We start from the raw sequence: 57,061 nt of genomic DNA on the forward strand, positions 1-57,061 counted from the left end.
CACGTCGCGCAGGAACTCAACGGACGCCCACGCAAAACGCTCGGCTGGAAAACTCCAGCCGAGCGTTTACGTGATTTACTACTAACCACCTAACCAACAGGTGTTGCAACGACCCCTAGAATCCAAGCAGTTCGCGGGCCTTTTCTATTATTTTTAGGACCTCGACGGCGGCTGCCGGGTTTACCGGGAGGGGCAGCTTGGAGGCGGTGCCGCCGTCGTTGATCTTGGCTGCCAGCAGCCGGTAGAACTCGGGGTAGGCGCCGCGTTCGGTGGGCAGCGCGTCCAGGTGCCCGTCACGGCCGAGCATGCCTGCCCACTCCGGCGCCTCGACCCCGAACTCGACGTCCAGCGGGCTGCCGCCGGCCACGATGTACGGCTCCTGCGGGTCGATCCCGTGCTTGGTGAACGCGCCCGCGGATCCGAGGATGCGGAAACGCGGACCCTGCTGGGCGCAGAGCATGTTCATGCCCAGGTGGCTGGTCACGCCGGACTCGTGGTCGAGGACGAGGAAAACGTCATCGTCCACCTGCTCGCTAGGACGCCGCGCCTGCAGCTCCGCGTGGGCCACCGTGGCCGGACCGAACAGCAAAAGCGCCTGGTCGATGAGGTGCGTGCCGAGGTCGAACAGCACGCCGCCGCCGTCCGCTGCGGTGGCCTGGGCCTTCCATGCCTTTGAAATATCCGGGGACCAGCGTTCAAAGCTGGACTCGAAGCGGTTTACGCTTCCCAGGGCTTCACCGGCCAGCAGCTTCCGGACCGTGAGGAAATCGCCGTCCCAGCGCCGGTTCTGGAAGACCGTGAGTACCCGTCCCAGCCGCTCCGCGAGGGCGATCAGTTCCTGCCCCTCGGCGGACCGGACCACGAACGGCTTGTCCACCACCACATCGAGCCCGGCCTCCAGCGCGGCCTTGGCCAACGGGTAGTGCGTTGCGGGAGGTGTCCCCAGCACCACGAGATCAAGGTCCCCGGCCAGCGCAAGGACGGCGTCGCCGTCGGGCACTGTTCTGACGCCTGGATACCGCTCCACCGCGGCAGCCTGCCGTCCGGCGTCGGATGTTGCGACGACGTCCAGCGAGTAGCGGGCGTCCGCCGCAATCAGCGGCGCATGGAAGACGCTCCCTGAGAGTCCATAGCCGACGACGGCGGTGCAGATGGTGCGTTCAGCTTCAGTCCCGGTCATAAGGGCTAGGCTACCCCCGCGCACCCTCTGTCACTTCCTGCCGGTTAAAACCAAACGCTCTCCCACTTCCAGCCCGGTGACCGACCGAAAGTGAGAGAGCGTTGGCGAAAAACCTGCAACAAATCGGTTACAGGGGAGGGGCTACTTCTTGACCCAGCCCAGCGTGGTCCAGTCCGGCACCTGCGAGAGGCTCTGGAACAGGGACGGGCCGTAGTTGGCCAGGCCCGTGCGGACGAAGGAGATCTGCGGGCCGTTCATGACAACACCCATGGAGAAGTACTTCGCCATGTGCTCCTTCTCAACTTCCATTGCTGCCTTGTTGCGCTCGGCGTTGTCCTCGATGGAGGCGAGGTCGGCGATCTTCTTGTCCAGCTCGGCGTCGCCCAGGCCGTTCTCGTTGACCTTGGAGTCGTAGTACTGCTTGACGGCGTCGGTGGCGTCCGGACCAACGGTGTAGCCGGAGACGCTCATGTCGAAGTCGCGGCCTCCGATGACCTTGCCGAAGTCGGCGGAGGCGCGCTGGTCGATGCCAACTTCCATGCCACCGGCCTGGAGCTGCTTCTGCAGGGTCTGCGTGAAGGCCAGGGTGGTGGGATCGTCACCGAAGTTGCTGATCTTGAACGCGGCGGGAACGCCACCCTTCTCCATGATTCCGGCAGCGTTCGGGGCGTAGCCGGCGTCGGTCAGGACCTTCTTGGCTGCATCCGCGCCGGTTTCCTTTACCGGGTAGTTGTCCTGGTAGTACTCGGAGAACGGCAGGAGCATCATGGAGCCGGAACTGGGCTCTTCCCAGTTCAGGCCGTTGAAGCGGACCTTGCGGAGGGCCTCGCGGTCGACAGCGGCGAAGATGGCCTTGCGGACCGCCACATCCGTGATCTTCTGGGCGTTGATGTTCATGCCGCCGGCGAAGAGCCGCTGGCCGCGGCGGACTTCGGAGTCCTTGGTGCCCTCGAGCTGCTTGTAGAGGGAGATGGTGTTGGCGGACATGCCGTCAATTTCACCGTTCTTGAACGCGGCGATCTGGGCGCTGGTTTCCAGCTGGCGGAAGACCACGCTCTCCAGGACCGGCTTGGTGCCCCACCACTTCTCGTTGGGAACGAGGGTCACGGTCTTGGCTGCGGCGTCGTACTGGTCCAGTTTGAAGGGGCCGGCCATCCATTCCGGATGCATGTTGCCCACGAAGCCCTCATTGAAGATTGCGGGCGTGTTGACGGCCGGGTGGATCAGGCCGAAGAAGAGCGAATCAACCGGGTAGACCGGCTGGCTGGTCTTGACGATGATTTCCTTGTCGCTGCTGCCTGCCTCAACGGACTCAACGAATTCGTAGGCACCCGAGCTGACGATGTCGTAGCCGGCATCAGGGCTCTTCAGGATGTTCCAGGTGTTCTGGAACGCCTTGATGTCGATGGGTGTGCCGTCGTTGTAGGTGGCCTTGTCGTTGACCTTGATGGTGACGGTCTGCTTGCCGTCCACCACCTTGCTGTCCACTGACTCGCAGAAGTCCTTGTTCGGCGTCACCTTGCCGACGAAGTCCACCTTCCAGCAGCCGCCCATGCCGCCGCTGTTCACGGCCACCGGGTTGATCGGGATCTGCAGGGCGGAGTTGTCTGAGCTGTTGCCGTTGTTGGAGAAACCGTTGAAGTCCGGCCCGATGCTGCCCAGCGGCAGGGTGACTTTGCCGCCCTTCTCAAGATCCGCGACCGGCTTCTCATTGATGCTGATGAGCTTGGAGAGGTCGCTTCCTGACTCCTGGCCCTTTGCCGTTTCGGGTCCGGTGGACGTGCCTCCACCGCCACAGGCAGTCAGCGCCAAAGCAGCCGCAATGGCCGCCGCTCCGCCGATCCTGGTCAGATTCTTCATGGTGTTCCCTTCATTCGTGCGAGTGGTGGTGCTTGTGATGGGTCGAAAAAATCTAGGGTGCATGGGGTTCCGCCGTTTCGTGGACCACCAGCATGTCCTCGGCCAGCTCGCCGTCCGGGAAGAAACAGGCGAACTGCTGGTCCGCCGGGGGCACCCGGCCAGACTCCAGGGTTTGTGCCGCGGCCGACGCCGGAACGGATTCGAGCGGCGGTTCGAGGGTGAGGCACTTCTCCTGCTTCGCTGCGGGCAGTGCCGCAAAGACGGGGCAGCGGGTGGCGAAGTTGCAGCCCTTGGGCGCATCGAGGGGGGACGGAAGGTCGCCCTGGAGGATGATGCGCTCCCGGGTCCGCTCCAGTTGCGGATCCGGCACAGGAATTGCTGACAGCAGCGCCCGTGTGTAGGGATGGCGGGGGTTGTCAAAGACCCGGTCCACCTCACCGATCTCCACGATCTTGCCCAGGTACATCACGGCAACGCGGTTGGAAATGTGCCGGACCACCGAGAGGTCATGGGCAACCATCAGGTAGCTGAGGCCCAGCTCGGCGCGCAGCTGGTCCAGCAGGTTGATGACTCCGGCCTGGACGGAAACGTCCAGGGCGGACACCGGCTCGTCGAGGACCACAAGCTTCGGGTTCACGGCAAGTGCACGGGCAATGCCCACGCGTTGCCGCTGGCCGCCGGAGAACTGGTTGGGGAACCGGTTGACGTGGTCGGGCTGCAGGCCCACCAGCTTCATCAGTTCCATGATGCGCTTCCTGATGGCCTGCTTATCCAGGCCGGCATTCTGCAGTGGTTCGGCCAGGACCTCATACACCGTGAACCGGGGATCCAGTGCCCCGGTGGGGTCCTGGAACACCATCTGCAGCTCGCGGCGCATGGCGCTCCTGGCCTTGCCGGTGGTGGCTTCCTTGTTGCTCAGGCCGCCGATGACCACCTCGCCGTCCTGGTCCTTGTGGAATTCCATAATTTCCAGCAGGGTGGTGGTTTTACCCGAGCCGGACTCCCCCACGATGGAAAAGCACTCGCCCTCGCGGATGTCGAAGCTCAGGCCGTCCACGGCCTTGACGGTGCCGATGCGCCGCTTCAGCAGGGCGCCCTTGGTCAGGGGGAAGTGCTTGCGAACGTCCCTGAGCTCCAGCACTGTGGCGCGTTCCCCGCGGGGGATGGCATCGAAACGGGACACCGGCACCGGGGGTGCCGAGAAAATTTCCAGGACGTCCGCGTCCGAGCCCAGCGCATCGGATTTGATGCAGGCAGCCTTGTGTCCCGGCTGGCCGCCCGCGGGAAGCAGTTCCGGCTCACCGTCCCTGCAGGCATCCGTCACCAGCGGGCACCTCGGCGCGAACGAGCAGCCGGTGGGCGTGTAGATGAGGTTGGGCGGGATGCCCTCGATGGGCACCAGCGAAGTCTTCTCCGCCACATCCACGCGCGGCACCGCCCCAAGCAGGCCCATCGTGTAGGGCATCCTCGGGTCGTAGTAGATGTCATCCACCTGCCCGGTCTCCACCGGCCTTCCGGCGTACATCACCATGATGTCGTCGGCTATGCCCGCCACCACGCCCAGATCGTGGGTGATCATCACGACGGCGGCGCCGGTCTCCTCCTGCGCCGTGTGAAGCACCTCCAGCACCTGGGCCTGGATCGTGACGTCCAGTGCCGTCGTCGGCTCATCGGCGATCAGCACCCGCGGGTTGTTGGCGATGGCGATGGCGATCATGACGCGCTGGCGCATTCCGCCGGAGAACTCGTGCGGGAAAGCTTTGAGCCTGTCCTTCGGGCTGGGAATCCCCACCATGGCCAAAAGTTCGACGGCGCGGGCTTCTTTGGCCTGCTTGCTCATCGTGGGGTTGTGGATAGTGAGGGCCTCGGTGATCTGGGCCCCCACGGTAAAGACGGGCGTCAGGGACGAGAGCGGGTCCTGGAACACCATGGCGATGTCGTTGCCCCGGTAGGCGCACATCGCCTTGTCATTGAGTCCCAGCAGTTCCTTGCCCAGCAGCCGCACGGACCCGGCGATTTCCGCCGTCGGCGGCAGCAGGCCCATGATGGCCAGCGAGGTGACGGACTTTCCGGAGCCTGATTCGCCCACGATGCCCAGGGTCTTGCCAGGCATCAGGTCGAAGTCGACTCCGCGGACGGCGTGCACCACTCCGTTTTCGGAGTTGAACCGGACGTTCAGGTCCCGGACAGACAGGACAGCGTCCGACGGCGAGTAGAGGCCTGCGACCTGGAGCCGTTCGGCGGCTGAGTGTGATGTGGGGTCCGCCGGTTCGAGGTACGTTCCACTGCTCATTTCGCCGGCTCCTTAACGCTGTTTTTCTTCTTGGCCTTGCCGGCGGAACTGGAGCTGGGGTCAAAGGCGTCCCGCAGGCCGTCGTTCATCATGGCCAGGGAACCGGTGAGCAGGAACATCACCGTCAGGGGGACCCAGAACATCCACGGGAAGGTCTGGACCTGTGAGGTGGCGCCGCCGATCAGCACCCCCAGGCTGACGTCCGGGACCTTGATGCCGATGCCGATGAAGGAGAAGGCGACTTCGGCCAGGATGGCGCCGGTGACACCGCGGGTGATGTCGAGGACCAGGAGGGAACCGATGTTGGGTACCAGGTGCCGCCAGACAATCCTGCGGGGCGGGACGCCCATGTACTGGGCCGCCTTGACGAAGTCCCGCTGCATCAGCGACATGGACAGGGAACGGATGAGCCGGGCTGTGCCCATCCAGCTGAAGACCAGGAGCACGATGATCAGGAGGAGCCAGCTGGGCAGGTTCTTCTTGAGTCCGTCCCCTCCGCCGCTGGTGGCCACCGCCACCACGAGCAGGGCCGGCATCATGATCAGGGCCTCGAGGACAAAGAGCATGACCTTGTCCACTTTGCCGCCGAAGTAGGCCATGGTGCAGCCGTAGACCGCCGCGATGAGGACGGAGACCAGGCCAACTATCAGGCCGATGAGGATGGAGATCCGGGTGCCCTCGACGGTCATGGCGAACAGGTCGATCCCGGCCTGGGAGGTGCCCAGGTAGTGCTCGGCGGAGGGCGGCATGGCGATGTTGAAGGGGTCGATGGTTTCCTTGTCCCAGGGGGTCAAGTACCCTCCGACGAAGGAGAAGAGGGTCAGGCCGAGGAAAATGAGGAGGCCGGCTACGGCGGTCCTGTTCCGCATAAAACGGCGGAAGATGATGGTGGATTTGCCGATGATGACGTCGGCGCTTTCCAGGTGCGCGTCCTGCGCCACGGCTGCCGGGTCAACGGCGTTGAGGTTGGTCATGGCTACTGCACCCTCACTCTCGGGTCAACAAGCGTGGTGGCGAAGTCTGCCAGGATGGCGCCCAGTGCGAAGATGACCGACCCGTAGGCCAGCGTTGCCGTGGCCGCGTTGACGTCCTGGAGCGAGATGGCGTCGATGCTCCAACTGCCGACGCCGGGCCAGGCAAAGATTTTTTCTGCGAAGAAGCCGCCTGCGAAGATGGCCGGGATGGTGAAGGCGATGCTTTGGGCCACGGGGATAAACGAGACGCGGAGGGCGTGCCGGGAGATGGCCTGGTTCCGGGTCAGGCCCTTGGCGCGGGCCGTGCGGACGAAATCCGCGTTGACGTTGTCCAGCAGGTATTGCCGCTGCGCGATCTGGTACGAGCCCCAGCCCACCAGCGTGATGGCCACGGTGGGTACTGCGTAGTGTGCCAGCATGTCCAGGGACTGGGCCCAGCCCTGTTCCATGCCGGGCGTCGAGATGCCCGTGACGAAGAAAATCCGCTCACCGACGGTTTCGTTGATGTTGATGGCACCCAGCTGCACCAGGAAGTAGGCGATGGGTGCGGGCACGATGTATGCAAGGTAACTGTAGGACGTGATGACCCGGTCCTGGAACTTGTACTGGCGGGCCGCCGAGTACACACCGAGGGCGACGCCGATCACGAGCGTCAGGATGATGGATGCAAGGAACAGGCGGGTGGAAATCCACACCCGGTCGCCAAATTCGGCGTTGACGAAGGCGCCATTCGGACTGCGGCCCCAGTCCCACCTGGTCACGATGCCCGTCAGCCACTCCACGTAGCGTTCCCACGGGCTAAGATCCGGGTCCAGGCCCTTGAGGCGCATGGAGTTCGCGACCTGCTCGGGGGTGGGGCGGGGAATCCGCTCCTGCTCCAGCAGCGCGGGCTTGAGGGAGCTGACCGCCAGGAAGTAACCGGCCGAAGTGGTCAGGAAGATCATAAAAACATACGTGATTCCGCGCTTGGCGAGGTACCGGAGCATGTGGCAGCTACTTCTGAATCGCCGCTGCCGGGTGCTCATCCTGAAGTATCAGGGGACGCCGGTGCATAGGCTCCGGGGCATTGGCCGTAAGTGCAATCACGAGCTTGATCCTTCCGTCGTCCCCGGCCAGGCAGGGGATGCGCCGCCACTTCCGGGTTCTTCACCAGCGGGTAGCTGGCTTCCCGCAGCCGTTGCCGGCCAGGCCCTGGTGGACTATGTTGCGGGTCACATTCCAGAGGAAACTACCACATGGAATGGACCAAAAACCGGGCAATGCCGCGGAAACCACGCGCCCCGTATCAGATCGTTATGAATAATTCTGTGGAATTGATTTGACTGGACGACTGCCCGGCCTGAGGCGTAATCTACGCCCCGCGCACCACCCGTGTGACTAGTTCACGCCAGGATTCGACCAGACGCCCGGGTTCGATGCCATGGACGCGGACCGCATGAAGCAGCCGCTCCGGGTCCAGCGTGGCACTCAGGGCCATGGCCATCAGGCGGGGGTCCGCGTCCATGCCTTCCGCGCGCAGCAGCAGTTCAATATGGCGGTGCCAGAGGACGGCGGCCGGTACGTCAAAGCGGTTGTAGGCGGACTCGTCGGCCGCGCGGGCAAGTTCCCCGTATTCCAGCACATACGCGATGCGGGCGGCGCCGAACGCGACGAGCCGCTCCAGACCCGGAGCGCCCGGACCAAGCGGCGGCGGGCCGAACATAAAGCGGGCCTGGAAGTCCGCCTCGGAGTCACTCAGAAGCGTCATCATCAGGCCGGCCCTGCTGCCAAACCGGCGGAAGACAGTCCCTTTGCCCACACCGGCGCGCTCGGCGAGCCTGTCCATGGTGAGCCCGTCGGCGCCGCATTCCTCTATCAGTTCACGCGCGGCCCCCAGCAGGCGCTCACGGTTCCTGGCGGCGTCGCTGCGCTCGGTGACCGGTCCGGACAGGGATCCGGGGCGCAATGGGATGAAGCTCACATCCCACATTCTAGACCCCGGGAATATTATCCGGACCGTAGTCCGTTTAGACGGTGAAGGCCTCAACAGCCTGAGTTTCCGAACCAGCCTGCGGACCTGCCGCAGCCCAGACCCAGGAGCCACCATGTCAAAGAGCACCGTCCTTACCCTCGTCGGCAGCCTCCGCGCCGAGTCCACCAACCAGAAGCTTGCCGAGGCCATTGCCCTGAACGCGCCCGAGCATGTTGACGTGGTCATCCACGAAAGCCTCGGCAACATCCCGTTCTACAACGAGGACATCGACGTGGAAGGCCAGGTCCCCGCCGCAGCCGCCGCACTGCGCGCCGCCGCCAACGAAGCCGATACCCTCCTGCTCGTCACTCCGGAGCACAACGGCACCGTGCCGGCGTCCCTGAAGAACGCCATCGACTGGCTGTCCCGCCCCTTCGGCGCCGGCGCCCTGGCAGGCAAGCCCACCGGCGTCGTCGGTACCGCCTTTGGCCAGTTCGGCGGCGTGTGGGCCCAGGACGAAGCCCGGAAGGCTGTCGGCATCGCCGGCGCGCAGGTGCTCGAGGACGTCAAGCTGGCAGTTCCCGGCTCCATGGTCCGCTTCGCCGAGCTGCACCCGAAGGATGACGTTGAGGTTGTGGAGCAGATCAAGGGTGTCTTTGACGCCCTTGACGCCGCACGCACCGCCGCCGCCGCCTGACACTGATACCGAAAGCCCCGCATGCCGCAAGGCGTGCGGGGCTTTTGTTATGGCTCCGTGAACCGCCGGCCCCGGCGGTGTGCCCGCGTGACCAACTCTTGACCCAACCGGTACCGCACCGGCATTCCCTGTCCTGCCGGGCCGCCGTAACGTTAATGCACGGAACTTTCCGGACGGAATCGCGGTGCTGGGATGGCAAGCAGGCGAAGGGCCACACAACGGGCGACGGCGGCAGCGCTGGCCCTGGTGCTTCCGCTGTGGCTGGGGGCCTGCTCCTCCGGCACCGACTTCCCGGCCGGCACGGCCGCCAGCCAACCGGCGGCCGCGCCGGACGAGCCACCGACCCCCGTCCCCCAGCCCCAGGCCGCGCCACCGCCCGGGTCACTTGGAAACGGCGACCCGGGCGCGGGTCCGGCGCTTTCCGATGGCGCGCCTGCCACCGCCCCTTCGACTGGGGCGGGCACACAGCCGGGGAACACGCCGTCGGCCGGCCCGTCGGGCCCGGCCGCCGGTTCCGGCAGCGCCGGCCAGGCCCAGGCCACCGTCCCGGGAACCGGGCCCGCAAAGGGTCCGCCGCCGTCCAGCCAGGCTCCTGCCCCCGACGATCCTCCGCGCGGCAATACGGCCGGAACCCAGGCAGTCACGGCCTACTACGTCCTCCTTGACGACGGCGGCAGCAGTGGCGTCAGATTCGGCTGCAACGACAGCCTGGTGGGCGTCAGGCACGCCAACACGGAGCCTGCCGGACCGCTCCCGGCGGCGATCGGCGCGCTGCTGGACGGATCCGAGCCACCTATCGCTGATGTGTACAACTCACTGTCCGGCTCCGCCCTGGACTTCCTCTCCGGCAGCTTCGACGGCACCACGGTCACGGTGTACCTCGCCGGCACTATCAGGCCCGGCGGAGTCTGCGACATTCCGCGGATCGAAGCACAGCTGACCCAGACTGCGGTTTCGGCTGTGGGTGCCATCCGGGCGGAGATCTATGTCAATGGTGTTGGCCTGGCCGAAGCCCTGAGCCTCAAGTAGGACCGCGTCATCCCGGACTATCCGCCGAACAGGGCGTCCATGGCCGCGTGGCTCCGTGCCCCGGCCAGCTCCGACCAGTTGCCATCGCCCAGTACCTCGCCGGCGACCCTGGACACCGTTGCATAGGCCGCCTTCGCGGTGTTGCCGCCGATGCTGATCCGCTGCACGCCGGCGTCGTGCAGCTCACCCACCGACGGCGCCCCGACACCGGCGAGGGCGTTCAGCGGCGCATCAATGCGCCGCGACAGTTCATGCAGCACGTGCAGGTCGGTCACGCCCGGCACAAAAATCCCGCTGGCGCCGGCGGCGAGATAGGCCTCAGCCCTGCTGACCGTCTCCTCAAAAGCCCGTTCCGGATAGCCGCCGGAGAGGTAGGTGTCCGTCCGGGCATTGATGAAGAGTTCGACGCCGGCAGCCTGGGCGGTCTCCCTGACCACGTTGAGGCGGCGGCACTGTTCGCCGACATCCGTGAGCGGATCATCTCCCGAGTCCTCGAAGTTGATGCCGACGGCGCCCGCGTCCAGCACCGCCAGGATGGTGTCCCGGAGCCGCCTGTGGTCATAGCCGCCGCCGTCACCCGCATAGCCCGTTTCGACGTCGGCCGTGACCGGAAGCGAAGTGGCGGCAACGATCCGCGCCAGTGCTGCCATGGCCAGTCCTGGCGGGAGCCTGTTGCCGTCGGGAAAACCCATGCTCCAGGAAATGGCGGAGCTTGAGGTGGCAAGCGCCGTGGCCCCGGCTTCCTCCACGAGTTTCGCCGACGCCACATCCCAGACGTTGACCAGGACCAGCGGCGCACGGCCGTGGTGGAGTGACCTGAATGCTGCGGCCAGCGGCGTGGACTGCGGGGGCGTCGTCATGGGTCTATTCCAGCCCTTCCGCCGTCGGACGTAAAGCTTCTGCCCGCACACCGTGGCTGGTTGATAAACAAGTGTTGCCTTATCAGCAACTGTCGGCTGTATCCTGAGGGTGTGACCCACGAAACACTTGATGCCGCAGCAGCGCTGCTGCCCGCAGAGGCCATTGACGCTATCGAACGCGCGGCCACGTCCGCACACCGCCACGAGGATCTGTTCTCGGAGCGCGCCGCCAACATCAAGCAATCCGCTGTCCGCGACGTTTTTGACATCTCGATGCGGCCCGGACTGGTCTCCCTCGCCGGAGGAAGCCCCTACCTGCAGTCACTGCCCCTGGAGCGGCTGGCCCGCACGGCGGCCACCATCATCGCCGAGGATGGCCTCACCGCCCTGCAGTACGGCGGAGGCCAGGGCATGGAGGAGTTGCGCGCGCAGATCTGCGAAGTAATGGCGGCCGAAGGCATCCTCGACGCCCTGCCGCAAAACGTGGTGATCACGGCGGGCTCGCAGTCGGCCCAGGATGTGGCCACCAAGGTCTTCTGCAACCCGGGCGACGTTGTCCTGGTGGAGAACCCCACCTACGTCGGCGCGCTGAACACCTTCGAGGCCTACCAGGTCCAGGTGGAAACCGTGGAAATGGATAGTCACGGACTCGTCCCTGATCTGCTGGAGGCCAGGATCGCGGCGCTGCAGACCGCAGGAAAGAACATCAAGTTCCTGTACACCATCCCCAACTTCAACAACCCGTCCGGTATCACGCTCGCGCAGGACCGCCGGCAGCAGATCGTGGATATATGCCGCAAGGCGAATATTCTGGTGCTGGAGGACAATCCGTACGGGCTGCTGCGGTTCGACGGCGAGCCGCTGGCACCGCTGCGTGCGGCCAACCCGGCCGACGTCATCTACATGGGTTCGTTCTCCAAGATCTTCGCACCCGGCCTCCGCATCGGCTGGGCCCTGGTGCCCGAGCACCTGCAGCGGCGCTACTACCTCGCCTCGGAGGCCGTCACCCTGTGCCCGCCGACGCTGAACCAGATGCTGGTGTCGGCCTACCTCCGCGAGTATGACTGGAAGGGCCAGATCGAGACCTACCGGGGGCTCTACGCCGAACGGTGCCAGGCGATGCTTGCGGCCCTCGCCGAGCACATGCCCGACGGCGCAAGCTGGACCAGCCCGGAGGGCGGCTTTTTCGTCTGGGTGACCCTCCCCGATGGTGTGGACACCTATCCCCTGCTGAAGAAGGCGATCGACGCAGGCGTTGTCTTTATCCCCGGCGCTGCGTTCACCCCGTCCGATGATCCGTCCAATAAACTGCGGCTGGCGTTCAGCGCCGTCCCGCCCGACGCGATCACCGAAGGTGTCCGCCGTTTGGCCCCCGTACTGCGGGAAGCCATCGCCGCGCTGTAGCCTTGGCCAGACTGGATCAGGCGCCACTTACCGAAGCAAAGGAGCAAAGATGAGCGGAATTATTGTTGTTGGGGTCGACGGCAGCGGAACTGCCAAGAAGGCCGCGGAGGCCGCACGCGACCTCGCGGGCGCCGTGGGCGCCTCACTTCACGTGGTCTCGGCCTTCGACAGTGACCGCACCGAAGTGTTCGGCAGCGGCAGCGACCAGTGGATCGTCTCAGATGCAGACGGCGCGGAGAACGTGGCCAGGACCGTGGCGGACTCCCTCGCCGGCGACGTCAAGGTGACCTACTCGGCCGCCCGCGGAAAGCCTGCCGAAGCACTCATCAAGGAAGCCGAGCGCCTCAGCGCCCGGATGATCGTGGTGGGCAACCGGCGGATGCGCGGCATTGGCCGGGTCCTGGGCAGCGTGGCCAACAGCGTGGCCCACAACGCCACGTGCGATGTCTACATCGCCAACACCTACGACGCCGACTGACACCGAACACTGAAGTGCGGACACCACGCATCGCCCACAGGGTGGCATGCGTGGTGTCCCTTCTCACCCTCGGAACGCTGTTTCCACTGCGCAGCCGACGATAAAATTGAAGGGCCCCCAAAGGTGCGGACAGCCACCAACCACACCACCTAAGGGGTCCCCTTGATCACTCTCCAGCGCCGCCAGCTTGTTGGCCACGACATCCTCCTGGCCCGGCACGGCAACCACATCTGCTCCATGCGGGTGGACCGTGGGAACGGCCGCGTTGTGGCACTGCTGGACGACGGCACCGTGGACAGCGCCCCCAACCTTATCTCCCCTGGACTGCGCCTCCCGGACACCTTCCGCAGTGTCATCCGCGAGGACTGGAAGTTCTTTGCGGCACTCTCTGCCATCGGCACCGGCGTCGGCGGACTGATCATGGCAGTTGCCTGGAACTTCAGCAGCACGGTCATGAGCCCCGAGACCATCCAGCTGATGTCCACGTACGCGTCCTACTGACCGGCGGCCCGGGTCTGCGCGCCGGCGGCTAGACCAGCCAGCCCTGCAGCAGCCACCAGAACCCTGACATCACCAGGCCGCCCACGAGCGCCCCGGCGACCACCTGCCCCGCAGTGTGGGCGCGTAGGACCACCCGGGACCAGCCCACCGCGGGTATCAGGACCAGCAGCGGCAGCCAGACTGGCCCGAGCATCAGCACGGTGATAACGGCCGACGACGATATCGCCGCAGCGTGTCCGCTGATCTTCCAGAAGGGGCTCACGGCCCCGATCACCACAATGCCGCCGACGATGGTCAGCACCATCACCACGACACTCCGCGGCGCACCGGTCACGTCAAGGACCAAAAGTCCTGCCAGCACCGACGCAAGTGCCATCAGCAGGACGGGCGCCCGCTGCCTGCGGTCGCTGACATGGTGGTCCGTGACCTTGCCCAGTTTCACCAGGACCAGCAGCAGCACCAGGGGCAGGACGCACACGAACAGCGCGGCCAGAGCCCCGTAGCCGATCGTTCCCGGAAACCCGGGTTCGGTGAGGGGGCTGACCAGCAGCTGGACCGATACCACCACCGGGGGCTGGAAAACCTCGGTCAGCCAGCGGGCCGTCCGGTTTTTGGTGCGTAGGGCTGAATCGGTCAACGGGCCTCGTCGGTTGGTCTGCTGCTCCGGCATAGTGGTTCAGTCCAGCAGGAGCGCCGGCTCCTCAAGGATGGCGGCGACGTCGGCCATAAAGCGGGCGGACAGGTCACCGTCCACCACGCGGTGGTCGAAGGACCCGCCCAGGGTGGTGATCCAGCGCGGGATGACTTCCCCGTCCAGGACCCAGGGCTTCTGCTTGATGGTTCCGAAGGCGACGATGGCCACCTCGCCCGGGTTGATAATGGGCGTCCCCGTGTCGATGCCCAGGGCGCCGATGTTGGTGATGGTCAGGGTGCCGCCCTGCATTTCCGCCGGCTGGGTCTTTCCGGCGCGGGCCGTGGTGGCCAGGTTGTTCAGCGCCAGGGCCAGTTCCTTGAGCGAGAGGTCCTGGGCATCCTTGATGTTGGGCACCATGAGTCCCCGCGGGGTGGCTGCGGCAATGCCAAGGTTCATGTAGTGCTTGACGTGGATCTCCGCCGCGTCGGTGCCGCCGGCGTTGTCCACCCAGGTGGCGTTGACGCTCGGGTTCCGGGCGGCTGCCCAGATGACGGCTTTGGCGAGGATCAGCAGCGGCGAAACCCTGATGCCTTCGAAGTCACGGGACGCCTTGAGCCGCTTGACGAACTCCATGGTCCGGCTGGCGTCGACGTCCACGAAGATGCTCACGTGCGGCGCGGCAAAGGCGGACTCCACCATGGCTTTCGCGGTGGCCTTGCGGACGCCCTTGACCGGAATCCGTTCGATCCTCTGGTCCTGCGGCTTGCCGGCCTTGCCCCAGAAGCCGTCAGCCTGGTCCAGTTCGGCATCGCGCTGCGCCTGGTAGCTGACCAGGTCCTCACGCGTGACTTCGCCGCGGGAGCCGGTCGCCACCACGTCGGCCAGGTCGATGCCCAGGTCACGGGCGATCTTGCGCACCGGCGGCTTGGCCAGTACCCGGTTCACCAGGCCAGTGATGGTGTCGCCCAGCGTAGGACGGTCGTCGAGCGGTTCGGCGGTTGGGCCAGCCGGAACGGCAGGAACGGCTGCGGTGGACTGGACAGGCTCGGCCGCCGGAACCGGGGCCGACACGGCCGGCGAGGCAGGTGCGGCCTTGCGCGCGCGGCGCTTGACGGCGTCGGCCTTGGGACCGGATCCCACCAGCGGACCGCCGGCCAGGGCACTGTCCGAAGTGTCGGCGTCGGACGCCGGCAGCTTGCCATACAGCGGCTGCACCGGCACGGCAGGCGCCGGGACGTCCGCCGGGGTGGGGTCACCCGACACAGAATCGGAGACGCTGATGATGGCGGTCCCGACGTCGATGGTGATCCCCTCGGGAACCAGCAGCTCTGTGACTGTCCCGGCGAAGGGCGAAGGAAGCTCCACGAGGGACTTGGCCGTTTCGATCTCGCAGAGGACGTCGTTGATGGCGACCGTGTCACCCGGCTTCACCTTCCAGGAGACGATTTCCGCCTCGGTCAGGCCTTCGCCCACGTCAGGGAGATTGAACTTGTTCACAGTCATGGTGTCCTCGGTTTCGGGAGCTCAGGTCCTTGTCTCCTGGCCAGGAGACGGGCGGCAAGTCTGGGAAGGGTGTGGGGGCGCCTAGTAGGCCAGTGCCCGGTCCAGCGCCTCAAGGATCCTGTCGATATCCGGAAGGTAGTCTTCCTCGACCTTGGCCACGGGGTACGGCATGTGGAAGCCGCCAACACGGATCACGGGGGCTTCGAGGGACAGGAAGGCACGTTCGCTGATCCGGGCGGCGATCTCGCCGCCGATGCCGCCGAAGGTGGGTGCCTCGTGGGCCACCACCAGGCGCCCGGTCTTTTTGACCGACGCTTCCACGGTGTCGAAATCGATCGGCGAGATGGAGCGGAGGTCAATGACCTCCACGCTGCGGCCGTCCTCAGCCGCGGCGTGCGCGCCAGCGAGGGCCACGGGCACCAGGGGACCGTACGCCACGATGGTGGCATCCGTGCCCTCCCGCAGCACATGCGCCTTGAAGGGGTCCTGCGCCGTGCCGGCGGCTTCGACATCGACCTCGCCCTTGAGCCAGTACCGGCGCTTGGGCTCGAAGACGATGACGGGGTCCTGGCACTCGACAGCCTGCTGGATCATCCAGTACGCGTCATGCGGGTTGGACGGCGTGATGATGCGCAGCCCCGCGGTGTGGGCGAACAGCGCCTCGGGGGACTCGGAGTGGTGCTCCACGGAGCCGATGCCGCCGCCGTACGGGATGCGGATGACCACCGGCACGGTGAGGTTGCCGTTGCTGCGGGCGTGCATCTTGGCCAGCTGCGTGGTGATCTGGTTGAAGCCGGGGAACACAAAACCGTCGAACTGGATTTCGCAGACGGGGCTGTAGCCGCGCAGCGCGAGCCCGATGGCCGTGCCGATGATGCCGGACTCCGCCAGCGGGGTGTCCACCACCCGGTCCGGGCCGAATTCGGCAATCAGGCCGTCCGTGACGCGGTAGACGCCGCCGAGGGGCCCGATGTCCTCGCCCATCAGCAGGGATTTGGGGTGGTTGGTCAGGGCTGCGCGGAGGCCTTCATTGATGGCCTTGGCGATTGTCATGGTGGTCATCAGTGGCCTGCCTCTGTTTCTGCCTGTCCGGCCGGCTCCTCGCCGGCAAACCCTGCACTGTATTCCTCGAACCAGGCCAGCTCCTCCGCAACCAGCGGGTGGGCCTCGACATAGGTGTTCGCGAACGCGGTGCGGATGTCCGGAGTCTCAAGGTCGTGGGTGGTGCGCCGGACGTAAGCGGCGAGTTCGTCGCCGTCGGCCTTGACCTTGGCGAAGAACGCGTCATCCGCGAGCCCTTCGGCCCGCAGGTACTTCTCCAGCCGGGCCAGCGGATCCTTGGCCCGCCACGCGTCCTCTTCGGCCGACTCCCTGTATTTGGTGGGGTCATCGGCGGTGGTGTGGGCGCCCACGCGGTAGGTGAAGGCCTCGATCAGCACCGGCCCCTTGCCCTGGCGGGCGTGGTCCAGAGCCCACTCGGTGACGGCGTGCACGGCGATGACGTCGTTGCCGTCGACGCGGATGCCTGGGAAGCCGTAGCCCTTGGCGCGGTTGGAGAGCGGAATGCGGGTCTGCACCGTGCTGGGCACGGAGATGGCCCAGTGGTTGTTCTGGCAGAAAAAGACCACCGGGGCGTTGTATGAGGAGGCGAAGACCATGGATTCGTGGACGTCGCCCTCCGAGCTGGCGCCGTCGCCGAAGTACGCCATGACCGCTGCCGGCGGCTCCGTGCCCACGGGGTCCGAGGCCGCGGCGAACTTCTGGTCCCGCTGGATGCCCATGGCATAGCCCACCGCATGGAGCGTCTGGGCCGCCAGGACCAGCGTGTAGAGGTGGAAGTTGGTGTCCTTGGGGTTCCAGCCGCCGTTGGAGACGCCGCGGAACTGGCGCAGCAGTTCGGCCAGGTCCACGTTGCGGGTGAGGGCGACGCCGTGCTCGCGATAGGTGGGGAAGATGTAGTCCTGGGGCTGGCTGGCCCGGCCGGATCCGATCTGCGCGGCCTCCTGGCCGGTCAGCGGAACCCAGAGGGCAAGCTGTCCCTGGCGCTGCAGGGCGGTGGCCTCCACGTCAAAGCGGCGGATGGCAGCCATGTCGGCGTAGAGGCCGCGCAGCTTTTCCGCGTCGAGTTTTTCGGCGTACTTGCTGTAGACGGGATCGGTTACCAGCTTCCCGTCCGGGCCCAGCAGCTGGACCATCTGCGCCGGGGGCTCGCCCATGGCGGCCTCGGCATCAGCCTCAAGCTGGTCGTCTACCGCTGTTCCGTCGAACTCGGTGGAGGGCAGATGTGTGGCGCCCATACCGTCTCCTTGCTTGCCGCATGCGGATGCGTTGCAATGTCGCTGGGATATATGCCGTTAGAGGAATGCATTCCGCAGCTGGCATATATATTGGCTTACTGATCCTAACTTTATCTTCAGTAGGTAGCGCGCTGGCTACATGTTAAGCGCTAGGAACGGCGTGGCGGCTTTGTATAGTCTGCACACAGCCCGAGGAAACGGGTGTTCGCTTCCACCTCGCCGATGCTCACACGGACACCCTCGTTGCCAAAGGCCCGCACGGAGAGGGCCTGCGCCCCCGCCAACTCGGCGAATTCCCCGCTGTTGGCGCCCAGGTCCAGCCAGACGAAGTTGCCCTGCGCCTCGGGTACAAACCAGCCAAGGTCCCGCAGTCCGGCCGTGACCCGGTCCCGCTCGTCCACCAGGCTTTGTACCCTTTCTACAACCTGGGGGTAATTCTGCAGCGAGACAATTGCTGCCTGCTCGGCGATCTGGGACACGGCAAAGGGCGTGGCCGCCACCCGGAGGTGCTGCGTGAGTTCCGGATTCGAAACGCTGTACCCCACCCGGAGCCCGGCGAGGCCATGAGCCTTGGAGAACGTCCGGAGCACCACCACATTGGGGTATTTGCGGTACATCGCGATGCCGTCCACCGCGTCCTGGGCCCGGACGAATTCCTGGTACGCCTCATCGATGACCACCACGACGTCGGAGGGTACGGCCTGGATGAACCGTTCCGTTTCCGCCGTGGTCAGGATGGGACCGGTGGGGTTGTTGGGGGTGCACAGGAGGATGACCCTCGTGCGAACTGTGACTGCCGCGGCCATGGCATCCAGGTCATGTCGCCCGTCCGCAGTCAGGGGGATCCGCACGCTTTCGGCCCCGGCAAGGCCGACGCTGATGGGGTACGCCTCGAAGGACCGCCACGCGTAGATCACCTCGTCCGCCTTGCCGTCGTCATTCTGGCCGGCGAACGTGGTCAGCAGCTGGTTGAGGGCGCCAAGGCTGCCGGCTCCCGTGACGATGTCTTCCGCGGGGACGTTGAGGAACTCGGCGAGCGCAGCGCGGAGCTTGCTGCTGAGGGGATCCGGATACCGGTTGAAGTCGGTCTGGCGTGCGATGGCCTCCACGACGGCGGGGATCGGCGGCAGCGGGTTCTCGTTCGAAGACAGTTTGTAGCTGGCCAGTCCGTCAACGGCGACGGGGGGCTTGCCGGCGGCGTAGCGGGGAAGCCGGCCCACCACAGGGCGCGGCCTGATTCCCCCGGCCAGGGTCTCTGATGAAGTCATGCCAACTAGCCTACTTCTCCCAACAGGGGCCCCGAAGGCGCCTGCAGGCGGAAGGTTTGGCGTCCGGCTTTCCACCCAGGGCCGCCCCGGGACCGTCGTTCAGGGCAGTGTGACAGCATGGGCTCATGCGCTCTTTCATCATGCGGGTCCTGATTAACGGACTGGCCCTCTGGATCGCCAGCTGGATCCTGCCCGGCCTGGACATCTCCACGGCGGCCACAACAAACGCCGTGGCCGAATCCGGTGTCACCCAGGGCACGGACGCCATCGGGATCACGCTCGCCTATCTCTTCGTGGGCCTGATTTTCGGCGTTGTCAACGCGTTCGTCCGGCCCCTGGTCAGCTTCCTTTCGTTGCCCATCACCATCCTGACCCTTGGGCTGTTCACCATCGTCATCAATGCCGCCATGCTGTACCTGACCTCCTGGATCAGCGGCTACACTCCGGTGCGCTTCACGATCGATTCCTTTTTCTGGACTGCCGTGCTCGCAGCGATTATCATCAGCGTGATCTCCGTGGTGGCAGGGCGGCTGCCGGGCGCGCGCAGGCGCTGAGGCTGGGCCAGCCGCCTAACGGGCGGTGCTCTTTGCTGCCTGTGCGGGCTGGCCACCTGACGGTGGCGGCTGCGGTGAGGGTTGGGGCATGGGCGTCGGTGCTGGTCCGCGCGCGGGCTGCGGTTCGGGTGGCTTTGAACGCGTCAGCGCGAAACGGGTGGCCGTTGCCGTTCCGCCCGCTCCGAGTACCCCTCCCAGGACTGCGGTTGACGCCACGAGGGAAGGATCGTCGCTCGCTGCAACCAGGCGTGCGCCGTCCTCGTAGTTGCTGAGCCGATGGCCGGGACCAAGGCCGCCATCGTCACCCTCCGGCGTCCGTACAGGCTGGTTCAGCGTGACTGTCACCCTGTCCCGGGTGTCAGGGCCGGGCGTGGCGTCCGCTCCGGGAACCCAGTCCTGCCGGTGCTCCAGCTGGAGGGTGCTGACACCGGCCGCCGGAGGGATGCCGCCAACGGGGGAACCAGCCGTCAGCACATACTTCATGTCGTACTCGTTGCGGAACCGTTCGTCGGCGGCAAGGTTCATCGCATGGATGCCGCCTTGGCTGTACCCGACGGCCACGACGGACGCCCCTTTTTCTGCGCCGGCCTCCTGCAGGGCCTGCAGCACGGCCTTGTTGATCTCGGCGGAGCTGTGGCCCAGCCCTTCAGCGATGCCTGCTTCGTCGAAGGGATTGTCGCCCCCCATATCGTCGCCTGCGGACTGCGTGCCGGGAACCACCACCACGTAGGCTTTCTGTCCCCCGTTATCCACCTCGATGACTTCCATGTAGCCCTCACCCCTCTCAGTGATGACCCTCGTCCGTTCCAGGAGTGCGGCGGGTGAACCATCAAACTCAATGGGGAGCGTCTCCTGCCGCTCCAACGTGACAGGGCGCGGCGTCAGGATGCTGATGGACCGCCCGCCCACGCCAGTGAGCAAAGGAACGGCCGCCGCGATGTGCCTCCCGGCCGCCAGGTCGGCCCCAATTGCCATAAAAAAGCGTTCAGGCGAGAGTGCCAGCAGCGCGGCCATGGCAATCGGGCCTGTGGCGAGTTCGGCGACCTCCCTGTTGGGAACCTGCCCCAGCCATGCGTCTGCTGCCTGACGCGCCAGGGTATCGGGGCTGGCCAGCCCTGCACCCATTCCGCGGGAGAGGCCCGCCCACGCCTCCGCGGCTTCGTAGTCCGTTTTGCACTGCCGTACCTGCCGGCTGATGTGCTGCAGCTCCGTACGGACGGCCTGGACGCTCCACTGGGCCTCCCCGACGTCCATCAGGGCAGCCGTGCCGGTGGGACGCGGTTCATTCTGGTAGGGGCAAAGATCTTCCCAGATGCGGCGGACCTCCACTTCCACGGCGGCCAACTCGTCCGCAGCAGCGTCGAGCTTCTCAGCGCCGCCGATCAGTTCTTCCAGCTGAAAACTGATGCCACCCACACCACCGCGAATCTGCAGGGAACCGTCCACTGCCGGCCCGGTCAGGTAGATGGGTCCGCCGCTGCCGGAGGGGGTCACCTCGGCCATCAGAAGCGCCCCGCCGGGTTGCCGGCCGAAGCAGCCACCGCCTGCGCGTGGCGCCTCACCGAAACCAAGGCGTCCTCGAGCCGTATGCGCGACCTTCCCAGCGCCACCTCCTGGAGGGCCACCGAATTCCGGTATGCCCGCCCGGCCGGTGACTGCCAGTCCAGGAGCTGGATCCCGCGGAACCCGGCGAGGACCTTCTCCACCCTCGCAAGGCACAGGTCAACCCCGCCCGCCAACTGCTGGACCTCATAACTGCGGGACATGCATGCCGCCATATCGGCTGCCGTCACATCACTGCCCATATCCGTTCCTTTCCCAACTGCAGACAGGAATGCCTGGTCCCTGAGCCGCCACCGCCTGACCCCCGACGCTACGGAATGGCGCCCGTCCCACGGAAGCACCGCCGTCGGCTATGTGGACAACTGGCGCCGGCTGTTCACACGGGCAGTCCGCTTAAGCGGGGGTGGGGAGTTCGTGAAAGAATCAGCACATGCCTGAAACTGCCGCCACAGCTGATACCCGCACGCCCTCCGGACGCCTGGCCCTTGCCGCGTCACCGGAGCCGATCGCCCTGGGCCCGCTGGACGGCCGCTACCAGTCCGCCGTCGCACCCCTCGTTGACTACCTGTCCGAGGCGGCCCTCAACCGCGACCGAGTGGCCGTGGAGGTCGAGTGGCTCATCCACCTGACCAGCAACAATGTCCTCCCTGGCGCGGGCCCGCTCACGCCGGAACAGCAGGACCGGCTCCGCGCCATCGTCACGGAATTCGACTCCGCATCGGTCTCCGAACTCGCCGAAATCGAAGCCGTGACCGTCCACGACGTGAAGGCCGTGGAGTACTACATCGGCCGCCGGCTGCCCGCCATCGGCATCGAGCACCTCACCGCCATGGTCCACTTCGGCTGCACGTCCGAGGACATCAACAACCTCTCCTACGCCCTGGGCGTCAAGGGGGCTGTGGAGGACGTGTGGCTGCCGGCCGCACGCGCGCTGGTGGCCCAGATCAGCAAGATGGCGGAAGAGAACCGCGCGGTTCCCATGCTGTCCCGCACGCACGGCCAGCCCGCCACCCCCACCACCCTGGGCAAGGAACTGGCCGTCATCGCGCACCGCCTGTCCCGCCAGCTGGACCGCGTCGCCAAGACCGAATACCTGGGCAAGATCAACGGCGCCACCGGCACCTACGCCGCCCACGTGGCCTCGGTCCCCGGCGCCGACTGGCAGCAGGTGGCCAAGTCCTTCGTCGAGGCCCTGGGGCTGACCTGGAACCCGCTGACCACCCAGATCGAAAGCCACGACTGGCAGGCAGAGCTGTACGCCGACGTCGCCCGGTTCAACCGGATCCTGCACAATGTCTGCACGGACATCTGGAGCTACATCTCGATCGGCTACTTCGCCCAGATCCCCGTAGCCGGCGCCACCGGATCCTCCACCATGCCGCACAAGGTCAACCCCATCCGGTTCGAGAACGCCGAGGCCAACCTGGAGATCTCTTCGGGCCTCCTGGACGTGCTGGGCTCCACGCTGGTCACCTCCCGCTGGCAGCGCGACCTCACGGACTCCTCCAGCCAGCGCAACATCGGTGTGGCGTTCGGCCACTCCCTGCTGGCCATCTCCAACGTCGCTAAGGGCCTGGACCGCCTCGACGTTGCCGAAGACGTCCTCGCCGGAGACCTGGACACCAACTGGGAAGTCCTGGGCGAGGCCATCCAGATGGTCATGCGCGCCGAGGCGATTGCCGGCGTCGAAGGCATGGAAAACCCGTACGAGCGGCTCAAGGACCTCACCCGCGGACAGCGCGTGGACGCCGCCCGCATGCAGGAGTTCGTCCAGTCCCTGGGCCTCTCCACCGAGGCCGAGGCGCGGCTGCTCGCCCTCACGCCCGGCAAATACACAGGCATCGCGGACCAGCTGGTGGATCACCTCAGGTAGGCGGCCTGTACGGCCAAGAAGAAGTACGACGGCGGCGCCGGGCTCCTGCGGGACCCGGCGCCTTTCCGTGTTCTCACCCGGGACCGGGCCGGGATCGCCGCAAGGTGCGAAACTGGGAGCATGAAGTTGCTGCTCATCCGCCACGGACAAACCCCCGGTAACGTACTCGGCCAGCTGGACACGGCCCATCCGGGGCCCGGGCTCACGGAGCTGGGAGAGCGGCAGGCCGAAGCGATGGCACGGTCCCTGGCCGATGAGCCCATCGCGGCGCTGTACGCCTCAACCCTGCTCCGCACGCAGATCACCGCGGCCCCGCTGGCCCGGGTCCATGGCCTGGAAGTCAAGGTGCTGGACGGGCTGCACGAGATCGAAGCCGGGGCACTGGAAAAACTGACCGACCACGAATCCCACATGCGGTACATGGGCACAGTGTTCGCGTGGGCCGCCGGAGACCTGGACCGCCGCATGCCCGCCGGTCCGGACGGCCACGAGTTCTTCGAACGGTACGACGGCGCCATCACCCGGATTGCCGGGCGTGCGGCCAGCAATGGGGACTCAGCGGTTGCCGCAGTTGTCAGCCACGGCGCCGCCATCCGCACCTGGGCCGGCCTCCGCGCTGCCGACGCAGACCATGAATTCGCTGCCCGCCATGTCCTGTCGAATACGGGCATCGTGGCCCTGGAAGGGGATCCGGACACAGGCTGGAAGCTGATCCACTGGGACGGCAGCCCCGTGGGTGGCCTTGCCCTGGCCGACCCGACGGCCGGGGACCCCATGGGCGACGGCGCATAGCCCGCTGATCCGGACTGGACGGCACCGGCCCCTCCGGCCATGATGAAGGGTAGGCGCGGGGAGCGTTATCCCGGTGGCTCACCGCGCAGTGGAGGCGCAGTGGCATGGCACGGACACCTGAAGAGACTCCCGCAGGTTCGCTGGAACCCGACGCGGATTTCGTCACCTCCTACTATGCCCACGTGGCAGCCGAAGACCTGCACAACTACGACCCCGGAACCCTCCGCGACAGGGCAGCCCACCACCTGGAACTGGCGTCCCGGCGGCATCCCGGAGAGGCCGTCGTCGGGATCCTGAGCGAGCTGGACACCAGCGTGGTGGCGGTGGTCGCCGAAGACCTGCCGTACCTGGTCCAGTCCGTCACGGCGGAACTCACCCGCGAAGACACACCGATCCGCCAACTGGTCCACCCCACCTTCCTGGTCCGCCGCGACCCGGCTTCCCATGCGCTGTTGGAAATCCGCCCGGGCCAGGTGCGGGAAGGGCTCGTTTCCGGCGCCGCCGCTCCTGACGGCGCAATACCGGAGGTCTGGATCGGCATGGAGATGGGGCGGCTCGCCGACGCTGCCGCCGCCAGGGATCTCACGGAAAGGCTGCTGGGGGTCGTGGCGGACGTGCGGGCCGTCGCCCTCGATGAGGCTGCCATCCACGGCAAGCTGGCCGAGGCCGAGGGTGCTGCGGAGCATGCGCCGCCCCAGGCCGTACCGACAGCCCGGCAGCTCCGTGACCTTCTCCGCTGGCTGGCGGAGGGCAACTTCGTGTTCCTGGGTTACAGCCGGCATGAACCGGCGACGGCGGGAGGTCCGGAAAGGCTCGCGGTCCGGGCGGGCTCGGGGCTTGGGCTGCGGCGGCGGCCACGTGCCGCCGTGGCGGACACCGAAGCCGGTCCCGGCCGGGGGGAATCCGTCGTGGCGGAACCCCGGGTCCTGGCACTGGCCACGTCCGACGTGCGGTCCACAGTCCTGCGGGGCGCATACCTGGACGAGATCCGGCTGCAGACCTTCGACCGGGCAGGGAAAGCCGATGGGGAACACCGGTTCCTCGGTCTCTTCACACCCAGCGCCGAGCATCAGTCCGTCCGGCGGATTCCCGTGATCCGGGAAAAGTTGGAGGAAGTCAGGGACCGGCTCGGGGCGGCGCCCGGTTCGCAGCAGGCCAAGGACCTGGTGACCGCCCTGGAGGCAATCCCCCGCGAGGTCCTCTTCCAGATCAGCATCGCTGACCTCGGCCGGCTGGCACGTGAAATCATGCGCGCCGAGCAGCTCCGCCAGACCAGGCTGTTCCTCCGGACCGACACCCTGGGCAGGTTCGTGCTGGCGCTCGTCTTCTTCCCGCGCAGGCGCTACAGCACCGCCGTCCGGCTGCTGATGGAGCAGGAATTCACGCACGCTTTCAACGCGGCCTCCATCGAATTCGAGGTGCGGCTGTCCGAATCCCCGATGGCGCGGATCTTCTTCCGCATCGGGACTGCAGGTACCCCCGCGGACGAATCAGCTTCCGGGGTCCGGGCGGCAGTCGGCGGTCCGGCCGGCGTCGATCCTGCCCAGCTGGAGCGGGACCTGATCGCTGCCACCCGCTCGTGGCCGGAAGGCCTCGACGAACTGATCCGTGACCGCTTCCCGGCAACCGAGGCCGCACGGATCTCCCGGCTGTGGTCCGATGCGTTTCCGCCTGCATACCGGGCGGACTACCGGCTGGAGGACGCGGTCCGGGACATCACCAACTTCGAGGCCTTCGACCTGGACGGCACCGGCGGCCGCCCGTACGGCGATCCGCTCCTGAGGGTGTCCCGGTCTGGCGGCGCCCCGGAGGAGGCCCGCATCCGCCTCTACCTGACGCGTCCGCGCAGCCTGACCCAGATCCTGCCGTTCCTGCACAACCTGGGCCTGGAAGTCCTGGACCAGAGGCCATTCGAGATCCGCCGCGGACTGTCCCATGACCTGTTTCTGTACGACCTGGGCGTGCGGTACCCAGCGGGCGTGGACCCCGAGGCCACGAGCCAGCTGCTGGCCGATGCCTTCCGCGCCGCCATGCGCGGGGATATCGAGTCCGACGCGATCGACGCGCTGGTCATCAGGGAGGGCGTGGAATGGCGGCAGGCGGCCATCCTGCGCAGCTACGCGAAGTACCTCCAGCAGTTGGGAACGACCAATTCCTACGGCTTCATCGCCGACACATTGAAAACCAACGTGCGGGCGACTCACGCCCTTCTCGCCCTGTTCCAGGCAAAGTTCGACCCCGCCCTGGACTCTGCCGCCCGGTTCCGGGAAACGGCCGTGGCGCGCACCGAGGTCCTGGCGGCCATCGAGGCCGTGCCTGTCTTGGATGCCGACCGGCTGCTGCGCACGTTTATGAACCTCGTGGAATCCACCCTCCGCACCAACTACTTCCAGGACAAACCGCACCTGAGCTTCAAGCTGACACCGGCCGCCATCATCAACGCCCCGTTCCCCCGGCCGAAGTATGAGATCTGGGTCTACTCACCCCGGGTTGAAGGGGTCCACCTGCGCTTCGGCGAGCTGGCCCGCGGCGGGCTGCGGTGGTCCGAGCGGAGCGAAGATTTCCGCACGGAGGTCCTGGGCCTGGTCAAGGCGCAGAACCTGAAAAACTCCGTCATCGTCCCCACCGGCGCCAAGGGCGGTTTCTTCCCCAAGCGGCTGCCGGACCCTGCCGTGGACCGTGCGGGCTGGCTGGCGGAGGGGATCGAGTGCTACCGGATTTTCATCCGTGGACTGCTGGACCTCACCGACAACCTCGTGGACTCACCGGCCGGTGAAAAGATCGTGACGCCGCCCCAGGTGGTCCGCCATGACGGGGAGGATTACTACCTGGTAGTGGCGGCTGACAAGGGAACTGCCGCCTTTTCCGATACGGCAAATGCTGTGGCGCATGAGTATGGTTTCTGGCTAGGGGACGCCTTCGCATCAGGAGGCTCCGTGGGTTATGACCACAAAAAGATGGGCATCACGGCCCGCGGGGCCTGGGAGTCCGTGAAGCAGCACTTCCGGGCCTTGGGCATGGATCCGCAGGCGCAGGACCTCACCGTTGCCGGCGTCGGGGACATGAGCGGCGATGTGTTCGGGAACGGCATGCTGCTCTCACGCCACATCCGGTTGGTGGCGGCTTTTGACCACCGCCATATCTTCCTCGATCCCACGCCCGACGCCGAAGCCTCCTTCCGCGAGCGCCAACGGCTTTTTGGCCTGGCCCGCTCGTCCTGGGCGGACTACGATCCGTCACTGATCAGCGAGGGCGGCGGCGTCCACCCCCGGACTGCGAAGGCGATCGGCATCACCGAGCAGGTCCGGGTTTGCCTCGGCCTGCCCGCCGGCACGTCAGCCCTCCCGCCGCACGCCCTGCTCCAGGCCATCCTCCGGGCGCCCGTTGACCTGCTCTACAACGGCGGGATCGGAACCTATATCAAGGCGTCCATCGAACGGCACCAGGACGTGGGCGACAAAGCCAACGACCCCATCAGGATCGACGGCAGCCAGGTGCGCGCCCGGGTCATCGTGGAAGGCGGCAACCTGGGCATTACCCAGCGCGGGCGGATCGAGGCGGCCCTCGGCGGCACGCTGCTGAACACGGACGCGATCGACAACTCGGCGGGCGTGGACTGTTCGGACCACGAGGTCAACATCAAGATCTTTATCGACCGGATGATCGCGGCGGGGCGCATGCCGGTAGCCGAACGCGGCGAGTACCTGCACTCCCTCACGGATGAAGTGTCCCGGCTGGTGCTCGCCAACAACGCGGACCAGAACGTCCTCCTGCTCAACGACCGGCACCTGGTGCTCGAATGGAGTCCCGGGTTCGAGCGGACCATGGACTGGCTCGAGAACGCCTCGGAACTGGACCGCGGCCAGGAAGCGCTCCCCAGCACGGAGCAGCTGCGCGAACGGCTCCGTTCCGGCAAGGGGCTGACCTCGCCGGAGCTGTCCGTCCTTGCCGGCTACGCGAAGATCGAGCTGGCCAAGGAACTGACGTCCAGCGACCTGGCCGATGACCCGTGGTTCAGGGGAACGCTGCGCAGCTACTTCCCGCGCCAGGTATCGGAGCGCTTCGAATCGGAGCTGGACTCGCATCCGCTCCGCCGCCAGATCATCTGCACCGTGGTGGCGAACGACATGATCAACCTCGGCGGAATCACCTTCGCCTTCCGGGCGAAGGAGGAAACCACCGCCACGGCCGCCGCGGTGGCACGGGCATTTGTGGTGGCCCGCGAGGCCTACGACCTGCCCTGGATCATGGAGCGGCTTGCTGCCCTGCCGCCGGATTTCCCCAGCGACCAGGCGGCCGAAGTAGCCATCCACATGCGCCGGGTCCTTGACCGGGCCACCCGCTGGTACGTCACGCACGACCACCGGGACCAGCCCATCGCGGCGGCCCTGGCCAGGATCTTGCCCAGCCTGGAACTGCTCCGCACGCGGACCTCCGATTACCTGCGGGGCTCCGACATCGACCGGGTGCAGGGGCGCCTCTCGCATTGGGACAGCGCTGGACTGCCGCGGGACCTGGGCACACGCGCCTCGGATCTCCTGGAGAGCTTCGGCCTCCTGGACATCTCGCTGGTGTCCGAACAGGTCCAGGAGCCCATCCCCACCATCGCCGACCTCTACTACGCGGTCTTCCAAAGGATCGACGCCGCCGGCCTGCTCCTGCGCATCACGGACCTGCCGCGCCAAAGCCGCTGGGAGACGCTCGCCCGGGCCGCGCTGCGGGACGACGTCTACTCGGCCGTGGCCGACATGACGGTTTCGGTGATGCAGGCAAGTCCGGCGCCCGGGGCGGGCGGACCAGACGCGGTGGAACGCATCGTGGCGTGGGAACGCGGACACCAGGAACAGCTGGCACGGATCAAGGACACCTTTGCCGAGGTGACGGGGCCGGGGCAGGTGGACATCGCGTCCATCTCCGTGGCGCTGAAGCTCCTCCGCACGCTGGTGCGGCAGTAACCGCGCTTCAGACGGGCGCCCCCGCAGATGACCTGCGGCATCACTGACTGTTCTCTGGGCGCTTACGCGAAGGAAACACCGCGGTAACCGTGCCCTCTTAGGCTTATCAGGCATAACCCTTCGGCGAAACGAGGCAGCCATGCAGACCAATCCCCGACTCAACATCAGGCAGGTCACCTGGTCGAACCCCGTGGGTGCCGACCTGCGCAGGGCCCAGCAGGCGGAACTGGACGCCCGCTTTGGCACCCCTGACCACGAACCCGGCCCGCCGCCGTCGTCCGCTGACTGCGCCGTGTTCCTGGTGGCGTACGACAAGGGTTCCGGGCAGCCGGTGGGCTGTGGCGGCCTGAGGCTGCTGGATTCCTCCACGGCGGAAATCAAGCGGCTCTACGTCCTCCCCTACACGCGGGGTTCGGGGGTGGCCAGTTCCATCCTGGCGGCCCTCGAAGCCGAGGCCTACAAACAAGGGATCACGCGGATCAAGGCCGAGGCGGGGTCGGCGCAGCCGGATGGCCGGAACTTCTACGAAAACTCAGGTTTTGAGGGTGTGCCCAACTTCGGCCCGTACATCGGGGTGGCGCATTCCTACTGCTACGCGAAGACCATCGATTCGCACAGCGCCGCGCACACGGCCATGGCCTGACCGGCGGTGCGGCACCAGGCGGGGCGGCGGCCGGCGTCACACTGCGCCGGCCAGTGCGTTCCGCCCGCCGCCGTCGGCTAACCTCACCGTATGGAATCAGCAGACATCACTTTCCGGACGCGCAAATGGGTCCGTCCGGAGGACCTCAACGCCAATGGGACGCTGTTCGGCGGCAGCCTGCTGAAATGGATCGATGAGGAAGCGGCGATCTACGCCATCCTCCAGCTCGGCAACGGCCGCGCGGTGACCAAGTACATCTCCGAAATCAACTTCGTCAGCTCGGCTGTCCAGGGCGACCTGATCGAGATGGGCCTGACCGCCACGCGCTTCGGCCGGACCTCACTGACCATGCGGGCGGAGGTCCGCAACATGATCACGCGCCAGAGCATCCTCACCATCGAGGAAATCGTCTTTGTGAACCTCAGTCCGTCCGGCAAGCCCGAGCCGCACGGCTACACCGAGATCACCTACGACCGGGACCGGATCCCGACGCACCACCTCACCGAGACACTCGCCCAGGACTGACGACGGCGGCACGCACCTTTTGCGGTCAGCCGGCGGAACCGCTGCCGACGGCGGCGCGTGCGTTGCGTCGCCGGGCAACGCTGAGCAGGCGGTCCCGCAGAGGCTGGCCGGCTTCCGCAAACGCGACGCGGCCCAGCGCCGCGGCCGCCAGGCTCAGGGCCTGGGTCCGCAGCCGCCGCTGCCGGTTGTAGGCACGCAGCGCATGGTCTTCGGGCAAGGTGTTGAGGAGGTCGCCCAGCGTCACCGCGTCCACCAACGACTCGCACGCGCCACGGCCGAGGGTCGGGAGCATCGCATGCGCGGCGTCGCCCACCAGGACAGTCCTGCCGCGGACGAACGAACCAAGGTACGGGGTTGTCCAGATGCGCTGCGCCAGGGAGTCCGAGGGAGTGGCGGCGGCCAGCACCTGACGGATGGCCGGCGCGTGCCCGGCGTAGCGCTCCCGTGCCTGTTCCAGGGCTGAGGCCAGGTCGATGCCATAGGGGCCAAGCCCGGACCGGTAGCTGGCGTACCAGAAGAACCCGTCCGGCGACGGAACGATGCCGAACAGGTCGCCACGGCCCCAGTATTCGCCCAAGCGGTCCGGGTCGACCGGGGAAGTCACGGACCCGCGCAAGGCAAAGTATGGGGTCAGCCGGGCGGCGGTGCGGGCACCCCAGGCCTCGCGACGGACCATGCTGTGCACGCCGTCGGCCCCCACCACCAGGCTGCCTTCGGCCGGAAGGTCCTTGACATGGCTGGTAATCCGGCGGACGGTCCCGGGCACGGCGGCATCGAGCAGCCGCAGCAGGTCAATCCGCGAAATACCAAACATCTCCCCGGCGTCGACGGTGACCCACGGCTCACCCCCGGCGTTCCGGACTGACGCGCTGCCAAGCACCGGGCTTGCCGCGCGCGCCTCCTCCAGGACCCCCAGCCGCGCCAGCGCCCGCTGGGCGTTGGGCCACATCCCCAGCGCGGTGCCGACGGTGGGCAGTTCCGGCCGCTTTTCGTCAACGGTCACGTGGAACCGCGCCGGGTCCAGGGTTGCAGCCAGTGCCAGCCCGGCAATTCCTCCGCCAACGATCGAGATCGCTTTCATGGGCGCTATTCTACTACTTTTGTAGTGACTGGGAAGGGGTCAATTACACTGGGCCCATGCCTGACCGCCGGACCCAACTCCTGGACGCCGCCTTGACCGTGGTGGCGGACAAGGGGATGAAAGGCCTCACCCACCGGGCCGTGGACGCCGCGGCGCAGCTGCCCCAGGGAACGACGTCGAACTACTACCGGAACCGCGCCGCCCTCGTCGAAGCGGTGCTGGACCGCCTGGAGCAGCTGGATGGCGCCCTCCTGCAGGACCGGGGGCGGACCGGGCCGCCGAAGGACATTGAGGAGCTGGCAGCCCAACTGGCTGCCATGGCGCTGGCGCTGGCCGGGCAGCACGCGGGTCTCACCCGCGCCCGCCTGGCCCTGTCCCTGGACAAGCCCGGAGCCGTGACTGCCGGCCATTTCCGGCTGATGGGCGGCCTGGAGCAGGCACTGGCCGCTTTAGGCGTGGCGGACGCAGCGGCCCGGGCACGGGACCTGGCCGACTATGGCGACGGCGTGCTGCTGCACCTGCTCACCGTCAGGCGGGACGAGCAGCCGGACCCTGCGGCCATCGCCGCGGCCATCCGGCGGCTGCTGGCACCCTAGAGCCCCTTACCGGGCGCCCGGCCAGCCGGTGTACGCCTCGGCCAGGTAGGCCATGCCGTGCCGGGAGGAGACCACTGAGTTCAGTTCGCCCAGCTGGCGGGCGCGGGAGAAGTCGTCCGCGTCCACGGGCGTGTGCAGCATGGTGGTCATCCAGTAGGAGAACTGCTGGGCTTTCCACACCCGCTCCAGGGCGCGGTCGCTGAAGGTGTCCAGCAGGTGCGTGGAGCCGGAGTTGTAGTAGCTGTCCAGTCCTTCGAAGAGCACCTTGACGTCGTGGATGGCCAGGTTCAGGCCCTTGGCGCCGGTAGGCGGAACAGTGTGCGCGGCGTCGCCGGCCAGGAACAGGTTGCCGTGGCGCATGGGCGTATGCACAAAACTGCGGAACGGCAGGACCATCTTGTCGATGACCGGGCCCTCCTTGAGTTCAAAGCCGTTGCCGTTGACCCGGCTGCGGAACTCGGCCCAGATCCTGTCGTCGTCCCAGTCGGCCACGTTCTCCTTGGGATCGCACTGGAAGTACATCCGCTGCACGGTCTCAGTGCGCTGGCTGATCAGGGCGAAGCCGTTGGCGGAGTTGGCATAGATCAGCTCATCGGCACTGTGCGGGGCCTCGGCCAGGATGCCGAACCAGGCGAACGGGTACTCGTGGAAGTACCACTTCCGGTTGGTTTCGGGGATTTGGAAGCGGCAGTGGCTGCGGGAACCGTCGGCACCCACGACGAATTCGGCCTGAATCTCATATTCCACGCCGTCGGCGTCGGTGAACCAGACCTTCGGCCTGCCTTCGAGGTCGTGGACGGTGGTGTCCGTGACGCTGTAGCGGACGTCGCCGCCGTCGGCCTTCCTGCGGGCGGCGAGGTCCAGGAAGACGTCCGTCTGCGGGTAGAGCCAGACGGACTCCCCCACGAGGTCCTTGAAGTCGATGCGGTGGCTTTCGCCGTTGAACCGCAGCTCGATGCCGTCGTGCCGGTCGCCGTCACGGAGCACGCGGTCCGAGACTCCGCTGTCCACCAGCATGTTGACGGTGCCGTGCTCCAGGATTCCGGCGCGGACTGTTTCGGAGATGTCCTTGTGACTGCGGACCTCGATCACGGTGGAGTCGATGCCGGCTTTGGCGAGCAGGTGGGACAGCATCAGCCCGGCGGGGCCGGCGCCCATGATGGCCACCTGGGTGGTGATGATTTTGCGTGCTGCCATGGCGTGTTCTCGCTTCGTTGCGGGGCCCTCGGTGGTTGTGGGCCTGGTGGGTGAGTCTGGCTATCAGTGTGCAACCGAAGGCGTGACAGGCGTAACACCAATTCCGTTCAGCGGAAGGAGCGTCTAGGCGTCTTCTAGTCACCCAGGCGCCGGGCGATGCCCCGCGCGGCAGTCTGCAGCGCGGGAACCAGCGCTTGCAGACGCATCTCCCGCAAAGGAACCACGACGCCGAGCGCCGCCACGGCGCGCTGCCTTCCGTCCAGGACGGGCACGGCAATGCCCCACGTGTCCGGATCAACCACGCCGGCCAGCTGCGCGAAGCCCTGGAGGGCAGTTTCGCTGAGCAGTCCGCGGACGGCATCCCGCGTTACCTTTCCGGCAGGATCCGAAAACTGGTCGAGGTATTCACCCTGCAGCGTTTTCCCCTGGTGGGCCATCAGGGCGAGCCCGGCGGAGGAAATGTGGACGGGCATTCTTCCTGCCACCCTGGCCCGGTTGGCCACGGACCCGCGGTGGGACAGCCGTTCCACAAAGAGCGCTTCCCAGCCGTCCAGGACGGCCAGGTTCACGTTCTGGTTCAGGACCTGCTGGATGTCCTCCATGAACGGCATCGCGGCCTGCCGGAGCGCCAACGTGGGTGAGTTGCGGTTCACCAGCTCCCAGAGCCGCAGCCCCAGCCGCACGGTTCCGCCCGCCCCGGTCTCCAGGAGGCCGTGGGCGGCCAGCTGCCGGACCAGCCGGTGCGCCGTGGTGAGCGGCAGCCCGGCGCGGGCGGCCAGATCGGAGAGCTGGAGGCTGCTGACCCCCTCGGGGAAGGCGGAGATCACCCGCACCACACGGTCCACCACGGAATCCCCCGAGACTGAATTGGCCATGATCCATCGCTTCCATTGAATGGTGAAACTTGTCCCAGATTACACTCCCCGGTGATACAACTCTCAGTGAGGGTTGCACTGCCGCGCCCGCGGCCCGGGTGCCGCCACGATTTTCCGTCCGACGATGTACCGAGGTTTGCAATGCCAATGACGCCAGTTCAACACCGCTCCAAATGGCCCGTGTGGCTTTGCTGGCTGGCCATGGTCCTTGACGGGTTCGACCTTGTGGTCCTGGGCACCGTCATCCCCACGCTGATCAAAACCCAGGATCTGGGCTTCGACGCTGTGGGCGCCACCTATGCCGCAACGATCTCGCTGGTGGGTGTGGGGATCGGGGCGCTCTTTATCGCTCCGCTGTCCGACCGGTTCGGCCGGCGCCGGCTCCTGGTGGCCTGCGTCCTCTGGTTCTCCATCTTCACCATCGCCGTGGTGTTCGCCCCCAATGTTGCCGTCTTTGGCATTTTCCGCCTGCTGGCCGGGCTGGGCCTGGGCGCCTGCCTGCCCGCGGCGCTTGCCTACATGAACGACTACGCCCCGGCCGGCAACGCCGGCAAGTCCACCACCCGCACGATGACGGGCTACCACGTGGGCGCCGTGGCCACGGCGTTCCTGGCCATCCTCGTGGTGCCGGACTGGCGGATCATGTTTGTGGTGGGCGGACTGGCCGGCTTCGCCCTGGTGCCGTTCCTCTGGTTCAAGCTCCCCGAAACCCTGCCTCCGGTGCACGCACACGCAGTGGCCACGTCTCCCGGGGAAGCGGCGCAGGAACACCCAGCGGAACCCGCCGCCGTCGAACAGCGCGCAAGCTTCCGGGACCTCGCCAAAAAGCCCTACCCGCTGGTGGCCGTGGCCATCGCCGTCGCCTCCTTCATGGGACTCCTGCTCGTGTACGGCCTGAACACCTGGCTGCCGCAACTGATGGCCGCCGCGGGCTACACCGTCAGCACCGGCCTGGTGCTGCTGCTGGTCCTGAACGTTGGCGCCGTAGTTGGCCTGGTGGTGGCCGGCATCCTCGCCGACAAGCACGGCACCAAAAAGATCGTCCTGCTGTGGTTCGGCCTCTCGGCCGTGCTGCTGGCCATCCTCAGCGTCAAGATCCAGAGCGAACTGCTGCTCAACGCCGCAGTGTTCGTCACGGGCGTGTTTGTGTTCAGCTCGCAGGTGCTGGTCTACGCCTGGGTCAGCCAGCTGTTCCCGGCCCGGCTGCGCGCTACCGCCCTGGGCTTCGCGGCCGGCGTGGGCCGGTTCGGCGCCATCATGGGTCCGGCCGTCACCGGGACGCTGGTTGCTGCGGGCATCGCCTACCCGTGGGGGTTCTACGCCTTCGCGGCAGCGGCCGTCATCGCCGTCGTGGCGCTGGTGACCGTCCCCCACACCATCACGCCGGCACCCGCCCGGCCCGCCGCCGTCGGACAGTCCGCGGACCTGCCGGGCGAGTAGCCGGGCGTCACGCCCGCCGGAGCCGCCGCCGGAGGGTGGGCGCCAGCACCACGGCAATGCCGACGGCGGCACCGATGACGGTCTCGATGATGCGGTCCCGGAGCAGGATGGCCGGGGAGGCCGGAACCACCAGCAGGGTGGAAATCAGGGCCAGCGGCGTGATGAAGACCTGCGCCACCAGGTATTGGCGGATGATGAACATTTCGGCGCCGAACTGGCAGAGGGCCATGACCAGCACGGTCTGCCACGGCTCGAGGCCCAGGAGAAGGATTCCGGCCAGGACCACCAGGCCCAGGACCGTGCCGATGATTCTCTGCACGCCACGGCGGACACGGTGCCGCGTGGTGTGCCCTACCAAAGGGACGACCGCGGCCACCATGGCCCAGTAGTTATGGCCGAACCCCAGCCACTGCCCGGCCCACGTGGCCAGGGTTCCGGCCAGCCCGGCAGCCACCAGGTAGCCGGCGCCTTCGAGCCACGCCGCCCGGCGCTCATCGGGGGTGCGGCGAAGCGGGCGCGGCCAGGCCCAGGGCGAGCGGTGGCTGGGCAGCATCCGTGACGAGAAACCGATCAGCAGGCAGAAAGCAGTGACCAGCACGGCCACGAGCATGCCTTCGGCGAGCGGCGGCTGGTTGGGGATGGAGGCGATGGCCGCGAACGCGAAGATGTGGAACAGGGAACCCGCCGGCCGCAGCCGGAACCAGGAGATGGCCACCGAGCAGCCGCCCGCCACCAGTGTGGTGGCCAGGACCAGGAGCCACGTGGTGCCGGACTCATCCATCCCCAGAACCCCGCCGGCACGGGCGGCGAGTGATGCGAGCAGGATGACCAGCAGCATCAGCAGTCCGGCACGGAGCTGCAGTGCAAAGCGCGTGCCGTGCGGTTCGCCGCGGCCGTAGATCCCGGTGAACGCGCCGAAGGACGCGAAGATCGCGAGGTCGAGGCGGCCCAGCAGCACCAGCGTCAGGAGCGGAACAAACACACCTACGGCGCACCGGAGGGCCGGGTGGTGGTCCTTGTCGCCGGGAGCAATGCTGAACATCTCAGCCATCATTTTCACGGGGGTAGGGCGCCTTCCTGCAGTCTGCATCTGACGGGCGGCCGCACTGACGTCCACGTAAATCCTACGTTGCGGTCCGTTCCCACGATCGGAACGGCGGGGCAACACCCCCGAAACAGCACCACGTGATCCTTGAGACATGAAGCCCACCGCAAGCAACCCTGCCGCGGCTGATTTGAGCTGCGAAGTCTGCGGCCTGATGCCGGAACCGACCAAGGCCCGCCTCACTGTGGCGAATATCGCCGTGATGCTTCCCATCGAGCTTCTCGTCCACGCCCTGGTGGTGGGGACTCATCTGCCTTATCTGGCCAAGGTGCTGGTGCTCACCCTCACGGCCACCATCCTGGTGATCTGGGTGGCAGAGCCGTCCGCTGCCCGCGTCCTGCGGGGCTGGCTGCACGCACCCGCCCTGCGCCACCGCAGGAAGCTGGGCAAGGCCCCGTCGCTGTGGCGGGCGCGCACGGTGCTGCAGGACCAGCCGGGCTCGCTGCAGAAAATCACCCGGGCACTGGCCCGCCTGGACACCAACATCCTGAGCATCCACGTCCACCCGGTGGCCGGCGGCGTGCTGGACGAGTTTGTGCTGTCCGCGCCCGGAAACCTCAGCGAGCGCCAGCTGCTGGATGCGCTGCACGACGGCGGCGGCTCCCGCTCGCACGTATGGCCCACCACCGCACTGGCGATGGCAGACGGCCAGACGAAGGCGCTGAGCCTGGCGGCCAGGATCGCCGACGCACCGGACGAGCTTCCGCTGGCGGTGGCCGAACTGCTTCGCGCCCGGATCCTCACCCCGGCGGAGGCGGTCCTGGAAAAGCACGACGCCGGGACGCGCCTGAAAGTCCCCACCGCCTGGCACGGACCGCTCACCTTTGTCCGGCCCGGCGAACCGTTCACGCCCGCCGAGTCAGCACGGGCACACCGGCTCGCGGAGCTCGCCGAAATCCTGGCGCATCGGCCCGCGGCGGCAGCAAAGCGCTAGCCCGGCCAGTCACAATCCGTATTTAAGGCCCGCGCCAGCGCAATTGCAGAAATTCCTTGACAGTGGCGCGGGTCACTTCTACCTTTGATTTTGGGATCCCAAAGCGGGATCCCAAAAATGCAGAATGCTTTTCCGGTGCTCCCCAACGCGCCATCCGAAGGCCCCGCCCTTCAATCCCCGCCCACCCGCGGGCCTTATTTCCCAATCCCGGATCCGTTCCCCATCCGTAACTTCCCCGTGAAGGAGAAGCTGTGTCCATTCCGAACACCGAAACAGCACCCGCTGACGACACCCTGAATCCCGAGACCAGCACCGAACAGCAGAAGGACGGCGTGCAACGGCGCACCACCGTCCGCTGGAAGCTGTTCCTGCTGTTGCTGGTCCTCGTCGCCGTGAACTACATCGACCGCGGCTCCATCTCCGTGGCACTGCCCATCATCCAAAAGGAATTCAATCTCGCCCCGGAACTCGTGGGCCTCCTGTTGTCCGCCTTCTTCTGGACCTACGCCCTGATGCAGATCCCGGTGGGCCTGCTGATCGACAAGTTCGGCCCGCGCAAGGTCATGACAGCCTCGTGCGTCGGCTGGGGCGCCGCAACAGCCGCCTCGGGCCTGGCCGGCGGCTTCCTCAGCATGTTCATCGCCCGCCTCGGCATCGGCGTCACCGAAGCAGGCGTTATGCCCGCCGGCGGCAAGCTCAACGCCATCTGGATGCACAAGTCCGAGCGCGGCCGCGGTGCCACCATCCTGGACGCCGGAGCCCCGCTCGGCGCCGGCCTGGGCGGCATCCTCATCGCCGGGCTCATTGCCTCCACCGGCAGCTGGCGCACCGCCTTCATCATCGCCGGCGCCGCCACCGTCCTCATGGGGCTCGCAGTCTGGTGGTACGTCCGCGACAATCCGCGCCAGCACCGCGGCGTCAACGCCGCCGAGGCCGAGTACATCGAGGCTTCCCACGCCGCCGAGGACGCCGAGGCCGCTGCGGAAGGCTCCAAGGGCAAGCGCGCCCTGCTCCCGTACCTGAGGTTCCGCTCCTTCTGGGCCATGTGCTTCGGCTGGCTGGGCTTCAACGGCGTGTTCTACGGCCTGCTCACGTGGGGTCCGCTCTACCTCGCCCAGGCCAAGGGCTTCGACCTGAAGACCATCGGCTGGTCCACGTTCGTGATCTTCGGCGCCGGCTTCGTCGGCGAAATCCTGGGCGGCCACATCGCCGACAAGTGGCGCAATTCCGGCGCCTCGGCCAACCTGGTCATGCGCACCCTGTTGGGCACCTCAAGCGTTGTGGTCATTGCCGGCCTGGTGGGCGTCACCATCGTGGCGGATCCAACGACGGCGGTGGTGCTGCTGTCCGTAGTCATGTTCTTCCTCCGCTGGGTGGGCCTCTTCTGGAGCATCCCCTCCATCCTGGGCGGCCGGACCAACGCCGGGGTCCTGGGCGGCGCCATGAACTTCAGCGGCAACATCGCCGGTTTCGTCACCCCGATCGTTGTGGGCCTCATTGTCGGGGCCACCGGCTCCTACACGTGGGCGCTGCTGTACTTTGTTGGGTCCGCGATCATCATGGGCGCCTCCGTGCTGACCCTGAACTACAACAAGCGCCTTCCGGTCTAGCCTCTGAACCGGCGCCAGGCGCCAGCATCACGCTGCAAATCCGGTTTGGGATCCCAAAACCATTGACATGGAACTGTCCACGATCTACCGTCATATTTGGGATCCCAAATCAGCACTCGGTGGAGAAATCCTCACTTCCCACCCCAATTCCCACCCGGTCCTGTATCACCGACTCACCGCCCAGGAGGGCTAAATGTCGATCAACTCCCAAACCAAAGGTTCCGTTTCCGACGCCCCGACGAAGGGCGGCGGGAACTCAATGAAGAGGGTCGTCGCCGCGAGCTTCGTCGGCACCACCCTTGAGTACTACGACTTCTTCGCGTACAGCACAGCAGCCGCCATCGTCTTCCCCATCCTGTTCTTCCCCGGCTCGGACCCGGCCACCGGCCTCCTGCTGGCGCTGGCTACCTACGCGGTAGGCTACGTAGTCCGGCCGCTGGGCGCCGCGATCTTCGGCCACTTCGGTGACAAGATCGGCCGGAAGAACGTCCTGGTCACCACCCTGCTCCTGATGGGCCTGGCGAGTGCCGCCGTCGGACTCCTGCCCACCTACGAGAACATCGGCGTCTGGGCCCCGATCCTGCTGGTCTCCCTGCGCTTCCTGCAGGGCATCGGCATCGGCGGCGAATGGGGCGGCGCCGCCCTCATGGTCACCGAGTCGGACAAGAGCGGCCGCCGCGGCTTCTTCGGCAGCCTGGTCCAGAGCGCGGCCCCCACCGGCCTGCTGCTGGCCACCGGCATCTTCACCCTGATGACCTCCGTACTCGCCAAGGACGCGTTCCTGTCCTGGGGCTGGCGCATCCCGTTCCTGATCAGCTTCCTGCTGGTGGCCATCGGCCTCTACATCCGGATGAAGCTCGCCGAATCCCCCGTCTTCGAAGCTGCAGAGAGGAAGGCCGGCGAGAAGAAGCAGGAAGAGGTCAAGGCCCCGCTGCTCTACGTCTTCACGCACTACAAGAAAGCCCTGGCCCTGGCCGTCGGTGCCCGGATCGGCAGCGACATCGCGTTCTACATCTTCGCCCTGTTTGTCCTCGTCTACGGCACCGAACACCTCGGCCTGCCCAAGAGCCTGGCCCTTGCAGCCTCCACCGTTTCCGCCGTCGCACAGATGATCGCCATCCCGCTGTTCGGTGCGCTCTCGGACAAGGTGGGCCGCCGCCCGGTGATGATCGGCGGCGCCGTAGCCGGCATCATCTACAGCTTCGTGTTCATCGCGATGCTCAACTCCAGGGATCCGTTCCTGGTGATGATCGCCCCCGCCATCGGCCTGGTGATCGTGGCCGCGATGTACGCCCCCGTGGCGTCCTTCATCCCCGAACTGTTCCCCACCAAGGTCCGCTACACCGGTGCCGCAGTCGGCTTCCAGTTGGCGGGAGTCTTCGGCGGCGGCTTCGCCCCGCTGATCGCCATCCAACTGATCACCCTCACCAGCACCGGGTTCTCCGTGGCCGGGTACCTGTCCGCGGCCCTGCTGCTGATGGTCTACTGCGTCTTTGTTGCCAAGGAAACATCCAAGATCGCCATGACCGACGCCGGCAAGCTGACCGCCGCGGCAAAGTAGAGGTCCGCAAATGAACAACACCGTCCTGCCTCCCGCAGAGCCCACCAGCGAACAGCTGACCGGCCTGTCCATGGTGGAGTGGGCCGCCGCCCTGCGGGAACGCCGGCTGACCGCCGTCGAATGCCTGGAACAGCACCTTGGGCGGATCGCCCAGGCGAATCCGCGCCTGAACGCCGTGGTCACCCTCAACCCGTTGGCCCGTGAAGAGGCCGAGGCTGCGGATGCGGCAGCCGCGGAAGGCCGGCTCCTGGGCCCGCTCCACGGGGTCCCGTTCACAGTGAAGGACACGCTGGCCACCAAGGGATTGCGGACGACGGCGGGAAGTCCCCTTCTGGGGGACTACGTTCCGGAGCAGTCAGCGACGGCGGTCCGCCGCCTGCAGGAGGCAGGCGCGGTGTTGTTGGGCAAGGGCAACTGCTCGGAATTCGCGGTGGAAACGCACAGCCGCAACCCGCTCTTCGGAGACACCTGGAACCCCTGGGACACCAGCCTCACCCCGGGCGGTTCCACGGGCGGGGACAGCGCGGCTGTGGCCTCGGGCATGAGTGCCTTCGGGATCGGCACCGACTTCGGCGGCTCCATCCGCTGGCCGGCGCACTGCACCGGCATCGCCAGCCTGCGCCCCACCCCGGGCCTGGTCCCGGAGACCGGGCTGCTGCCCTACGTTCCGCCGGCGGACGGCAGCCTTCCCGCCCCGAACTCGATGTCCGCCCTGCACCGGCTGGGCACCGTGGCCTGGCTGGCCCGCAGCGTGGAGGACCTCGCCGTGCTGCTCGGCATCCTCGCCGGGCCGGACGGCGTCGATCCCTCCACCGTGCCGGTGCCACTGGGCGGTCCGGTGGATTCCCTGGCCGGCATCACCGCGGCCTGGTTCGAGGACGAGGGCACCTACCCCGTCCGGGACGATCTCGTGGCCGCCGTCCGGAACGCCGCGGAGGTTCTCGAAGGCCAGGGCGTTCCTGTAACGCACGGCCGGCCGCCGGGCATCGAGCGGGCAGCAACTGCCTTCGTGGCCCTCCGCACCGCCGAGGGGATGCCCGAGGTCGTGGAGCTTGCCACGGGCCGCGAGGATGAACTCGGCGCCAATCTCGGCACGTCCCTGCTGGGTGCCACACCGGGCACCGTGGTTCAGTACCGCCGGGCCGCCGCGGAGCGGGATGCCATCCGGGCCCGGGTCCTGGGCTTTATGGAGGAACACAACATCCTGCTCCTCCCGGTGGCGAGCGTACCGGCGTCGGATCCCCGGATCCGGAGCTTCACCGTCAGCGGCAAGGATATTCCCTGGACCGAGCTGGGATCGTGCTGCCGGGCCATCAGCATCCTCGGTTGCCCGGTGGCAGTGGTCCCGTGCGGGCTGTCCAACGAAGGGCTGCCGGTGGGCATCCAGGTGGTGGGCCGGCCTTACCGCGACCGCGAGGTACTGGCCGTGGCCGCGGCACTGGAACGGGCGTTTGGCCGCTTCAGCCCTCCCCCGTTGAGTTCCCGGCGGGCGGACTGAACAGAAATGGATGCCGCCGAGGACGTAGAGTCACTCAAAAACCACGAATGGAGCAAAGATGCTGGCTGCACCTGAGAACCCCAACACGGACCGCCCCCTGCGGGAAGCCGTGCGCGATACCCTGCGCACCAGGATCTTCGAAGGGCATTACGCGCCCGGCACCCGGCTCGTGGAACGCGACCTTGCCGCGGAATTCAACGTCTCCCGGCTCCCGGTCAGGGAAGCCCTCCGGATGCTCCGCCAGGAAGGCCTCATCCGGGACCGCGCCTCCCGGGGCATGGAGGTCAGCGGACTGAGCGCCAAGGACGTTGAGGACCTTTTCGATGTCCGCCAGTCCCTTGAGGTCCTCGCCTGCCGCCTGGCCGCCGCGCGCGCCACCGAGGCAGACCTTGAGCAGCTCCAGGGACTCCTGGACGAGGCGGACCGCTGCCTTGCCAAGGGCGCCATCATGGATGCCCACCGCGCCAACAGCGAATTCCACGATGCAATCACCCGCATCGCCAACAACGACTTCCTGCGTTCGGCACTGGAACCCCTCCAGGGCCGTATGCACTGGCTTTTCCGCCACGTCAGCGACCTCCCGGAACTGATCCAGGAACACCGTGAGCTCTACGGAGCCATCGCCAGCGGCGACCCGGAACGCGCAGCCGTCCAATCGGCGTCGCACATCGGTAAGTACCGCGAGCAGTTCCCCGAAGACTCCCCCGCAGCCGAACTCACCCTCCAACGGAAACGAACATGAAACTCCTCGTCATCAACCCCAACATCAGCAACGACGTGACCGCCCTGATCGAGGCCGAAGCCCTGCGCTCGGCCAGACCTGACACCGAGTTGGTCGTACGGACCGCCGGGCACGGCGTCGAATACATCGAAACCCGCTTTGAATCCCTGATCGCCGCCGGCGCCGTCGCCGAGATCATCGCCGAGTACCACGGCCAGGTGGACGGCATCGTCGTCGCCGCTTTCGGCGATCCAGGCATGCCGGCCCTCAAGGAACTGGTGGACGTTCCGGTCATCGGCATCACCGAGGCTGCCCTCTGCGCCGCAGCCCTGCAGGGCCAGCGCTTCTCCATCATCGCCATCTCAGACCGCATCACCGCCTGGTACCGGGACTGCGTTGAACACTTCGGCCTCGGCGGCCGGCTGGCCTCCATCCGGTCCATCAACCAGAGCCTGAACTCGATCGGCTCCGTGCAGGCTGACTTCAAGGAAACCCTCCTGGCACTCAGCCGGCAGGCAGTCGCGGAGGACGGCGCCGACGTCGTGATCCTCGCAGGTGCCCCGCTCGCCGGACTGGCCCGCGACCTTGAAGGGCAGATCCCCGTTCCCGTGGTGGACGGCATCTCCGCAGGCATCCGGATGACCGAAGCCGTCGTCGCCCTGCAGTCCGGCTTCCACCGCCAGGGCGCCTTCGCGCCGCCGCCCGTCAAGCGCCGCAGCGGACTGTCCGAAAACCTCGACGCCGCCCTCGCCGCCGCGCAGGCCAACGTCACCGCCCCGGCCGCACGGCCAGCCACGCAGAAGTAGGAGGACAACGATGTCCCACACCCCAGATCTCGTCATCGCCCACGGCACCGTGGTCAACAGCTTCGGCCGGCAGGCCGCGCACGTGGTGGTCGACGGCGGCCGCATCACCCAGCTCGTCGACGCCTCCCAGCCCGTGCCCGCAGCCACCCGCACCGTGGACGCCAGCGGCCGGCTGGTGATTCCCGGCGGCGTTGACGCCCACTGCCACGTGGCCCAGGTGACCGGCCGCTTCCGCACCCTGGACGACTACCGCACCACCTCCACGGCAGCGCTGTGGGGCGGCACCACCACCATCATCGACTTCGGCATTCCCCGCGACGCCCAGGAAACCCCGCTGGACGCGGTGCTGAACAAGAAACGTCTTGCCGCCGAATCACGCTGCGACGTGGCCCTGCACGGCTCCGTGGTCAGCTGGGACGAGACCGTGCCCTGGCAGCTGGAGCAGCTCGCCGCCGAAGGTGTGCGCTCCGTGAAGATGTACACCACCAACCGCGGCTCCACCATGGCCGACGGCGACACCATCCTGAAGGTCATGCGTGAAATGGTCCGGCTGGACGGCCTCACCTACATCCACGCCGAGCACGACGCCATCATCGCCGACTGCACGGAACAGCACGCCGCGGACGGCCGCATCGGGATCGAACACCTGCACCGCACCCGGCCGGAGCTGGCCGAGGAAACCTCCGTCAAGGAAACCCTCGCCATGGCCGAGTACACCGGAGCTCCCGTGTACTTCGTGCACCAGTCAACCCCCGGGGCCGTGGACCTGGTCACCGAAGCCCGCGGGCGCGGCCAGGAAGCGTACTCCGAGACCTGCCCGCACTACCTGACCCTCGACGACACCGTCTACGGCGGCGCCTTCCCCGAGTGGTACGCCTGCTGCCCGCCCATGCGCAGCGCCGAAACCGTGGCTGCCCTCAAGGAACGCCTCGCGGCCGGGGCCATCCACACCGTGGCATCGGACCACTCCTGCTACGACCTCTCGCAGAAACGCGAGCGCACCGACGACGTCCGCTTCATGCCGCACGGCCTCCCCGGCGTCGAGACCCGCATGCCCGTCACCTTCACCGCCCTCGTTTCCGAATCGGGCGGCTCCGTGGAGGACTTCGTGGAGGTCTTCTCCGCGGGCCCGGCCCGGATCAACGCCCTGCCGCGCAAGGGCGCCATCGTGGAAGGGTTCGACGCCGACCTGGTCGTTTTCGATCCCGCTTCAGAACGCCTCGTCGACGGCGGCGCGCTGCACATGGGTACTGATTTCTCGCCGTTCGAGGGGAAGGCACTGACCGGCTGGCCCGCCGTCGTCGTCTCCGCCGGGCGTGTGGTGGTGGACGGCGCCGGCTTCCAGGATCCCGGCCCTGTGGGCCGCTTCGTGGCCCGCAACGGCTTCACCGAACACCGCGACGCCCTGTCACCGCTGACCCCCGCACCCCTCTCAGCAGCAAAGTAGGACCACCATGCCTTCCGTAACACGCAAAACCCGCATCGGCATGATCGTGCCGTCCTCCAATACCTGCCTGGAGCCGCAGAGCTACCGCATCCTGGGCGACCGGGACGACGTCACCATCCACTTCACCCGGATCCCCGTCACCCGGATCGCCCTGGATGACTCCTCGGACAAGCAGTTTGATCCCGCCGTCATGCGCACCGCCGCCGGGCTGCTGGCCACGGCCGACGTGGATGTCATCGCCTGGAACGGCACGTCCGGCTCGTGGCTCGGCGCGGACCACGACCGGGAGCTGGTCGCCGAAATCACCGACGCGACCGGCATCCCGGCCACCACGTCCACGCTCGCGTACCTGGAGGCTTTCGAGTCCTTCGGCACGGAGCGGATCGGGCTTTTCACGCCGTACACGGAGGACGTCAACCGCGCGGTCATGGACTCCTACCAGCGGGACGGCATCAAGACCATCGGCCACCGCGCCCTGGGGCTCAGCGACAACGAGTCGTTCGCCCGGGTCACGGACGACGAGATGCGGCCGGGTTCGCTGGAGCTGGCCGCAGCCCGGCCGGATGCCCTGGTCTACCTCTGCACCAACCTCTACGGCGCCAACATCGCGGCGGAAGTGGAGGCAGAAACCGGCGTTCCGGTGCTGGACTCCGTGGCCGTGACACTGTGGCACTGCCTCAAACTTGCCGGGTCCCCCTTGCTCGCACCAAGGTGGGGCAGGCTGCTGGCCGGCTAAGACGCCCGGCAACCTGCAGGCCAGCGGCCTGCAGTTCCCGCAGCCCAGGCAAGAACCGACGGCGGCCCGCCCACTGGGAGCGGGCCGCCGTCGAACCTTTAAAATCTGTGCCCCGGAACTGCCTGCGCCCGGGCTGCCGGTGCGTTACGGCGGCCGGTGCGTTACATCCGGATTGTGAGGGCGGACGGCTCCAGGGTCATCAGGACATGCTTGCCCTCGCCCTCGTGGTCGCCGTCGAGCTGGTAGTCATCGTTGTGTTCGAGGGTGATCTCCACGGATTTGCCCTGGAAGTATTCAACCGAGGTGTCCTTGCCCTTCCCCTTGCCGATCATGCCGGCGATCACGGAGAACCAGCCGAGCTTTCCCCGGGGCGCCAGGACCACCACGTCGAGGAGGCCATCGTCCACCTTGGCGTCGGGGAAGATCTCCAGGCCGCCCTGGACCTTGCCGCAGTTGCCCACCATCACGCTGCGGACGCGGCGGTGGACCACGTCCTTGCCGTCGATCTGGATGGTGGCCTTGACGGGCTTGCCGGGCAGGTTCCGGATGCCGGCGTCCACGTAGGCCAGCCAGCCCACCTTGTCCTTGAGGTCCTCGTTGGTGTCGGCCATGATGGTGGCGTCGTAGCCCACGCCGGCCATCACCAGGAAGAGCTGCTCCTTGTCGGGGTCGTTCCGGCGGGCGCGGACGACGTCGATTTTCCGCTCGGTTCCCGTCAGGGCCCCGGCCATGGCACCGTCGAAGTCCGTGACGTCCATGCCCAGGTTGCGGGCCAGGAGGTTTCCCGTGCCGAAGGGGAGCAGGCCCATGGGCACGTCCCCGCCAGCGAGGACCTCGGCCACGCACCTAACGGTGCCGTCGCCGCCGGCGGCGATAACGACGGCGGCGCCCTGCTCAAGCGCCTCCTTCGCCTGGCCGACGCCCGGGTCCTCCTTGGTGGTTTCCAGCCAGATGGGCTCGCCCCAGCCGTTCTCCGAGCAGTGCTTCCCCGCCAGGGCACGCACGTCAACATCCACCGGCTTGGCGGGATTGATGATGATGGCCGCCCGCTTGGGGGCTTGGGAGCTGCTGTCAGTCATGGAGTCCTCCGGCTGGCGTGGGATGTACGTCTGCAGTAAGCGTACTTCCTATTTTTGGGCTTCCTGGTTCCGTGCGTTGATCCGGGACGACCGCACGATGGTGAACACACCGATGGCATCAACCACGGCGATGACAGCGATCATCCAGAACAGCCCCTGGCCTGCCACCAGGACCATGCCGATGACGCCGGTGACGACGGTCATGATGACCGGCATCAGCCAGACCGGACGGGCCGGCCGGGCTGCGGTGGACGCGTCGGGGGTGGTCTGCGGGTCGGTCATGGGGTGGCTCCTCGCGAAATGTCGGGGCAGGTATCAGTCTTGATCCTACGATCCGCAGGCTACAGCGCCTTCACCGCGCCCAGCACCTTGGCCAGGGAATCCTTGGCGTCGCCGAAGAGCAGGGAGGTCTGCGGTTCGTACAGCAGCTCGTTCTCGATTCCCGCGAATCCCGGCCGCATGGAGCGCTTCAGGAAAATCACCTGGCGGGCGTCGGACACCTCCAGGATGGGCATGCCGTAGATCGGCGACCCGGAGGACGTCTTTGCAGCCGGGTTGACGACGTCGTTGGCGCCCACCACCAGCGCCACGTCCGCCGTCCGGAACTCCGAGTTGATCTCGCCCATCTCCTTGAGCGACTCGTACGGCACGTTGGCCTCGGCCAGGAGCACGTTCATGTGCCCCGGCATCCGGCCCGCCACTGGGTGGATGGCGAAGTCCACCTCGATGCCGCGGGCCTCAAGGGCCAGCGCCAGTTCGGCGGCGGTGTGCTGTCCCTGCGCCACAGCCAGGCCGTAACCGGGCACGATGATCACCCGCTGCGCGTAGCCCAGCAGCACTGCGACGTCCTCTGCGCTGGAGGACCTGACGGGACGTTCGCTCACGGCGGTGGATCCCGCCGTCGAACCTCCCCGGAAGGCGCCGAACAGGATGCCTGCCACGCTGCGGCCCATCGCCGCGGCCATGGCCCGGGTGAGGATGGTACCGGAGGCGCCCACGAGCGTGCCAGCCACCACCAGCAGGACGTTGCCCAGCACCACGCCGGACGCGGCCACCGCCAGGCCGGTGAACGCGTTCAGCAGCGAGATGACGATGGGCACGTCCGCGCCGCCCACCGGGAGCACCAGCAGCACTCCGGCGGCGAGGCCCAGGACCATCAGCAGCACCGCGAGCGGCAGGGAACCGGTCAGGACGACGGCGACGGCGGCACCCACCGCGGCGAGCAGCACCGCTGCCATCACCACCGGCAGTCCGGGGAACACGACGGGGCGGGTGGTCATCAGCTCCTGGAGCTTGGCGAAAGTGACCCCGGATCCGGCGAAGGACACGGCTCCCACCAGGAGGGTGAAGACAATGGCGAGGCGCACCCACGGGTCCGCTGTGTGGCCGAGCTCCAGGAGTGCCACGAGGGCCGCGGCACCGCCGCCCACGCCGTTGAAGAGCGCCACGAGCTGGGGCATCTGGGTCATCTGTACGCGCCGGGCCACGGGTGCGGCCACGGCGGTGCCCACCGCGATGGCGCCGATGATCCAGGGAATGTTGTCCAGACGGGCGGACAGGAAGACCGTGATGACGGCCAACAGCGCGCCGAAGGCACCCACCAGGTTTCCGCGGCGCGCGGTGCGTGGGGAGCTGAGGCCGCGCAGTGCAAGGATGAAAAACACGGCGGCTATGAGGTAGAGGAGGGAGGTCCAGACCGGATCGAGGAGGGTCACTGTCCTTCCCCCTTGCCCGCGGCTGCCTTGCCGGCGGCTTCCTTCCGGCCGTGGAACATGTGCAGCATCCGGTCGGTGACCACAAAGCCGCCCACCAGGTTGGCGGTAGCCAGCACCACGGCGAGCAGCGCCACGGCCAGGATCACCGGGTCGGCGGCCTGGCCCGCCACGATGATGGCGCCCACGAGGATGATGCCGTGGATGGCGTTCGCCCCGGACATCAGCGGTGTGTGCAGCGTGCTGGAGACCTTGGAAACCACTTCGAAGCCGACAAAAACGGCCAGCACGGTGACGGTCAGCAGGCTCATGCCGTCCATCAGATTCCCCCCTCGCTGTGGACGCTGTCGACGTGGACGCCGTCGGCCTGGACCCTGGGTGAATGGTCGGGCAGCGCCGGGACGAGCGTGGCGAGGGCCTCCGCCGTGGGCAGGTGCCGCACCGCACCGTCGTGAGTGAGGCAGGCACCGGCCACCACATCGTCGTCGAAATCGGGGGCGACCACACCGTCCCGGGTCATCAGGGCGAGCAGGTTGGCCACGTTCTTGGCGTAGAGGCGGGATGCATCCGAGGCCATCGCTGACGGCGCGTCCTTCAGCCCCACCAGCGTGACGTAGCCCTGCCCGTCCGCGGTGGGCACCAGGATGTCCTCGCCGGGAACGGATCCCTCCACATTGCCGCCGGTCTCCGCGGCGAGGTCGACGACGACGGAACCGGGCCGCATGGCCTGCACCATCTGGCGGCTCACCAGGAGCGGCGCGCGCCTGCCGGGGACTGCCGCCGTCGTAATCAGGACATCCGCCTGGGCGACGTGCGGTGCGAGAAGTTCACGCTGGAGGGCGCCGCGGTCGGCGCTGAGTTCGCGGGCGTAGCCGCCGGAGGCCTCTGCTGTTTCGAGGTCGAGCCTGATAAAGGTGCCGCCCATGGATGCGACCTCGTCCGCGGAGGCCGGGCGGATGTCGTTGGCGGAGACGCGGGCGCCGAGCCGTTTGGCGGTGCCGATGGCCTGCAGCCCGGCCACCCCGGCACCGAGCACCAGCACCCGGGCGGGCGGTACCGTTCCGGCGGCGGTCATGTAGAGGGGGAAGAAGCGCGGCAGGCGGATGGCGGCTTCCAGGACGCAGCGGTAGCCGGCCACCAGGGCCTGGGAGCTGAGGGCATCCATGGACTGGGCGCGGGAGATGCGGGGCACCAGTTCCAGGGCGAAGGAGGTGACGCCGCCGTCAGCGAGCGCCTGGACGGTGGCCAGTTCGGACGACGGCGAGGCCATCCCCACGGTGAAGGCGCCGGATTTCAGCGACTTGGCTGTCGCCGGATCCAGGGGGCGGACGTGGACCAGGATGTCCAGGTCGGCTGGGTCAAGGGCCGGGACTGTGGTGGCGCCGGCATGCATGTATTCGTGGTCGCTATGTCCGGCCGGGTCCCCTGCCCCCGACTCAATCAGCACGTCCAGGCCGAGTCCGGCCAGTTGCTTGACCGTCTCCGGGGTGGCGGCCACGCGCCGTTCACCCTCATGGCGTTCCCGCGGTATGCCCAGTTTCACCCGCCAACTCCCCTCACAGCCGTGTGCGGCAGGGCCTCAGGGGTGGCGCCCGTCCGGTTGACCGGCGGGAACGTCGCGGAGCGGCACTGCTTCACGTAGTTGGCTAGAGTCTATGGCCCCCTGCGCGAACTGGCAGCTAATTCCCCCAGATTCGTGTTTTGGGGGTATTACGTGCCTGTTCGCGCGCTACCCCCGGGCGGTCAGGTCCGCCGAGATGAGCTTTGCCGTAGCCACGATTTCCTTCGCCACCGAGGCAAGGTACGCCTCAGGGTCCGGCTGGGCAGCGACGGACTGGGCCTGCAGGGAAACGTTCACCGCGGCCACCACCTTGGGTCCGTCCTGAACCGGGGCTGCCACGGACATCAGCCCAAGTTCCAGCTCCTGGTCCAGCAGGCACCAGCCCTGTGCGCGGACAGTGTCCAGGACTGCGAGCAGTTCCTGGGGTGTGCCCAGCGCGCGGGGTGTCAGCGGCTTGATCTCCGCGGCGGCCACGTAGGCCTTCAGTTCGGCCGGCGGCAGCGCGGCCAGCAGCACCCTGCCCATCGACGTGGCATACGCCGGGAAGCGGGTACCCACGGTGATGCCCACATTCATGATCCGGCGCGTGGTCACCCGGGCGATGTAGGCGATGTCCGTGCCGTCCAGGACCGCGGCGGAGGTGGACTCCCCAAGCTTCAGTGACAGTTCCTCCAGGTGCGGCTGGGCAAGCTGCGGCAGCGACAGCCCGGAGAGGTAGGCGTAGCCGAGCTGGAGCACCTTGGCCGTCAGCGCGAAGGTCTTGCCGTCGGTGCGGACGTAGCCCAGTTCCACCAGCGTGTGCAGGAAGCGCCGGGCGGTGGCCCGGGTCAGGTCCGTGCGGGCCGCGACTTCGGTGAGCGTCATCAGGGGGTGATCCGTGTCGAAAGCACGGATCACGGCCAGCCCGCGCGCCAGCGACTGCACGTACTGGTCGCCCGCCTGCGGAGCGGCCTGCGTGTCTGCTGGTGCGTTGGTCATGGTTACCAATCCTATTCGGCGCGAACTGGCACATAATCCCCTCAAATCAACGGGTTTGAGGGGATTACGTGCCAGTTCGCGCCGGGGGTGGGGGTGTTAAGGTACGACGGCGGGGGCTGCTGTGAGCGGGACCGGCACCAGTTCCTGGAGCTCCTCCAGCGTGCAGCCGAAGGTCTCGCGGACCTGGACGCCGCCGGGCCCGGTGAGGAACACCGCCTTGTCGGTGTACACGCGGGTCACGCAGCCGACGCCGGTGAGCGGGTAGGTGCAGGCCTCCACGATCTTGGACGCGCCCTCGCGGGTCAGGAGCGTCATCATCACGAACACGTCCTTGGCGCCGGTGGCGAGGTCCATCGCGCCGCCCACGGCGGGGATGGCGTCCGGCGCGCCGGTGTGCCAGTTGGCGAGGTCGCCGGTGGCCGAGACCTGGAACGCGCCGAGCACGCAGATGTCCAGGTGCCCGCCGCGCATGATCGCGAACGAGTCGGCGTGGTGGAAGTAGGACGCCCCCGGGAGTTCGGTGACGGGGATCTTGCCGGCGTTGATGAGGTCGCCGTCGATCTGCTCGCCCTTGGCTTCCGGGCCCATGCCCAGCATGCCGTTCTCGGTGTGCAGGGTGATGTCCCGGTCCGCGTTGAGGTAGTTGGAGACCAGGGTGGGCTGGCCGATGCCGAGGTTCACGAACGAGCCGGGCTTGATGTCCTTGGCCACGAGCCGGGCGAGGTCGTCACGGCCCAGCGGCGTCGCGGATGTCTGGATGGAAGTTTCGATGCTCATCTCAGGCCACCTTCACAATGGTGTTGACGTAGATTCCGGGCGTGACGACAGTCTCCGGGTCCAGCGCCCCGGTGGGGACGATTTCTGAGACCTGGACAATGGACTGCTTCGCCGCGGCGGCCATGATGGGGCCGAAGTTCCGTGCGGTTTTGCGGTATACGAGGTTGCCCTTGCCGTCGGCCTTGAGCGCCTTGATCAGCGCGACGTCGGCGTGGATGGGCGTTTCGAAGACCTGGCCGCGGCCGTCGATGATCCGGGTTTCCTTGCCCTCGGCCAGCATGGTGCCGTAACCGGTGGGGGTGAAGAACCCGCCGATGCCTGCTCCGGCGGCACGGATGCGTTCGGCGAGGTTGCCCTGCGGGACGAGCTCCAGCTCGATCTGTCCGGCCTTGTACTTGGCGTCGAAGTGCCAGGAGTCGGACTGCCGCGGGAAGGAGCAGATCATCTTCTTCACCCGGCCCTCCTTGATCAGCAGGGCCAGGCCCTGGTCGCCCTGGCCGGCGTTGTTGTTCACCACGGTCAGCTCGCGGGCTCCGCAGTCCATCAGCGCGTCGATCAGTTCGAACGGCTGCCCGGCGTTGCCGAACCCGCCGATCATCACGGTGGAACCGTCTTTGATCTCGGCGACGGCATCGGCCACGGTGTCTACAAAATTCAGCATCTCTCTCAGCCCTTCACACCAGCAGTTACGTTTTCGAGCACCACGGCCAGGCCCTGGCCCACGCCGATGCAGATCGCCGCGACACCCCACCGCTCACCGGAGGCCTGCAGGGACCGGGCGAGGGTGCCCAGGATCCGGGTGCCGGAAGCGCCGAGCGGATGGCCCATTGCGATCGCGCCGCCGTGACGGTTCACGATCGAGGGGTCGATGCCCCAGGCGTTGATGCACGCCAGGGACTGCGCGGCAAACGCCTCGTTAAGTTCGACGGCGCCCACCTGGTCCCAGCCGATGCCCGCCTTCGCGAGGGCCTTGTTCGCCGCCTCCACCGGGGCGTACCCGAAGAACTGGGGGTCGTTGCCGTGCGCGCCGCGTCCGGCGATCCGCGCCAGCGGTTCGAGCCCCAGCAGCCCGGCGGCCGCCTCGCTGCCAATCCAGGCCGCGGAGGCGCCGTCGGACAGCGGCGACGCGTTCCCCGCGGTGACGGTGCCGCCCTCGGCACGGAACACCGTCTTCAGCCCGGCGAGTTTCTCCGCCGAAGAACCGGCCCGGATGCCTTCGTCGCGGACCAGGTCAGTGCCCGGCACCGGGGCCACGAGGTTGTCGTAGAAACCCTCGTCCCACGCAGCTGCCGAAAGGTTGTGGGAGTTGGCGGCGAACTCGTCCTGCTGCTCGCGGGTCACGCCGTACTTTTCACGCAGCCGCTCGGTGGCCTCACCCAGGGAGATGGTCCACTCCTTGGGCATGGCCTTGTTCACCAGGCGCCAGCCCAGCGTGGTGGACGCCAGGGTCATGTCACCGGCCGGGTAGGGCTTCTCGGTCTTGGGCAGCACCCACGGGGCACGGGACATCGACTCCGCGCCGCCCACCAGCATCAGGTCCGCGTCGCCGGCGTTGATCTGGCGTGAGGCGATGATCGCCGCGTCCAGCGACGACCCGCACAACCGGTTCACCGTCGTCCCCGGAATGGAGACCGGCAGGCCTGCGAGCAGGGTGCCCATGCGGGCGATGTTGCGGTTTTCCTCGCCGGCGCCGTTGGCGTTGCCGAAGACCACCTCGTCGATCCGCTCCGGGTCGAGGCCCGGGGCCCGCTTCACGGACTCGGTGATCACGTGCGCTGCCAAGTCATCCGGGCGGACACCCGCGAGACCCGAGCCGAACTTACCGAAGGGGGTGCGCACGGCGTCGTACACAAAAGCCTGGTTCATAACTTTTCCTCTAAATTCTGCGTGGATCCCCAACTAGGTCGCAGTAAGTGTCGTTTTGAGGGCTCAAAACGACACTTAGTGCTACCTAGTTGGGCGGGGTGGCTAGTTGGGTGCGCCGGCGGCGGATGCGTCCTTATCGGCCGCGTCCAGGTCGCGGAACACCTGCTGGGCGGTCTTGAATGCTGTGTTGGCGGAGGGGACTCCGCAGTAGATGGCGGTCTGCAGCAGGATTTCCTTGATCTCATCCCGGCTCAGGCCGTTGGTGATGGCCGCGCGGATGTGCATGGCCAGCTCTTCCCAGTGCCCGTGCGCCACCATCGCAGTGATGGTCACGGCAGAGCGCATCTGCCGTGGGAGGCCCGGGCGGGTCCAGATGCCACCCCACGCGATCCGCGTGATCATGTCCTGGAAGTCTTCGGTGAATTCGTCCTTGTTGGCGTTGGCCCGGTCCACATGCGCGGCGCCCAGCACCTCGCGGCGGACCACCATGCCGCCGTCGTAGATCTCCTGGCTGGTGGCATCCGGCTGGACGACGCCATTCCGTGCGCCTGGAAGGTCAATGCTGCTCATTTGGCTGCCTCCTGGGATTCGGTCCATGAGATGAGGTTCCGGAGCAGGTCGGCCACGTGGCCGGGTGCCTCGAACGGGGCCAGGTGGGCCACGCCGCCCAGGGTCACGGCGTTGGCGGTGCCCCCGCCGGCAGTGATGCCCGCCGCCACTTCCTCCGCGAACGACGGCGGCGCAACAGTGTCCTCCGCACCGGCCAGCGCCTGCGTGGGGACACTGATGCTGCCGAGGTCCGCGCGGACGTCAAAGGATGCCAGTGCTTCGCAGCAGAAGGCGTAGCTGAAGCGGTCGGCGTCGCGGAGGGCGTGCAGGAGGTGGCTGCTCCGGGCGGGTTCGCGGTCCATGAACCCCGGCGCGAACCAGCGCTGCGCCGAGCCCTGGATCATCACGGGGGTGCCCTGGGTGCGCACGGTTTCGGCGCGTTCCAGCCAGCCTTCCGGGGTGCCGAGCTTCGCGCCGCTGCACTGGACCGACAGGCTCTTGAGGCGTTCGCCGTGCTTGATCCCCAGCTGCAGGCCGGTGGCGCCGCCGAGGGAGACCCCGGCGTAGTGGAAACCGGCGCCGGGCGCAATGGTGTCCACGAGGTCCACCACGGCATCCGCGAGGTCGGCCACGTCAAAGCCTTCGATGGCCGCCGGCGAGACGCCGTGGCCGGGCAGGTCCCAGGCCACCACGTCGTAGTCGGTGCCGAGCAGTGTTGCCGCCTCGGTCCACAGGAGCGTGGACGTGCCGAGGGACGGTCCGGCGACGAGCAGGGGCCTGTCCCCCAGCGGGCGCTGGGGCGAAAGCAGCACTGCCTTCAGAGTCGGTTTAGCCACGGTTGGCTCCGTTCGGATCGTTGGATGCTGACGTGTGGGATGCTGCGGAACGCGTAAAGTCCGGGAACGCGGCGAGGATGCGGCGGGAGATCCCGGCGGCCTGGCCCAGGTAACTGGCCGGATCCAGGAGCTCTTCCAGCCGAAGATCCGTGAGCTGGCCGGCCGGCACCGCTTCGCGGAGCAGCCGCCGGTAGGTCCCCGCCTGGTCGGCGGCCGGCACCTCAAGGGTCCGGTCCACCACCGCCTGGAGCTGCTGCTTGCCGGTGGCACCGTCCTTGTCGTCCAGAAGCGGTGCGACGGCGGCGCCCACCCCTTCGGCCAGCAGCAGCGGTCCGGCGAGGTCCAGGTTGCGGCGCATGGCCACCGGGAAAACCTGCAGGCCTTCCGTCAGTTCCTTGACGTGGCCGGCCGCGGCAAGGGCCAGCCGGAGCAGCCCGCGCAGGGCAGGCCATTCCGTGTGCCAGGCACCGTCGGGGCGTTCGTCGTTGAAATTGGCGGCAGCCAGGTGCAGCTGGGCCGCGAGCTGCGGCGCCTGCAGGGCGGCGCTCCGGACCAGGACGGAGAGCACGGGGTTCTGCTTCTGCGGCATGGCCGAGGACACGCCCCTGCCCGCGGCCCGCGGCTCGGCCAACTCGGCCAACTCGGGACGGCTGAGGAACAGGACGTCTGCGGCGATTTTGCCGTACGCGTCCAGCACCGAGGCCAGGGCATTTCCGAGGGACGTGATGGCCAGGCGGTTGGTGTGCCACGGTGCGGGCGCCGCGGCCAGGCCCAGCTGTTCGGCCAGCGAATACGCCAGGCCAAAGGGGGTGGACGCCGTCCCGGAGGTCAGCACGGTGCCGGCGGCGAGGGTGCCGGCGGCACCGCCGAACTGTACCGGCAGCTCCACGTGCTCCAGCTGCCGGCCTGCCGCGGCCACGCCGTGGAACCACTGCGCGGCGCGGAGCCCGAAGGTGAACGGCAGCGAGTGCTGGGTCAGGCTCCTGCCCACGCACAGCGTGTCCGCATGCTGTTCCGCGAGGGCGGCGAGCGCCGCCGTCGTGCTTTTCAGGTCGGCCAGCAGCGCCTCAACAGTGTTGCGGGCCAGCAGCATCAGGGCCGTGTCCAGCACGTCCTGGCTGGTCAGTGACGTGTGCACCGCTTTCACGGCGCCCACGTTGGCGGTGTCCCGCGCCTGGACCTGCTTCCGCAGGTCGGCCAGCAGCGGGATCACGGGGTTGCCACCACCCTGGGCACGGAGCGCGATGTCCGCCACGTCGTAGCGGCCCGCCTCAGCAGCGGAGGCCACGACGGCGCCGGAGCCGGACGGCGCCAGGCCGGCCTTCTCCAGCACGGCGGCCCAGCCGGACTCGACGGCGAGGATCGCCGCCAGCACCGCGCGGTCCCCCGTCAGCGCCGCCACCAGGGGCGACGCCGACACGGGGCTCAGCAGGCCGGCGTCGCCGTCGGCCGCGCTTCCGGAATTGACGGTACCTCCCGTGCCGGGGGTCTTGTTCACTGGAAGTCCAGGAAGACTGTTTCGCCCTCACCCTGCAGCCGGATGTCCCAGGTCAGTCCGCCGTCCGGATCGCGGCGGGCGATCAGGGTTTTCCGGCGTTCCGGGTCCAGGGAGCTGAGCAGCGGGTCCGTTGCGAGGGCTTCCTCATTCTCCGGCAGGTAGATGCGGGTGAACAGTCGGTTCGTCAGGCCACGGGCAAAGATGGCTACCGAAATGAACGGCGCCGCCCCCGGTTCGGTGGGGCCGGGGTTGACCGTGGTGAAGGTGAACACACCGGAGTAGCCCACGGAGCCGCGGCCCCAGCCGGTGAAGGTGTAGCCGTCGCGGACCAGCGAACCGGTCTTTTGCACGATCTTGCCCTCGGCGTCGGGCTGCCAGATTTCCAGGATGGCGTCCGGGACGGTCTCGCCTGCACCGTCGTACACGGTGCCCTGGAGTCGGATGGAGCCCGGCGAGCCGGGTGCCAGGAGTTCGTTGTCCTTCTCGAAGGGCAGCGCGTAGCCGTAGAACGGGCCGACGGTCTGGCCGGGGGTGGGAACAAGCTTGGTGGTCTGGTTGCTCATGCGCCTATTCCTCATCACCTTCTGCGCCGAGCGCTTCGTTTTCGGTCCACGTCCGCTTCGGGCCGGTCAGGACAATGTCCCAGTTGTAGCCCAGGGCCCACTCGGGTTCGGTCAGGTCGTGGTCGTACTTGGCCACCAGGCGGTCACGGGCGTCCGGGTCCACGATGGTCTGGTAAATCGGGTCCAGCGGGAAGAGCTGGT

General features: G+C 67.3%; 53 protein-coding genes (1 of these 53 cut by a window edge). 21 read left to right on the forward strand and 32 right to left on the reverse strand.

Annotated features, from left to right (window positions below):
- Positions 1-115: 115 nt before the first annotated feature.
- The 6 genes from EYS21_RS03960 to EYS21_RS03985 all read right to left on the reverse strand — a co-directional run bounded on the left by EYS21_RS03960 (position 116) and on the right by EYS21_RS03985 (position 8,267).
- The gene (locus EYS21_RS03960) at positions 116-1,180 is read right to left on the reverse strand and encodes a Gfo/Idh/MocA family oxidoreductase (RefSeq protein WP_131131917.1); all 1,065 of its coding nucleotides are present in this window, start codon (positions 1,178-1,180) and stop codon (positions 116-118) included.
- A 141-nt stretch (positions 1,181-1,321) separates the two neighbouring features.
- On the reverse strand, positions 1,322-3,040 hold the full coding sequence (locus tag EYS21_RS03965; RefSeq protein ID WP_131131918.1) for an ABC transporter family substrate-binding protein: 1,719 nt from the start codon (positions 3,038-3,040) through the stop codon (positions 1,322-1,324).
- A 52-nt stretch (positions 3,041-3,092) separates the two neighbouring features.
- Positions 3,093-5,333 carry an ABC transporter ATP-binding protein gene (locus tag EYS21_RS03970; protein WP_131131919.1) on the reverse strand — a complete coding sequence of 747 codons (2,241 nt, stop codon included), beginning with the start codon at positions 5,331-5,333 and terminating at the stop codon, positions 3,093-3,095.
- Complete coding sequence (locus EYS21_RS03975) at positions 5,330-6,307, reverse strand: ABC transporter permease (protein ID WP_131131920.1); 978 nt, start codon at positions 6,305-6,307, stop codon at positions 5,330-5,332. The genes EYS21_RS03970 and EYS21_RS03975 overlap by 4 nt, the downstream gene beginning before the upstream one ends.
- A 2-nt stretch (positions 6,308-6,309) precedes the next feature.
- Positions 6,310-7,293 (reverse strand): ABC transporter permease, encoded by a 984-nt coding sequence (locus EYS21_RS03980; RefSeq protein ID WP_131131921.1) that lies wholly within the window; start codon positions 7,291-7,293, stop codon positions 6,310-6,312.
- A 365-nt stretch (positions 7,294-7,658) separates the two neighbouring features.
- Entirely contained in the window at positions 7,659-8,267 is a 609-nt protein-coding gene (locus EYS21_RS03985; protein WP_131131922.1) for a TetR/AcrR family transcriptional regulator, read from the reverse strand.
- A 124-nt stretch (positions 8,268-8,391) separates the two neighbouring features.
- Between EYS21_RS03985 and EYS21_RS03990 the strand changes: the two genes are divergently transcribed.
- A complete protein-coding gene (locus EYS21_RS03990; protein ID WP_131131923.1) occupies positions 8,392-8,955 on the forward strand; it encodes an NADPH-dependent FMN reductase in 564 nt (187 codons plus the stop codon).
- A gap of 192 nt (positions 8,956-9,147) precedes the next feature.
- Positions 9,148-9,984, forward strand: a complete 837-nt coding sequence (locus EYS21_RS23655; RefSeq protein ID WP_242633281.1) for a hypothetical protein — start codon at positions 9,148-9,150, stop codon at positions 9,982-9,984.
- Positions 9,985-10,001: 17 nt separating this feature from the next.
- On the opposite strand, the gene EYS21_RS04000 is transcribed toward EYS21_RS23655, so the two are convergent.
- Positions 10,002-10,844, reverse strand: coding sequence for an isocitrate lyase/phosphoenolpyruvate mutase family protein (locus EYS21_RS04000; RefSeq protein WP_131131924.1), 843 nt, complete (start codon positions 10,842-10,844; stop codon positions 10,002-10,004).
- Positions 10,845-10,955: 111 nt separating this feature from the next.
- Between EYS21_RS04000 and EYS21_RS04005 the strand changes: the two genes are divergently transcribed.
- The 3 genes from EYS21_RS04005 (at position 10,956) to EYS21_RS04015 (ending at position 13,227) form a co-directional block, all read left to right on the forward strand.
- The gene (locus tag EYS21_RS04005; RefSeq protein ID WP_131131925.1) at positions 10,956-12,248 is read left to right on the forward strand and encodes a PLP-dependent aminotransferase family protein; all 1,293 of its coding nucleotides are present in this window, start codon (positions 10,956-10,958) and stop codon (positions 12,246-12,248) included.
- A 49-nt stretch (positions 12,249-12,297) separates the two neighbouring features.
- On the forward strand, positions 12,298-12,726 hold the full coding sequence (locus tag EYS21_RS04010) for a universal stress protein (protein WP_131131926.1): 429 nt from the start codon (positions 12,298-12,300) through the stop codon (positions 12,724-12,726).
- Between the two features lie 162 nt (positions 12,727-12,888).
- Complete coding sequence (locus EYS21_RS04015; protein ID WP_131131927.1) at positions 12,889-13,227, forward strand: hypothetical protein; 339 nt, start codon at positions 12,889-12,891, stop codon at positions 13,225-13,227.
- Between the two features lie 28 nt (positions 13,228-13,255).
- On the opposite strand, the gene EYS21_RS04020 is transcribed toward EYS21_RS04015, so the two are convergent.
- The 5 genes from EYS21_RS04020 to EYS21_RS04040 form a co-directional block, all read right to left on the reverse strand.
- Complete coding sequence (locus EYS21_RS04020; RefSeq protein ID WP_242633282.1) at positions 13,256-13,864, reverse strand: phosphatase PAP2 family protein; 609 nt, start codon at positions 13,862-13,864, stop codon at positions 13,256-13,258.
- Positions 13,865-13,903: 39 nt separating this feature from the next.
- The gene (locus tag EYS21_RS04025; RefSeq protein ID WP_131131929.1) at positions 13,904-15,364 is read right to left on the reverse strand and encodes a dihydrolipoamide acetyltransferase family protein; all 1,461 of its coding nucleotides are present in this window, start codon (positions 15,362-15,364) and stop codon (positions 13,904-13,906) included.
- A gap of 81 nt (positions 15,365-15,445) precedes the next feature.
- Entirely contained in the window at positions 15,446-16,426 is a 981-nt protein-coding gene (locus tag EYS21_RS04030; protein ID WP_131131930.1) for an alpha-ketoacid dehydrogenase subunit beta, read from the reverse strand.
- The gene (gene pdhA, locus EYS21_RS04035; protein ID WP_131131931.1) at positions 16,426-17,661 is read right to left on the reverse strand and encodes a pyruvate dehydrogenase (acetyl-transferring) E1 component subunit alpha; all 1,236 of its coding nucleotides are present in this window, start codon (positions 17,659-17,661) and stop codon (positions 16,426-16,428) included. Before pdhA ends, EYS21_RS04030 begins: the two co-directional genes overlap by 1 nt.
- A gap of 149 nt (positions 17,662-17,810) precedes the next feature.
- Positions 17,811-18,929, reverse strand: coding sequence for a histidinol-phosphate transaminase (locus EYS21_RS04040; protein ID WP_207307675.1), 1,119 nt, complete (start codon positions 18,927-18,929; stop codon positions 17,811-17,813).
- A gap of 125 nt (positions 18,930-19,054) precedes the next feature.
- Here EYS21_RS04040 and EYS21_RS04045 point away from each other — a divergent pair, with 125 nt between their 5' ends.
- Positions 19,055-19,483, forward strand: coding sequence for a phage holin family protein (locus tag EYS21_RS04045; protein WP_131131933.1), 429 nt, complete (start codon positions 19,055-19,057; stop codon positions 19,481-19,483).
- 15 nt (positions 19,484-19,498) lie between these two features.
- On the opposite strand, the gene EYS21_RS04050 is transcribed toward EYS21_RS04045, so the two are convergent.
- Both EYS21_RS04050 and EYS21_RS04055 read right to left on the reverse strand, forming a co-directional pair.
- Entirely contained in the window at positions 19,499-20,986 is a 1,488-nt protein-coding gene (locus tag EYS21_RS04050) for a hypothetical protein (protein WP_207307676.1), read from the reverse strand.
- Complete coding sequence (locus EYS21_RS04055; protein WP_131131934.1) at positions 20,986-21,288, reverse strand: hypothetical protein; 303 nt, start codon at positions 21,286-21,288, stop codon at positions 20,986-20,988. Before EYS21_RS04055 ends, EYS21_RS04050 begins: the two co-directional genes overlap by 1 nt.
- A gap of 188 nt (positions 21,289-21,476) precedes the next feature.
- Here EYS21_RS04055 and purB point away from each other — a divergent pair, with 188 nt between their 5' ends.
- From purB to EYS21_RS04080, 5 genes are all read left to right on the forward strand, one after another.
- Positions 21,477-22,919, forward strand: coding sequence for an adenylosuccinate lyase (gene purB / locus EYS21_RS04060; RefSeq protein ID WP_131131935.1), 1,443 nt, complete (start codon positions 21,477-21,479; stop codon positions 22,917-22,919).
- A gap of 120 nt (positions 22,920-23,039) precedes the next feature.
- Positions 23,040-23,711, forward strand: coding sequence for a histidine phosphatase family protein (locus EYS21_RS04065; protein ID WP_131131936.1), 672 nt, complete (start codon positions 23,040-23,042; stop codon positions 23,709-23,711).
- Positions 23,712-23,815: 104 nt separating this feature from the next.
- The gene (locus EYS21_RS04070; protein ID WP_131131937.1) at positions 23,816-28,666 is read left to right on the forward strand and encodes an NAD-glutamate dehydrogenase; all 4,851 of its coding nucleotides are present in this window, start codon (positions 23,816-23,818) and stop codon (positions 28,664-28,666) included.
- A 139-nt stretch (positions 28,667-28,805) separates the two neighbouring features.
- Complete coding sequence (locus tag EYS21_RS04075) at positions 28,806-29,309, forward strand: GNAT family N-acetyltransferase (RefSeq protein WP_131131938.1); 504 nt, start codon at positions 28,806-28,808, stop codon at positions 29,307-29,309.
- Positions 29,310-29,399: 90 nt separating this feature from the next.
- Positions 29,400-29,834, forward strand: coding sequence for a hotdog domain-containing protein (locus tag EYS21_RS04080; RefSeq protein WP_131131939.1), 435 nt, complete (start codon positions 29,400-29,402; stop codon positions 29,832-29,834).
- A 25-nt stretch (positions 29,835-29,859) separates the two neighbouring features.
- Here the strand turns inward: EYS21_RS04080 and EYS21_RS04085 are convergent, their stop codons facing one another.
- Entirely contained in the window at positions 29,860-30,915 is a 1,056-nt protein-coding gene (locus tag EYS21_RS04085) for an FAD-dependent monooxygenase (RefSeq protein WP_131131940.1), read from the reverse strand.
- 56 nt (positions 30,916-30,971) lie between these two features.
- On the opposite strand from EYS21_RS04085, the gene EYS21_RS04090 reads away from it, so the two are divergent.
- A complete protein-coding gene (locus tag EYS21_RS04090; RefSeq protein WP_131131941.1) occupies positions 30,972-31,511 on the forward strand; it encodes a TetR family transcriptional regulator in 540 nt (179 codons plus the stop codon).
- A gap of 6 nt (positions 31,512-31,517) precedes the next feature.
- Here EYS21_RS04090 and EYS21_RS04095 read toward each other — a convergent pair whose 3' ends face one another.
- Positions 31,518-32,708, reverse strand: a complete 1,191-nt coding sequence (locus tag EYS21_RS04095; RefSeq protein WP_131131942.1) for a 4-hydroxybenzoate 3-monooxygenase — start codon at positions 32,706-32,708, stop codon at positions 31,518-31,520.
- A gap of 134 nt (positions 32,709-32,842) precedes the next feature.
- A complete protein-coding gene (locus EYS21_RS04100; RefSeq protein ID WP_131131943.1) occupies positions 32,843-33,583 on the reverse strand; it encodes an IclR family transcriptional regulator in 741 nt (246 codons plus the stop codon).
- 141 nt (positions 33,584-33,724) lie between these two features.
- Here EYS21_RS04100 and EYS21_RS04105 point away from each other — a divergent pair, with 141 nt between their 5' ends.
- Positions 33,725-35,023, forward strand: coding sequence for an aromatic acid/H+ symport family MFS transporter (locus tag EYS21_RS04105; protein ID WP_242633283.1), 1,299 nt, complete (start codon positions 33,725-33,727; stop codon positions 35,021-35,023).
- Between the two features lie 7 nt (positions 35,024-35,030).
- On the opposite strand, the gene EYS21_RS04110 is transcribed toward EYS21_RS04105, so the two are convergent.
- Entirely contained in the window at positions 35,031-36,083 is a 1,053-nt protein-coding gene (locus EYS21_RS04110) for an FUSC family protein (RefSeq protein WP_131131944.1), read from the reverse strand.
- A 139-nt stretch (positions 36,084-36,222) separates the two neighbouring features.
- Here EYS21_RS04110 and EYS21_RS04115 point away from each other — a divergent pair, with 139 nt between their 5' ends.
- The 8 genes from EYS21_RS04115 (at position 36,223) to EYS21_RS04150 (ending at position 45,441) form a co-directional block, all read left to right on the forward strand.
- Positions 36,223-37,062 (forward strand): ACT domain-containing protein, encoded by an 840-nt coding sequence (locus EYS21_RS04115; RefSeq protein WP_131131945.1) that lies wholly within the window; start codon positions 36,223-36,225, stop codon positions 37,060-37,062.
- 251 nt (positions 37,063-37,313) lie between these two features.
- A complete protein-coding gene (locus tag EYS21_RS04120) occupies positions 37,314-38,672 on the forward strand; it encodes an MFS transporter (RefSeq protein ID WP_131131946.1) in 1,359 nt (452 codons plus the stop codon).
- A gap of 193 nt (positions 38,673-38,865) precedes the next feature.
- Positions 38,866-40,233: an MFS transporter gene (locus tag EYS21_RS04125; protein WP_131131947.1), complete on the forward strand. Its 1,368-nt coding sequence runs from the start codon at positions 38,866-38,868 to the stop codon at positions 40,231-40,233.
- A 10-nt stretch (positions 40,234-40,243) separates the two neighbouring features.
- A complete protein-coding gene (locus EYS21_RS04130) occupies positions 40,244-41,731 on the forward strand; it encodes an amidase (protein ID WP_131131948.1) in 1,488 nt (495 codons plus the stop codon).
- Positions 41,732-41,789: 58 nt separating this feature from the next.
- Positions 41,790-42,473, forward strand: coding sequence for a GntR family transcriptional regulator (locus EYS21_RS04135; RefSeq protein WP_131131949.1), 684 nt, complete (start codon positions 41,790-41,792; stop codon positions 42,471-42,473).
- Positions 42,470-43,258, forward strand: coding sequence for an aspartate/glutamate racemase family protein (locus tag EYS21_RS04140; protein ID WP_131131950.1), 789 nt, complete (start codon positions 42,470-42,472; stop codon positions 43,256-43,258). Before EYS21_RS04135 ends, EYS21_RS04140 begins: the two co-directional genes overlap by 4 nt.
- A gap of 10 nt (positions 43,259-43,268) precedes the next feature.
- On the forward strand, positions 43,269-44,705 hold the full coding sequence (locus EYS21_RS04145; protein WP_131131951.1) for an amidohydrolase family protein: 1,437 nt from the start codon (positions 43,269-43,271) through the stop codon (positions 44,703-44,705).
- 7 nt (positions 44,706-44,712) lie between these two features.
- Positions 44,713-45,441 carry an aspartate/glutamate racemase family protein gene (locus EYS21_RS04150; RefSeq protein ID WP_131131952.1) on the forward strand — a complete coding sequence of 243 codons (729 nt, stop codon included), beginning with the start codon at positions 44,713-44,715 and terminating at the stop codon, positions 45,439-45,441.
- Between the two features lie 161 nt (positions 45,442-45,602).
- Here EYS21_RS04150 and EYS21_RS04155 read toward each other — a convergent pair whose 3' ends face one another.
- The 14 genes from EYS21_RS04155 to pcaH all read right to left on the reverse strand — a co-directional run.
- On the reverse strand, positions 45,603-46,520 hold the full coding sequence (locus EYS21_RS04155; protein WP_131131953.1) for a diacylglycerol kinase family protein: 918 nt from the start codon (positions 46,518-46,520) through the stop codon (positions 45,603-45,605).
- Positions 46,521-46,568: 48 nt separating this feature from the next.
- A complete protein-coding gene (locus tag EYS21_RS04160) occupies positions 46,569-46,802 on the reverse strand; it encodes a hypothetical protein (RefSeq protein WP_131131954.1) in 234 nt (77 codons plus the stop codon).
- A 59-nt stretch (positions 46,803-46,861) separates the two neighbouring features.
- Positions 46,862-48,235, reverse strand: coding sequence for an NAD(P)(+) transhydrogenase (Re/Si-specific) subunit beta (locus EYS21_RS04165; protein ID WP_131131955.1), 1,374 nt, complete (start codon positions 48,233-48,235; stop codon positions 46,862-46,864).
- Positions 48,232-48,552, reverse strand: coding sequence for an NAD(P) transhydrogenase subunit alpha (locus tag EYS21_RS04170; protein WP_131131956.1), 321 nt, complete (start codon positions 48,550-48,552; stop codon positions 48,232-48,234). Before EYS21_RS04170 ends, EYS21_RS04165 begins: the two co-directional genes overlap by 4 nt.
- Positions 48,552-49,775, reverse strand: coding sequence for a Re/Si-specific NAD(P)(+) transhydrogenase subunit alpha (locus EYS21_RS04175; protein WP_131131957.1), 1,224 nt, complete (start codon positions 49,773-49,775; stop codon positions 48,552-48,554). Before EYS21_RS04175 ends, EYS21_RS04170 begins: the two co-directional genes overlap by 1 nt.
- A 186-nt stretch (positions 49,776-49,961) precedes the next feature.
- The gene (locus tag EYS21_RS04180; RefSeq protein WP_131131958.1) at positions 49,962-50,771 is read right to left on the reverse strand and encodes an IclR family transcriptional regulator C-terminal domain-containing protein; all 810 of its coding nucleotides are present in this window, start codon (positions 50,769-50,771) and stop codon (positions 49,962-49,964) included.
- Between the two features lie 96 nt (positions 50,772-50,867).
- A complete protein-coding gene (locus EYS21_RS04185; RefSeq protein ID WP_131131959.1) occupies positions 50,868-51,548 on the reverse strand; it encodes a 3-oxoacid CoA-transferase subunit B in 681 nt (226 codons plus the stop codon).
- 1 nt (position 51,549) lies between these two features.
- Positions 51,550-52,209 (reverse strand): 3-oxoacid CoA-transferase subunit A, encoded by a 660-nt coding sequence (locus tag EYS21_RS04190; RefSeq protein ID WP_131131960.1) that lies wholly within the window; start codon positions 52,207-52,209, stop codon positions 51,550-51,552.
- Between the two features lie 5 nt (positions 52,210-52,214).
- Positions 52,215-53,414, reverse strand: a complete 1,200-nt coding sequence (locus EYS21_RS04195; RefSeq protein ID WP_131131961.1) for a thiolase family protein — start codon at positions 53,412-53,414, stop codon at positions 52,215-52,217.
- A gap of 102 nt (positions 53,415-53,516) precedes the next feature.
- Positions 53,517-53,984: a 4-carboxymuconolactone decarboxylase gene (pcaC, locus tag EYS21_RS04200; RefSeq protein WP_131131962.1), complete on the reverse strand. Its 468-nt coding sequence runs from the start codon at positions 53,982-53,984 to the stop codon at positions 53,517-53,519.
- On the reverse strand, positions 53,981-54,799 hold the full coding sequence (locus tag EYS21_RS04205) for an alpha/beta fold hydrolase (RefSeq protein ID WP_131131963.1): 819 nt from the start codon (positions 54,797-54,799) through the stop codon (positions 53,981-53,983). The genes pcaC and EYS21_RS04205 overlap by 4 nt, the downstream gene beginning before the upstream one ends.
- The gene (locus EYS21_RS04210) at positions 54,792-56,297 is read right to left on the reverse strand and encodes a lyase family protein (RefSeq protein WP_131131964.1); all 1,506 of its coding nucleotides are present in this window, start codon (positions 56,295-56,297) and stop codon (positions 54,792-54,794) included. The genes EYS21_RS04205 and EYS21_RS04210 overlap by 8 nt, the downstream gene beginning before the upstream one ends.
- Positions 56,294-56,860, reverse strand: coding sequence for a protocatechuate 3,4-dioxygenase subunit alpha (pcaG, locus tag EYS21_RS04215; protein WP_131131965.1), 567 nt, complete (start codon positions 56,858-56,860; stop codon positions 56,294-56,296). Before pcaG ends, EYS21_RS04210 begins: the two co-directional genes overlap by 4 nt.
- A 4-nt stretch (positions 56,861-56,864) precedes the next feature.
- A protein-coding gene (pcaH, locus tag EYS21_RS04220; protein ID WP_131131966.1) for a protocatechuate 3,4-dioxygenase subunit beta crosses the window boundary here: on the reverse strand, positions 56,865-57,061 show its end. It continues 679 nt past the right edge of the window; only the last 197 of its 876 coding nucleotides appear in the window; the start codon falls outside the window, past its right edge — the gene reads right to left on this strand; its stop codon occupies positions 56,865-56,867.

The organism is Arthrobacter sp. S39 (assembly GCF_004320525.1).
Classification (GTDB): domain Bacteria; phylum Actinomycetota; class Actinomycetes; order Actinomycetales; family Micrococcaceae; genus Arthrobacter.

Coding starts and splice junctions, on each gene's coding strand:
- EYS21_RS04080 (WP_131131939.1), top strand. CDS start 29,400: ATGGAATCAGCAGACATCACTTTCCGGACGCGCAAATGGGTCCGTCCG.
- EYS21_RS23655 (WP_242633281.1), top strand. CDS start 9,148: ATGGCAAGCAGGCGAAGGGCCACACAACGGGCGACGGCGGCAGCGCTG.
- pcaG (WP_131131965.1), bottom strand. CDS start 56,860: ATGAGCAACCAGACCACCAAGCTTGTTCCCACCCCCGGCCAGACCGTC.
- EYS21_RS04065 (WP_131131936.1), top strand. CDS start 23,040: ATGAAGTTGCTGCTCATCCGCCACGGACAAACCCCCGGTAACGTACTC.
- EYS21_RS03975 (WP_131131920.1), bottom strand. CDS start 6,307: ATGACCAACCTCAACGCCGTTGACCCGGCAGCCGTGGCGCAGGACGCG.
- EYS21_RS04030 (WP_131131930.1), bottom strand. CDS start 16,426: ATGACCACCATGACAATCGCCAAGGCCATCAATGAAGGCCTCCGCGCA.
- EYS21_RS04050 (WP_207307676.1), bottom strand. CDS start 20,986: ATGGCCGAGGTGACCCCCTCCGGCAGCGGCGGACCCATCTACCTGACC.
- EYS21_RS04145 (WP_131131951.1), top strand. CDS start 43,269: ATGTCCCACACCCCAGATCTCGTCATCGCCCACGGCACCGTGGTCAAC.
- EYS21_RS04055 (WP_131131934.1), bottom strand. CDS start 21,288: ATGGGCAGTGATGTGACGGCAGCCGATATGGCGGCATGCATGTCCCGC.
- EYS21_RS04125 (WP_131131947.1), top strand. CDS start 38,866: ATGTCGATCAACTCCCAAACCAAAGGTTCCGTTTCCGACGCCCCGACG.
- EYS21_RS04090 (WP_131131941.1), top strand. CDS start 30,972: ATGCCTGACCGCCGGACCCAACTCCTGGACGCCGCCTTGACCGTGGTG.
- EYS21_RS04045 (WP_131131933.1), top strand. CDS start 19,055: ATGCGCTCTTTCATCATGCGGGTCCTGATTAACGGACTGGCCCTCTGG.
- EYS21_RS04185 (WP_131131959.1), bottom strand. CDS start 51,548: ATGAGCATCGAAACTTCCATCCAGACATCCGCGACGCCGCTGGGCCGT.
- EYS21_RS04100 (WP_131131943.1), bottom strand. CDS start 33,583: ATGGCCAATTCAGTCTCGGGGGATTCCGTGGTGGACCGTGTGGTGCGG.
- EYS21_RS04010 (WP_131131926.1), top strand. CDS start 12,298: ATGAGCGGAATTATTGTTGTTGGGGTCGACGGCAGCGGAACTGCCAAG.
- EYS21_RS03990 (WP_131131923.1), top strand. CDS start 8,392: ATGTCAAAGAGCACCGTCCTTACCCTCGTCGGCAGCCTCCGCGCCGAG.
- EYS21_RS04155 (WP_131131953.1), bottom strand. CDS start 46,520: ATGACTGACAGCAGCTCCCAAGCCCCCAAGCGGGCGGCCATCATCATC.
- purB (WP_131131935.1), top strand. CDS start 21,477: ATGCCTGAAACTGCCGCCACAGCTGATACCCGCACGCCCTCCGGACGC.
- EYS21_RS03965 (WP_131131918.1), bottom strand. CDS start 3,040: ATGAAGAATCTGACCAGGATCGGCGGAGCGGCGGCCATTGCGGCTGCT.
- EYS21_RS04140 (WP_131131950.1), top strand. CDS start 42,470: ATGAAACTCCTCGTCATCAACCCCAACATCAGCAACGACGTGACCGCC.
- EYS21_RS04130 (WP_131131948.1), top strand. CDS start 40,244: ATGAACAACACCGTCCTGCCTCCCGCAGAGCCCACCAGCGAACAGCTG.
- pcaC (WP_131131962.1), bottom strand. CDS start 53,984: ATGAGCAGCATTGACCTTCCAGGCGCACGGAATGGCGTCGTCCAGCCG.
- EYS21_RS04040 (WP_207307675.1), bottom strand. CDS start 18,929: ATGACTTCATCAGAGACCCTGGCCGGGGGAATCAGGCCGCGCCCTGTG.
- EYS21_RS04135 (WP_131131949.1), top strand. CDS start 41,790: ATGCTGGCTGCACCTGAGAACCCCAACACGGACCGCCCCCTGCGGGAA.
- EYS21_RS04190 (WP_131131960.1), bottom strand. CDS start 52,209: ATGCTGAATTTTGTAGACACCGTGGCCGATGCCGTCGCCGAGATCAAA.
- EYS21_RS04150 (WP_131131952.1), top strand. CDS start 44,713: ATGCCTTCCGTAACACGCAAAACCCGCATCGGCATGATCGTGCCGTCC.
- EYS21_RS04195 (WP_131131961.1), bottom strand. CDS start 53,414: ATGAACCAGGCTTTTGTGTACGACGCCGTGCGCACCCCCTTCGGTAAG.
- EYS21_RS03970 (WP_131131919.1), bottom strand. CDS start 5,333: ATGAGCAGTGGAACGTACCTCGAACCGGCGGACCCCACATCACACTCA.
- EYS21_RS04180 (WP_131131958.1), bottom strand. CDS start 50,771: ATGACCAACGCACCAGCAGACACGCAGGCCGCTCCGCAGGCGGGCGAC.
- EYS21_RS04025 (WP_131131929.1), bottom strand. CDS start 15,364: ATGACTGTGAACAAGTTCAATCTCCCTGACGTGGGCGAAGGCCTGACC.
- EYS21_RS04085 (WP_131131940.1), bottom strand. CDS start 30,915: ATGAAAGCGATCTCGATCGTTGGCGGAGGAATTGCCGGGCTGGCACTG.
- pdhA (WP_131131931.1), bottom strand. CDS start 17,661: ATGGGCGCCACACATCTGCCCTCCACCGAGTTCGACGGAACAGCGGTA.
- EYS21_RS03960 (WP_131131917.1), bottom strand. CDS start 1,180: ATGACCGGGACTGAAGCTGAACGCACCATCTGCACCGCCGTCGTCGGC.
- EYS21_RS04075 (WP_131131938.1), top strand. CDS start 28,806: ATGCAGACCAATCCCCGACTCAACATCAGGCAGGTCACCTGGTCGAAC.
- EYS21_RS04000 (WP_131131924.1), bottom strand. CDS start 10,844: ATGACGACGCCCCCGCAGTCCACGCCGCTGGCCGCAGCATTCAGGTCA.
- EYS21_RS04170 (WP_131131956.1), bottom strand. CDS start 48,552: ATGGACGGCATGAGCCTGCTGACCGTCACCGTGCTGGCCGTTTTTGTC.
- EYS21_RS04105 (WP_242633283.1), top strand. CDS start 33,725: ATGCCAATGACGCCAGTTCAACACCGCTCCAAATGGCCCGTGTGGCTT.
- EYS21_RS04160 (WP_131131954.1), bottom strand. CDS start 46,802: ATGACCGACCCGCAGACCACCCCCGACGCGTCCACCGCAGCCCGGCCG.
- EYS21_RS04115 (WP_131131945.1), top strand. CDS start 36,223: ATGAAGCCCACCGCAAGCAACCCTGCCGCGGCTGATTTGAGCTGCGAA.
- EYS21_RS04095 (WP_131131942.1), bottom strand. CDS start 32,708: ATGGCAGCACGCAAAATCATCACCACCCAGGTGGCCATCATGGGCGCC.
- EYS21_RS04070 (WP_131131937.1), top strand. CDS start 23,816: ATGGCACGGACACCTGAAGAGACTCCCGCAGGTTCGCTGGAACCCGAC.
- EYS21_RS03980 (WP_131131921.1), bottom strand. CDS start 7,293: ATGCTCCGGTACCTCGCCAAGCGCGGAATCACGTATGTTTTTATGATC.